At 64.5% G+C, this 55,632-nt stretch carries 58 protein-coding genes and 4 tRNA genes (2 of these 62 running past the window's edge); 55 read left to right on the forward strand and 7 right to left on the reverse strand.

The window, feature by feature from the left end; translation table 11 throughout:
- The 47 genes from ACZK4H_RS03815 to ACZK4H_RS04045 all read left to right on the forward strand — a co-directional run.
- Positions 1–281: the 3' portion of a cyanophycinase gene (locus ACZK4H_RS03815; RefSeq protein ID WP_099551251.1), read on the forward strand. Its footprint begins 739 nt before the window's first position; 281 of the gene's 1,020 nt are visible here — the last part of the coding sequence; the start codon falls outside the window, past its left edge; the stop codon is at positions 279–281.
- Between the two features lie 105 nt (positions 282–386).
- Complete coding sequence (locus tag ACZK4H_RS03820) at positions 387–1,403, forward strand: isoaspartyl peptidase/L-asparaginase family protein (protein ID WP_099551234.1); 1,017 nt, start codon at positions 387–389, stop codon at positions 1,401–1,403.
- Positions 1,404–1,540: 137 nt separating this feature from the next.
- Positions 1,541–1,626: transfer RNA gene (locus ACZK4H_RS03825), tRNA-Tyr, on the forward strand.
- 24 nt (positions 1,627–1,650) lie between these two features.
- A tRNA-Gly gene (locus tag ACZK4H_RS03830) sits at positions 1,651–1,724 on the forward strand.
- A gap of 49 nt (positions 1,725–1,773) precedes the next feature.
- Positions 1,774–1,849: transfer RNA gene (locus ACZK4H_RS03835), tRNA-Thr, on the forward strand.
- Positions 1,850–1,890: 41 nt separating this feature from the next.
- Entirely contained in the window at positions 1,891–3,081 is a 1,191-nt protein-coding gene (tuf, locus tag ACZK4H_RS03840; RefSeq protein WP_004154360.1) for an elongation factor Tu, read from the forward strand.
- A 103-nt stretch (positions 3,082–3,184) separates the two neighbouring features.
- Positions 3,185–3,260, forward strand: a tRNA-Trp gene (locus ACZK4H_RS03845).
- Positions 3,261–3,309: 49 nt separating this feature from the next.
- Entirely contained in the window at positions 3,310–3,723 is a 414-nt protein-coding gene (gene secE / locus ACZK4H_RS03850) for a preprotein translocase subunit SecE (protein ID WP_005408202.1), read from the forward strand.
- A 10-nt stretch (positions 3,724–3,733) separates the two neighbouring features.
- Positions 3,734–4,294: a transcription termination/antitermination protein NusG gene (gene nusG / locus ACZK4H_RS03855; protein WP_004154362.1), complete on the forward strand. Its 561-nt coding sequence runs from the start codon at positions 3,734–3,736 to the stop codon at positions 4,292–4,294.
- 300 nt (positions 4,295–4,594) lie between these two features.
- Entirely contained in the window at positions 4,595–5,023 is a 429-nt protein-coding gene (gene rplK / locus ACZK4H_RS03860) for a 50S ribosomal protein L11 (protein WP_004145248.1), read from the forward strand.
- A 4-nt stretch (positions 5,024–5,027) separates the two neighbouring features.
- Positions 5,028–5,726 carry a 50S ribosomal protein L1 gene (gene rplA / locus ACZK4H_RS03865; protein ID WP_004154350.1) on the forward strand — a complete coding sequence of 233 codons (699 nt, stop codon included), beginning with the start codon at positions 5,028–5,030 and terminating at the stop codon, positions 5,724–5,726.
- A 387-nt stretch (positions 5,727–6,113) separates the two neighbouring features.
- On the forward strand, positions 6,114–6,650 hold the full coding sequence (gene rplJ, locus ACZK4H_RS03870) for a 50S ribosomal protein L10 (protein WP_005408203.1): 537 nt from the start codon (positions 6,114–6,116) through the stop codon (positions 6,648–6,650).
- 63 nt (positions 6,651–6,713) lie between these two features.
- Positions 6,714–7,082 carry a 50S ribosomal protein L7/L12 gene (gene rplL, locus ACZK4H_RS03875; RefSeq protein WP_099551233.1) on the forward strand — a complete coding sequence of 123 codons (369 nt, stop codon included), beginning with the start codon at positions 6,714–6,716 and terminating at the stop codon, positions 7,080–7,082.
- Between the two features lie 356 nt (positions 7,083–7,438).
- Positions 7,439–11,593 carry a DNA-directed RNA polymerase subunit beta gene (gene rpoB / locus ACZK4H_RS03880; RefSeq protein ID WP_099551232.1) on the forward strand — a complete coding sequence of 1,385 codons (4,155 nt, stop codon included), beginning with the start codon at positions 7,439–7,441 and terminating at the stop codon, positions 11,591–11,593.
- Positions 11,594–11,680: 87 nt separating this feature from the next.
- Entirely contained in the window at positions 11,681–15,904 is a 4,224-nt protein-coding gene (gene rpoC, locus ACZK4H_RS03885; protein WP_099551231.1) for a DNA-directed RNA polymerase subunit beta', read from the forward strand.
- Between the two features lie 282 nt (positions 15,905–16,186).
- Complete coding sequence (gene rpsL / locus ACZK4H_RS03890) at positions 16,187–16,561, forward strand: 30S ribosomal protein S12 (RefSeq protein WP_004145320.1); 375 nt, start codon at positions 16,187–16,189, stop codon at positions 16,559–16,561.
- Between the two features lie 12 nt (positions 16,562–16,573).
- Entirely contained in the window at positions 16,574–17,047 is a 474-nt protein-coding gene (gene rpsG / locus ACZK4H_RS03895) for a 30S ribosomal protein S7 (RefSeq protein ID WP_004145321.1), read from the forward strand.
- 141 nt (positions 17,048–17,188) lie between these two features.
- On the forward strand, positions 17,189–19,330 hold the full coding sequence (fusA, locus tag ACZK4H_RS03900; RefSeq protein WP_005408207.1) for an elongation factor G: 2,142 nt from the start codon (positions 17,189–17,191) through the stop codon (positions 19,328–19,330).
- Positions 19,331–19,382: 52 nt separating this feature from the next.
- On the forward strand, positions 19,383–20,573 hold the full coding sequence (gene tuf, locus ACZK4H_RS03905) for an elongation factor Tu (RefSeq protein WP_004154360.1): 1,191 nt from the start codon (positions 19,383–19,385) through the stop codon (positions 20,571–20,573).
- A 332-nt stretch (positions 20,574–20,905) separates the two neighbouring features.
- Positions 20,906–21,217, forward strand: a complete 312-nt coding sequence (gene rpsJ, locus ACZK4H_RS03910; RefSeq protein WP_005408208.1) for a 30S ribosomal protein S10 — start codon at positions 20,906–20,908, stop codon at positions 21,215–21,217.
- Positions 21,218–21,228: 11 nt separating this feature from the next.
- Positions 21,229–21,879 (forward strand): 50S ribosomal protein L3, encoded by a 651-nt coding sequence (gene rplC / locus ACZK4H_RS03915; RefSeq protein WP_004145336.1) that lies wholly within the window; start codon positions 21,229–21,231, stop codon positions 21,877–21,879.
- 12 nt (positions 21,880–21,891) lie between these two features.
- Complete coding sequence (gene rplD, locus ACZK4H_RS03920) at positions 21,892–22,497, forward strand: 50S ribosomal protein L4 (RefSeq protein ID WP_004145337.1); 606 nt, start codon at positions 21,892–21,894, stop codon at positions 22,495–22,497.
- Entirely contained in the window at positions 22,494–22,793 is a 300-nt protein-coding gene (rplW, locus tag ACZK4H_RS03925; RefSeq protein WP_004145338.1) for a 50S ribosomal protein L23, read from the forward strand. Before rplD ends, rplW begins: the two co-directional genes overlap by 4 nt.
- A gap of 10 nt (positions 22,794–22,803) precedes the next feature.
- Entirely contained in the window at positions 22,804–23,631 is an 828-nt protein-coding gene (gene rplB, locus ACZK4H_RS03930) for a 50S ribosomal protein L2 (RefSeq protein ID WP_004145339.1), read from the forward strand.
- 6 nt (positions 23,632–23,637) lie between these two features.
- On the forward strand, positions 23,638–23,907 hold the full coding sequence (gene rpsS, locus ACZK4H_RS03935; RefSeq protein ID WP_004154485.1) for a 30S ribosomal protein S19: 270 nt from the start codon (positions 23,638–23,640) through the stop codon (positions 23,905–23,907).
- A gap of 12 nt (positions 23,908–23,919) precedes the next feature.
- A complete protein-coding gene (gene rplV / locus ACZK4H_RS03940) occupies positions 23,920–24,255 on the forward strand; it encodes a 50S ribosomal protein L22 (RefSeq protein WP_004145348.1) in 336 nt (111 codons plus the stop codon).
- Between the two features lie 18 nt (positions 24,256–24,273).
- Positions 24,274–25,008 carry a 30S ribosomal protein S3 gene (gene rpsC, locus ACZK4H_RS03945; RefSeq protein WP_004145350.1) on the forward strand — a complete coding sequence of 245 codons (735 nt, stop codon included), beginning with the start codon at positions 24,274–24,276 and terminating at the stop codon, positions 25,006–25,008.
- A gap of 5 nt (positions 25,009–25,013) precedes the next feature.
- Positions 25,014–25,427 carry a 50S ribosomal protein L16 gene (rplP, locus tag ACZK4H_RS03950; RefSeq protein ID WP_004154486.1) on the forward strand — a complete coding sequence of 138 codons (414 nt, stop codon included), beginning with the start codon at positions 25,014–25,016 and terminating at the stop codon, positions 25,425–25,427.
- Positions 25,427–25,612 carry a 50S ribosomal protein L29 gene (gene rpmC, locus ACZK4H_RS03955; RefSeq protein ID WP_004154487.1) on the forward strand — a complete coding sequence of 62 codons (186 nt, stop codon included), beginning with the start codon at positions 25,427–25,429 and terminating at the stop codon, positions 25,610–25,612. Before rplP ends, rpmC begins: the two co-directional genes overlap by 1 nt.
- Before the next feature lie 11 nt (positions 25,613–25,623).
- Positions 25,624–25,893 carry a 30S ribosomal protein S17 gene (gene rpsQ, locus ACZK4H_RS03960; protein ID WP_004154489.1) on the forward strand — a complete coding sequence of 90 codons (270 nt, stop codon included), beginning with the start codon at positions 25,624–25,626 and terminating at the stop codon, positions 25,891–25,893.
- 12 nt (positions 25,894–25,905) lie between these two features.
- On the forward strand, positions 25,906–26,274 hold the full coding sequence (rplN, locus tag ACZK4H_RS03965; RefSeq protein WP_004145357.1) for a 50S ribosomal protein L14: 369 nt from the start codon (positions 25,906–25,908) through the stop codon (positions 26,272–26,274).
- Between the two features lie 16 nt (positions 26,275–26,290).
- Positions 26,291–26,608: a 50S ribosomal protein L24 gene (gene rplX, locus ACZK4H_RS03970; protein WP_004154490.1), complete on the forward strand. Its 318-nt coding sequence runs from the start codon at positions 26,291–26,293 to the stop codon at positions 26,606–26,608.
- Positions 26,609–26,619: 11 nt separating this feature from the next.
- Positions 26,620–27,162: a 50S ribosomal protein L5 gene (rplE, locus tag ACZK4H_RS03975; protein ID WP_004154491.1), complete on the forward strand. Its 543-nt coding sequence runs from the start codon at positions 26,620–26,622 to the stop codon at positions 27,160–27,162.
- A gap of 18 nt (positions 27,163–27,180) precedes the next feature.
- A complete protein-coding gene (gene rpsN, locus ACZK4H_RS03980) occupies positions 27,181–27,486 on the forward strand; it encodes a 30S ribosomal protein S14 (RefSeq protein WP_005408209.1) in 306 nt (101 codons plus the stop codon).
- A gap of 257 nt (positions 27,487–27,743) precedes the next feature.
- On the forward strand, positions 27,744–28,142 hold the full coding sequence (rpsH, locus tag ACZK4H_RS03985) for a 30S ribosomal protein S8 (protein ID WP_005408210.1): 399 nt from the start codon (positions 27,744–27,746) through the stop codon (positions 28,140–28,142).
- A gap of 18 nt (positions 28,143–28,160) precedes the next feature.
- On the forward strand, positions 28,161–28,685 hold the full coding sequence (gene rplF, locus ACZK4H_RS03990) for a 50S ribosomal protein L6 (protein ID WP_099551229.1): 525 nt from the start codon (positions 28,161–28,163) through the stop codon (positions 28,683–28,685).
- A gap of 80 nt (positions 28,686–28,765) precedes the next feature.
- Positions 28,766–29,125, forward strand: a complete 360-nt coding sequence (gene rplR / locus ACZK4H_RS03995; protein ID WP_024957318.1) for a 50S ribosomal protein L18 — start codon at positions 28,766–28,768, stop codon at positions 29,123–29,125.
- Between the two features lie 161 nt (positions 29,126–29,286).
- The gene (gene rpsE, locus ACZK4H_RS04000) at positions 29,287–29,829 is read left to right on the forward strand and encodes a 30S ribosomal protein S5 (protein WP_004145411.1); all 543 of its coding nucleotides are present in this window, start codon (positions 29,287–29,289) and stop codon (positions 29,827–29,829) included.
- The gene (gene rpmD / locus ACZK4H_RS04005; RefSeq protein WP_004154497.1) at positions 29,822–30,013 is read left to right on the forward strand and encodes a 50S ribosomal protein L30; all 192 of its coding nucleotides are present in this window, start codon (positions 29,822–29,824) and stop codon (positions 30,011–30,013) included. Before rpsE ends, rpmD begins: the two co-directional genes overlap by 8 nt.
- A 6-nt stretch (positions 30,014–30,019) precedes the next feature.
- On the forward strand, positions 30,020–30,463 hold the full coding sequence (gene rplO, locus ACZK4H_RS04010; RefSeq protein WP_004154498.1) for a 50S ribosomal protein L15: 444 nt from the start codon (positions 30,020–30,022) through the stop codon (positions 30,461–30,463).
- A gap of 7 nt (positions 30,464–30,470) precedes the next feature.
- Positions 30,471–31,838, forward strand: a complete 1,368-nt coding sequence (gene secY, locus ACZK4H_RS04015; protein WP_049447091.1) for a preprotein translocase subunit SecY — start codon at positions 30,471–30,473, stop codon at positions 31,836–31,838.
- A 347-nt stretch (positions 31,839–32,185) separates the two neighbouring features.
- Positions 32,186–32,542, forward strand: a complete 357-nt coding sequence (gene rpsM / locus ACZK4H_RS04020) for a 30S ribosomal protein S13 (RefSeq protein ID WP_004154500.1) — start codon at positions 32,186–32,188, stop codon at positions 32,540–32,542.
- Between the two features lie 11 nt (positions 32,543–32,553).
- Positions 32,554–32,943, forward strand: coding sequence for a 30S ribosomal protein S11 (gene rpsK / locus ACZK4H_RS04025; protein WP_004145443.1), 390 nt, complete (start codon positions 32,554–32,556; stop codon positions 32,941–32,943).
- A 15-nt stretch (positions 32,944–32,958) separates the two neighbouring features.
- Positions 32,959–33,588, forward strand: a complete 630-nt coding sequence (gene rpsD / locus ACZK4H_RS04030) for a 30S ribosomal protein S4 (RefSeq protein WP_004145446.1) — start codon at positions 32,959–32,961, stop codon at positions 33,586–33,588.
- 55 nt (positions 33,589–33,643) lie between these two features.
- Positions 33,644–34,642 (forward strand): DNA-directed RNA polymerase subunit alpha, encoded by a 999-nt coding sequence (locus ACZK4H_RS04035; protein ID WP_005408216.1) that lies wholly within the window; start codon positions 33,644–33,646, stop codon positions 34,640–34,642.
- 191 nt (positions 34,643–34,833) lie between these two features.
- The gene (rplQ, locus tag ACZK4H_RS04040; RefSeq protein ID WP_005408217.1) at positions 34,834–35,217 is read left to right on the forward strand and encodes a 50S ribosomal protein L17; all 384 of its coding nucleotides are present in this window, start codon (positions 34,834–34,836) and stop codon (positions 35,215–35,217) included.
- Positions 35,218–35,449: 232 nt separating this feature from the next.
- Positions 35,450–35,956 carry a disulfide bond formation protein B gene (locus ACZK4H_RS04045; protein WP_010483974.1) on the forward strand — a complete coding sequence of 169 codons (507 nt, stop codon included), beginning with the start codon at positions 35,450–35,452 and terminating at the stop codon, positions 35,954–35,956.
- Between the two features lie 64 nt (positions 35,957–36,020).
- On the opposite strand, the gene ACZK4H_RS04050 is transcribed toward ACZK4H_RS04045, so the two are convergent.
- On the reverse strand, positions 36,021–38,147 hold the full coding sequence (locus ACZK4H_RS04050) for a TonB-dependent receptor (protein WP_099551228.1): 2,127 nt from the start codon (positions 38,145–38,147) through the stop codon (positions 36,021–36,023).
- Between the two features lie 221 nt (positions 38,148–38,368).
- On the opposite strand from ACZK4H_RS04050, the gene ACZK4H_RS04055 reads away from it, so the two are divergent.
- Together ACZK4H_RS04055 and ACZK4H_RS04060 are read left to right on the forward strand one after the other, a co-directional pair.
- Positions 38,369–39,760, forward strand: coding sequence for a class II 3-deoxy-7-phosphoheptulonate synthase (locus ACZK4H_RS04055; RefSeq protein ID WP_099551227.1), 1,392 nt, complete (start codon positions 38,369–38,371; stop codon positions 39,758–39,760).
- 646 nt (positions 39,761–40,406) lie between these two features.
- Complete coding sequence (locus ACZK4H_RS04060) at positions 40,407–41,549, forward strand: mechanosensitive ion channel family protein (RefSeq protein ID WP_099551250.1); 1,143 nt, start codon at positions 40,407–40,409, stop codon at positions 41,547–41,549.
- 56 nt (positions 41,550–41,605) lie between these two features.
- Here the strand turns inward: ACZK4H_RS04060 and ACZK4H_RS04065 are convergent, their stop codons facing one another.
- The 3 genes from ACZK4H_RS04065 to typA are packed head-to-tail and all read right to left on the reverse strand — an operon-like array spanning position 41,606 to position 45,596.
- A complete protein-coding gene (locus ACZK4H_RS04065) occupies positions 41,606–43,228 on the reverse strand; it encodes an amidase (protein WP_099551226.1) in 1,623 nt (540 codons plus the stop codon).
- Between the two features lie 41 nt (positions 43,229–43,269).
- Positions 43,270–43,737, reverse strand: a complete 468-nt coding sequence (locus tag ACZK4H_RS04070) for a DUF2127 domain-containing protein (protein ID WP_005415426.1) — start codon at positions 43,735–43,737, stop codon at positions 43,270–43,272.
- 11 nt (positions 43,738–43,748) lie between these two features.
- Positions 43,749–45,596: a translational GTPase TypA gene (gene typA / locus ACZK4H_RS04075; protein WP_032129766.1), complete on the reverse strand. Its 1,848-nt coding sequence runs from the start codon at positions 45,594–45,596 to the stop codon at positions 43,749–43,751.
- Between the two features lie 273 nt (positions 45,597–45,869).
- Between typA and ACZK4H_RS04080 the strand changes: the two genes are divergently transcribed.
- From ACZK4H_RS04080 to ACZK4H_RS04105, 6 genes are all read left to right on the forward strand, one after another.
- A complete protein-coding gene (locus tag ACZK4H_RS04080) occupies positions 45,870–46,361 on the forward strand; it encodes a peptidylprolyl isomerase (protein WP_005408225.1) in 492 nt (163 codons plus the stop codon).
- Positions 46,362–46,479: 118 nt separating this feature from the next.
- Positions 46,480–47,466: a malate dehydrogenase gene (locus ACZK4H_RS04085; protein ID WP_004153634.1), complete on the forward strand. Its 987-nt coding sequence runs from the start codon at positions 46,480–46,482 to the stop codon at positions 47,464–47,466.
- A 129-nt stretch (positions 47,467–47,595) separates the two neighbouring features.
- Complete coding sequence (locus ACZK4H_RS04090; RefSeq protein ID WP_099551224.1) at positions 47,596–48,210, forward strand: RluA family pseudouridine synthase; 615 nt, start codon at positions 47,596–47,598, stop codon at positions 48,208–48,210.
- 670 nt (positions 48,211–48,880) lie between these two features.
- A complete protein-coding gene (gene prpE, locus ACZK4H_RS04095; protein ID WP_099603849.1) occupies positions 48,881–50,761 on the forward strand; it encodes a propionate--CoA ligase in 1,881 nt (626 codons plus the stop codon).
- A gap of 215 nt (positions 50,762–50,976) precedes the next feature.
- Positions 50,977–51,480 carry a hypothetical protein gene (locus ACZK4H_RS04100; RefSeq protein ID WP_099551222.1) on the forward strand — a complete coding sequence of 168 codons (504 nt, stop codon included), beginning with the start codon at positions 50,977–50,979 and terminating at the stop codon, positions 51,478–51,480.
- A 46-nt stretch (positions 51,481–51,526) separates the two neighbouring features.
- Complete coding sequence (locus tag ACZK4H_RS04105) at positions 51,527–52,582, forward strand: suppressor of fused domain protein (RefSeq protein WP_099551221.1); 1,056 nt, start codon at positions 51,527–51,529, stop codon at positions 52,580–52,582.
- A gap of 67 nt (positions 52,583–52,649) precedes the next feature.
- On the opposite strand, the gene ACZK4H_RS04110 is transcribed toward ACZK4H_RS04105, so the two are convergent.
- The 3 genes from ACZK4H_RS04110 to ACZK4H_RS04120 all read right to left on the reverse strand — a co-directional run.
- A complete protein-coding gene (locus ACZK4H_RS04110; protein ID WP_099551220.1) occupies positions 52,650–53,261 on the reverse strand; it encodes a glutathione S-transferase N-terminal domain-containing protein in 612 nt (203 codons plus the stop codon).
- Positions 53,262–53,345: 84 nt separating this feature from the next.
- Positions 53,346–53,804: a cell wall hydrolase gene (locus ACZK4H_RS04115; RefSeq protein ID WP_004154513.1), complete on the reverse strand. Its 459-nt coding sequence runs from the start codon at positions 53,802–53,804 to the stop codon at positions 53,346–53,348.
- Positions 53,805–54,102: 298 nt separating this feature from the next.
- Positions 54,103–55,632: the 3' portion of an NADPH-dependent 2,4-dienoyl-CoA reductase gene (locus ACZK4H_RS04120; protein WP_099551219.1), read on the reverse strand. The gene runs 501 nt beyond the window's last position; the window shows 1,530 of its 2,031 coding nt (coding positions 502–2,031); its start codon lies beyond the right edge, outside the window; it ends in the stop codon at positions 54,103–54,105.

Genomic DNA, 55,632 nt, shown 5'->3' on the forward strand with positions numbered 1-55,632 from the left:
ACATCGTCGGTATCGGCGTCGATGAGGACACTGCCCTGTGCGTCGAGCCCGATGGCCAGGCGCAGGTCTACAGCGCCGATGGCGAAGGCAAGGTCTGGGTGGTCAGCCCCGGGCGTGATGCGGACCGCCTGGTCGAAGGTGAGCCGTTGCGCTTCCATGCAGTGCCGGTGACGGTGGTCGCCAGTGGCAGCCGCATGCGCCTGGACGATTTCCAGGCCGAGGCCGACTACCAGGCGGTGGCCGACGTCAGCGACGGCGAGATGGAGTTCACGCTTCGGTAGTGCCGGCCGCTGGCCGGCAACTCGCCTTTCCCGATACGCCCCCTGCCGGCCAGCGGTCGGCACTATCCTGCAATCCATTCCCTCGTTCTGCTGGAGACGTACCCGATGAAACTGCGCCTGGCGCTGTCCGCGCTGCTGTCACTGCCTTTGCTCGCCCAGGCCGCACCGGCCCCTGCGCCGCTGCTGGTCATCCACGGCGGTGCCGGCGTCGAGCGCAAGGACCTGTCGCCGGCCGAAGAGAAGGCGGCGCGCGAGGCGCTGCGGGCCGCCCTGTTGAAGGGCCATGCCGAGCTGGCCGCCGGCCGTCCCGCGCTGGCCGCGGTCACTGCCGCGATCACCGTGCTCGAGGATGACCCCACCTTCAATGCCGGCAAGGGCGCCGTGTTCACCCACGATGGCCGCAATGAACTGGACGCGGCGGTGATGGATGGTGCGACACAGTCGGCCGGCGCGGTGGCCGGCGTGCAGCGGGTGCGCAATCCGATCCTGCTGGCGCAGACCGTGATGCAGAAATCCAGGCACGTGATGATGGTCGGGCAGGGCGCCGAGGCGTTCGCGGTGGAGCAGGGCATCACCCTGGTCGATCCGTCGTACTTCCGCACCGACAAGCGCTGGCAGCAGCTGCAGCGTGCACTGAAGGAAGAGGCCAGCGGCCAGGCGCATGCCGATCTGGAGACCGCAAAGCATTTCGGGACCGTCGGTGCAGTCGCATTGGATGCACAGGGGCAGCTGGCCGCCGGCACCTCCACTGGCGGCATGACCAACAAGCGCTACGGCCGGGTGGGTGACTCGCCGATCATCGGTGCCGGTACCTGGGCCGACGCGCGCTGCGCGGTGTCCGGCACCGGGTGGGGCGAGTACTACATCCGCACCGCGGCGGCGCACGAGATCTGCGCGCGCATGCGCTATCAGGGGCAGACGCCAGAGCAGGCCGGCAAGGGCGTGATCAACGAGACGATCCCGCAGATGGGCGGCGATGGCGGTGCGATCGTGCTCGCCGCAGATGGAAAAATGGCCACGCCGTTCAACACCCTGGGCATGTATCGGGGCTGGATCGGCGCCGACGGTGTGCCTCATGTCGCTATTTTCGCCAACGAGACCCTGCCGGTCCCCGGGCAATAACCTTGCGTATCAATGGGTTTGCGACAACGTGTGAAAAAGATGGAAAAAAGCGTTGACAGGCCCCCGTCCCATCAGCAGAATAAGCGGCTCACCACCACACACCGCAACGCTTCGGCGGCAACGGGATGGGGTGGTAAGGAGGGATACCCAAGCGGCCAACGGGGGCAGACTGTAAATCTGCTGGCTTACGCCTTCGGTGGTTCGAATCCACCTCCCTCCACCAGTTTCACGTTGTGACATTCCCGGCGCGGGAGTAGTTCAATGGTAGAACCTCAGCCTTCCAAGCTGATGGTGCGGGTTCGATTCCCGTCTCCCGCTCCATTGAATGAACTTTGAATATTATCGAGTTCATGTCATAATGCAAAACTCGGCTCACGTAGCTCAGTCGGTAGAGCACTTCCTTGGTAAGGAAGAGGTCGAAGGTTCGATTCCTTTCGTGAGCACCATCTTAAGCATCACCTCTCAGACGAATTCGAGATAAGCAGCCATGGCCAAGGGTAAGTTCGAGCGCACCAAGCCGCACGTCAACGTCGGCACCATCGGTCACGTCGACCACGGCAAGACCACGCTGACCGCCGCACTGACCAAGATCGGTGCCGAGCGCTTCGGTGGCGAGTTCAAGGACTACTCCTCGATCGACGCCGCGCCGGAAGAAAAGGCGCGTGGCATCACGATCTCGACCGCGCACGTCGAATACGAATCCCCGGTCCGTCACTACGCCCACGTCGATTGCCCGGGCCACGCTGACTACGTCAAGAACATGATCACCGGTGCCGCCCAGATGGACGGCGCGATCCTGGTGTGCTCGGCCGCTGACGGCCCGATGCCGCAGACCCGCGAGCACATCCTGCTGTCGCGTCAGGTCGGCGTGCCGTACATCGTCGTGTTCCTGAACAAGGCCGACATGGTTGACGACGCCGAGCTGCTCGAGCTGGTCGAGATGGAAGTGCGCGAGCTGCTGAGCAAGTACGACTTCCCGGGCGACGACACCCCGATCATCGCCGGTTCGGCCCGTCTGGCGCTGGAAGGCGACCAGAGCGACATCGGCGTGCCGGCCATCCTGAAGCTGGTCGATGCCCTGGACAGCTGGATTCCGGAGCCGGAGCGCGCGATCGACAAGCCGTTCCTGATGCCGGTGGAAGACGTGTTCTCGATCTCGGGCCGCGGCACCGTGGTGACCGGTCGTATCGAGCGCGGCGTGATCAAGGTTGGCGACGAAATCGAAATCGTCGGCATCCGTCCGGTGCAGAAGACCACCGTGACCGGCGTTGAAATGTTCCGCAAGCTGCTGGATCAGGGTCAGGCAGGCGACAACGCTGGCCTGCTGCTGCGCGGCACCAAGCGTGACGACGTCGAGCGTGGCCAGGTCCTGGCCAAGCCGGGTTCGATCAAGCCGCACACCAAGTTCGAAGGCGAAGTCTACGTCCTGTCGAAGGACGAGGGCGGCCGTCACACCCCGTTCTTCAACGGCTACCGTCCGCAGTTCTACTTCCGCACCACCGACATCACCGGCGCAGCTGCTCTGCCGGAAGGCGTCGAAATGGTGATGCCGGGTGACAACGTCAAGATGGTCGTCACCCTGATCAACCCGGTGGCAATGGACGAAGGCCTGCGCTTCGCCATCCGCGAAGGCGGCCGTACCGTCGGCGCCGGCGTGGTCTCGAAGATCATCGAGTAAGCCTGCAGTACCGGTGGTTGCATAGCGCCGCCGGTTACGCGAATGGCGGGCCGGGAACCTCGGTCCGCCTTCGCCGTCTAAGGGAAGGCAAGTTTCAAAACGTACGCCAGTAGCTCAATTGGCAGAGCAGCGGTCTCCAAAACCGCAGGTTGGGGGTTCGAGTCCCTCCTGGCGTGCCATCTGCCCACCTTATCCAGCGGCCTGGGCCGCTAAAGCAGACACAGCCTGATGAATAGCAAGATCGAACACTCCAAGGACAACTCCGCCAACGGTGGGGATATCGTCAAGTATGTCGCCGCATCGCTGCTGGTGCTGGCCGGTCTGTTCGTCTGGTTCTGGTTCTCCGCCGACTCCGGTCGCGCAACCCAGCTGGGTGCGTGGGCGGGTCAGCTGCGTGCGTTGGCGGTCGTGGTCGGTCTGGTTGGCGGTATCGGCGTGTTCATGCTGACCGGCAAGGGGCGCGACACCCGCGAATTCCTCTCCGAGTCGCGCTTCGAACTGCGCAAGGTGGTCTGGCCCACGCGCCAGGAAGCCATCCGCATGACCTGGGTCGTGATGGTGGTGGTGACCATTCTCAGTCTGTTGCTGGGTGGGTTCGATTACGTCATTCAGTGGCTGGTTCAGTTGTTCCTGAGCCGCTAAGGAGAATTGCATGAAGCGTTGGTACGTCGTTCACGCCTATTCGGGCTTCGAGAAGTCGGTGGCGCAGGCTCTGCGCGATCGCATCGTCCGTGACGGCATGGAAGAGCGCTTCGGCGATGTCCTGGTCCCGACCGAAGAAGTGGTCGAGATGCGCGCTGGCCAGAAGCGCCGTTCCGAGCGCAAGTTCTTCCCGGGCTATGTGCTGGTCCAGATCGAGACCCACGAAGAAGCCGGTATTCCGCGCATCGATAACGAAAGCTGGCACCTGGTCAAGGAAACCCCGCGCGTGATGGGCTTCATCGGCGGTACTGCCGACCGCCCGCTGCCGATCGCCGATTCCGAGGCCGAGGCCATCCTGAATCGCGTTCAGGAAGGTGTCGAGAAGCCGCGTCCGAAGGTGCTGTTCGAGCCGGGCCAGATGGTCCGTGTCACCGACGGCCCGTTCAACGATTTCAATGGCGTCGTCGAAGAAGTCAACTACGAGAAGAGCCGTCTGCGCGTCTCGGTGCTGATCTTCGGTCGTGCCACCCCGGTCGAGCTCGAGTTCGGCCAGGTCGAAAAGGCCGTCTGACCTGTCCTGTAGAGTCGAGCCATGCTCGACTCCGGGGGCTGGATGGTGTGGTAGTCGAGCAAGGCTCGACGCTGCAAAGGGAGCCGGGCCTTGCCCGGTTTCTTCCGTTTACGTGCCGCTTCAGGCATGTGAAGAAAAAACCTGATATAGTGCGCGGCTCCCCGCTGGGAAGCCAGCAGGACGAGGCCGCCGCAAGGGGTGGCCTTCAGCATGATTTCAAAACGCGATGCCGGGACGCGTGATTCCCGGTCCGATGGGGAGCCTGTTGTCGAAAGGCGCTAGCACCCGGAGAGCATACTCATGGCAAAGAAAGTTGTCGGTTACATCAAGCTGCAGGTGAAGGCCGGTCAGGCCAACCCCTCGCCGCCGGTCGGTCCTGCGCTGGGTCAGCGCGGCCTGAACATCATGGAATTCTGCAAGGCGTTCAACGCTGCCACGCAGAAGCTCGAGCCGGGTCTGCCGGTTCCGGTGATCATCACGGCCTACTCGGACCGTACGTTCACCTTCATCACCAAGAGCACCCCGGCCACCACCCTGCTGAAGAAGGCCGCTGGCATCTCGTCGGGCTCCAAGCGCCCGAACACCGAGAAGGTCGGCAAGGTCACCCGTAAGCAGCTGGAAGAGATCGCCAAGGCGAAGGAACCGGATCTGACTGCCGCCGATCTGGACGCCGCCGTGCGTACCATCGCTGGCTCTGCCCGTTCCATGGGCCTCGTGGTGGAGGGTTAATAAGATGGCACAGACCAAGCGTGAGAAGGCCATCAAGGCCGCCGTCGTTCCGGGCAAGGCATACGCCTTCGAGGACGCGATCAACATCCTGAAGAGCGCCACCAAGGCCAAGTTCGTCGAGTCGATCGACGTCGCTGTGCGCCTGGGCGTCGATGCGAAGAAGTCCGACCAGCAGGTCCGTGGCTCCACCGTGCTGCCGGCCGGTACCGGCAAGTCGGTCCGCGTCGCCGTGTTCGCTCCGGCCGGTGCCAAGGCTGACGAAGCCCTGGCCGCTGGCGCCGAAGCCGTCGGTATGGATGATCTGGCCGAGAAGATGCAGGCCGGCGATCTGAACTACGACGTCGTCATCGCGACCCCGGACGCCATGCGCGTCGTCGGTAAGCTGGGTACCGTGCTGGGCCCGCGCGGCCTGATGCCGAACCCGAAGGTCGGCACCGTTTCCCCGAACCCGGGTGAAGCCGTGAAGAACGCCAAGTCGGGTCAGGTCCGTTACCGCACCGACAAGGCCGGCATCATCCACTGCACCATCGGCAAGGCCGACTTCGCCGAAGACGCGCTGAAGTCGAACCTGACCGCGCTGCTGCTGGACCTGATCAAGGCCAAGCCGGCCACCTCGAAGGGCACCTACCTGCAGAAGGTTTCGGTCAGCTCGACGATGGGCCCGGGCGTCACCGTCGACCAGTCGTCGCTGACCCTGAAGTAATTGTTTCAAGCGGTCACGGTACCTTCGGTGCCGTGACCGTGACATTTGAAGGCATCGCTGGCAGTGCATCGCCCGCGGTAGCCGTCAAAGACCGCAGGCGCGGTCGTGGCAATACCGGCGACGGGCACGGAAGCTCGATCTGGCAAGGAGTCGCCGCCGGAGCAGTCATGAGCGCTTAATCGATTCCCAGGAATCACCCTGCGTAGATGGTGCCCTTCTGGAGTTTTTCTGGTTCACGCACGTCTGGGTTTCCCAGGTTGGCCCACTCCAGGTCTAGAACGGCCCACCCCCCGGAACATCATCCCGATGTTCCCGGCGTCCAGGACGGATGCCGCACAGGACCGCACACGGCAGGAGCCGTAAGCGGAGTTCAATAGGAGGAGTGCAATGGCTCTCAATCTGTCCCAGAAGCAAGAAGTAGTCGCCGAGCTGGCAGACGTCGCCGCCAAGGCCCACTCCTTGATCGCAGCCGAATACGCTGGCACCACGGTCGCCCAGATGACCGCGATGCGCAAGCAGGCTCGTGAAACCGGTGTTTTCTTGAAGGTTGTCAAGAACACCCTGGCTTCGCGCGCCGTTGAAGGCACCGAGTTCGCAGTCGCCCAGGACCAGATGGTTGGTCCGCTGCTGTACGCGTTCTCGCTCGAGGAGCCCGGCGCTGCCGGTCGCCTGATCAAGGAAGCCGCCAAGGGCAACGACAAGCTGAAGGCTAAGGTCGTCGCCATCGGTGGCGAAGTGTTCCCGGCAAGCCACGTCGACGTGCTGGCCTCGCTGCCGACCCGCGACCAGGCCCTGGCCATGCTGGCCCGCGTCCTGACCGAGCCGGTCACGATGTTTGCCCGCGCCATCAAGGCCGTTGGCGAGAAGCAGGGTGGTGGCGACGTCGCCGCCGACGCTGCCGAGCCGGCCGCCGAGACCGCCTGAGTTTCGACTTACCGTGGTTCCTGACGGAACCTCAACCCAGAAAATCATCCAAAGGTATTAATCATGTCCCTTACCAACGAACAGATCGTCGACGCCATCGCCGAGAAGTCCCTGATGGAAGTGATGGAGCTGGTCAAGGCCATCGAAGAGAAGTTCGGCGTCTCCGCCGCTGCTCCGGTTGCCGTGGCTGCTGCCGCTGGCCCGGCCGCTGCTGTTGAAGAGCAGACCGAGTTCACCGTCACCCTGAAGTCGGCCGGCGACAAGAAGGTCGAAGTCATCAAGGCCGTCCGTGCCATCACCGGCCTGGGCCTGAAGGAAGCGAAGGACCTGGCCGAAGCCGGTGGCGTCCTGAAGGATGCCGCTTCGAAGGAAGACGCCGAGAAGATGAAGAAGGACCTGGAAGCTGCTGGCGCGACTGTCGAAGTCAAGTAAGCAGTTACCTTGCATCGTCACCGATTCACGGCGATGCAGCCAAGGCTGGGGGCGTAAGCCCCCGGCCTTTGGTCGTTGTTGCGGTGTTGTGGATCCACGCTATGCGTGGATGTAATCGGTAGATCCACGCCATGCGTGGATGCAGGAAGCAGCAAAAAGCCCAACACGGGCTGCGGTCAGACCCCGGCAGGCCAGCGCAGAGCGCGGCAGCGGGGGAGTGGATGCAGACGAGTTGGCAGTTGGAAGTAGCGGGAGAAGGCGTGCTGGTGCCGGCAATACCAGCGACTTCCAACTGACAATTTCAAGTTCCCTTCGGATCGTGGGCGCACGATCCGCACAACAAGGTGGAAGACCTCATGACGTCCTATTCGTTCACCGAAAAAAAGCGTATCCGCAAGGATTTCGGCAAGCAGCGCTCGATTCTCGAAGTGCCGTTCCTGCTCGCCATCCAGGTGGATTCCTATCGTGAATTCCTGCAGGAAAACGTCGATCCGGCCAAGCGCACGGACCACGGCCTGCACGCTGCGCTGAAGTCGGTCTTCCCGATCGCCAGCTACAGCGGCAATGCTGCCCTGGAATACGTCGGCTACAAGCTGGGCGAGCCGGTCTTCGACGAGCGTGAGTGCCGCCAGCGTGGCATGAGCTACGGCGCCCCGCTGCGCGTGACCGTGCGCCTGGTGATCTACGACCGTGAGTCGTCGACCAAGGCCATCAAGTACGTGAAGGAGCAGGAGGTCTATCTGGGCGAAATCCCGCTGATGACCGAGAACGGCACCTTCATCGTCAACGGCACCGAGCGCGTCATCGTCTCGCAGCTGCACCGCTCGCCGGGCGTGTTCTTCGACCACGACCGTGGCAAGACCCACAGCTCGGGCAAGCTGCTGTACAGCGCCCGCATCATTCCCTACCGCGGCTCCTGGCTGGACTTCGAGTTCGACCCGAAGGACGCGCTGTTCACCCGTATCGACCGCCGCCGCAAGCTGCCGGTGTCGATCCTGCTGCGCGCGCTCGGCTACAGCAACGAAGAGATGCTGGCCGAGTTCTTCGAGATCAACACCTTCCACATCAACCCGGATGAAGGCGTCCAGCTGGAGCTGGTGCCGGAGCGCCTGCGTGGCGAAACCCTGGGCTTCGACCTCGCCGACGGCGACAAGGTCATCGTGGAAGCCGGTAAGCGCATCACCGCGCGCCACATCAAGCAGCTGGAAGCCTCGGGCATCGCCGCCCTGGCCGTGCCGGACGACTACATCGTCGGCCGCATCCTGTCGCACGACGTGGTCGATGCCTCGACCGGCGAACTGCTGGCGCAGGCCAACGACGAAATCAGCGACGAGCAGCTGCAGGCCTTCCGCAAGGCCGGTGTGGATGCCGTGGGCACCCTGTGGGTGAACGATCTGGACCGTGGCCCGTACCTGTCCAACACCCTGCGCATCGATCCGACCAAGACCCAGCTGGAAGCCCTGGTCGAGATCTACCGCATGATGCGACCGGGCGAGCCGCCGACCAAGGATGCCGCGCAGAACCTGTTCCACAACCTGTTCTTCACCTTCGAGCGCTACGACCTGTCCGCGGTCGGCCGCATGAAGTTCAACCGTCGCGTGGGCCGCAAGGAAACCACCGGCGAAGCCGTGCTGTACGACCGCAAGTACTACGGTGAGCGCAACGACGAAGAGTCCAAGCGCCTGGTCGCCGCCCATGGCGACAGCTCCGACATCCTGGACGTGATCAAGGTCCTGACCGAGATCCGCAACGGCCGCGGCGTGGTCGACGACATCGACCACCTGGGCAACCGTCGCGTGCGTTCGGTCGGCGAAATGGCCGAGAACGTGTTCCGCGTCGGCCTGGTCCGCGTCGAGCGCGCGGTCAAGGAGCGCCTGTCGATGGCCGAGTCGGAAGGCCTGACCCCGCAGGAGCTGATCAACGCCAAGCCGGTCGCCGCTGCCATCAAGGAGTTCTTCGGTTCCTCGCAGCTGTCGCAGTTCATGGACCAGAACAACCCGCTGTCGGAAGTGACCCATAAGCGTCGCGTCTCGGCCCTGGGCCCGGGCGGTCTGACCCGTGAGCGCGCCGGCTTCGAAGTGCGCGACGTGCACCCGACCCATTACGGCCGCGTCTGCACCATCGAAACCCCGGAAGGCCCGAACATCGGCCTGATCAACTCGCTGGCCGTGTACGCCCGCACCAACCAGTACGGTTTCCTCGAGACCCCGTACCGCAAGGTCGTGGACGGCAAGGTCTATGACGAAGTCGAGTTCCTGTCGGCCATCGAAGAAAACGAGTACGTCATTGCGCAGGCCAACGCCCTGACCAATGCCGACAGCGTGCTGACCGAGCAGTTCGTTCCGTGCCGCTTCCAGGGCGAATCGCTGCTGAAGCCGCCGGCGGAAGTCCACTTCATGGACGTCTCGCCGATGCAGACCGTGTCGATCGCGGCCGCGCTGGTTCCGTTCCTGGAGCACGATGACGCGAACCGTGCACTGATGGGCGCCAACATGCAGCGTCAGGCCGTGCCGACCCTGCGTGCGCAGAAGCCGCTGGTCGGTACCGGCATCGAGCGCGCCGTGGCGCGTGACTCCGGTGTGACCGTGAACGCCCGTCGTGGTGGTGAGATCGTGCAGATCGACGCCGCCCGCATCGTGGTCAAGGTCAACGAGGAAGAGATCGTTGGTGCCACCGACGCAGGCGTGGACATCTACAACCTGGTCAAGTACACCCGTTCGAACCAGAACACCTGCATCAACCAGCGTCCGCTGGTCCAGGTGGGTGACGTCATCGCCCGCGGCGACGTGCTGGCCGACGGTCCGTCCACCGACATCGGCGAACTGGCCCTGGGCCAGAACATGCTGATCGCGTTCATGCCGTGGAACGGCTACAACTTCGAAGACTCCATCCTGCTCTCCGAGCGCGTGGTGGAAGAGGATCGTTACACCACGATCCACATCGAAGAGCTGACCTGCGTCGCGCGTGACACCAAGCTGGGGCCGGAGGAAATCTCCGCCGACATCCCGAACGTCTCCGAGCAGGCGCTGAACCGCCTGGACGAGAGCGGCGTGGTGTACATCGGTGCCGAAGTCCGCGCCGGCGACATCATGGTCGGCAAGGTCACCCCGAAGGGCGAAAGCCAGCTGACCCCGGAAGAGAAGCTGCTGCGCGCGATCTTCGGCGAGAAGGCTTCGGACGTGAAGGACAGCTCGCTGCGCGTTCCGCCGGGTATGGACGGCACCGTCATCGACGTGCAGGTCTTCACCCGCGACGGCATCGAGAAGGACAAGCGCGCCCGCCAGATCGAAGAGTCCGAAATCAAGCGCGTCAAGAAGGACTTCGACGACCAGTTCCGCATCCTGGAAGCCGCCATCTACATGCGTCTGCGTTCGCAGATCGTGGGCAAGGTGGTCAACGGTGGCGCTGGCCTGAAGAAGGGTGATGTGATCACCGACGCCTTCCTGGACGGCCTGAAGAAGGCTGACTGGTTCGCCCTGCGCATGAAGGACGAGGACGCTTCGGAAGCCATCGAGCGCGCGCAGAAGCAGATCCAGGCGCACGAGAAGGAATTCGAGCGTCGCTTCGCCGACAAGCGCGGCAAGATCACCGCCGGTGACGACCTCGCCCCGGGCGTGCTGAAGATGGTCAAGGTGTTCCTGGCCGTGAAGCGCCGCATCCAGCCGGGCGACAAGATGGCAGGCCGCCACGGCAACAAGGGTGTGGTCTCCAACGTGGTGCCGGTCGAGGACATGCCGTACATGGCCTCGGGCGAGACCGTGGACATCGTGCTGAACCCGCTGGGCGTGCCGTCGCGTATGAACATCGGCCAGATCCTGGAAGTGCACCTGGGCTGGGCGGCCAAGGGCCTGGGTCGCAAGATCCAGGCGATGATGGAAGCCCAGGCCGCCGTTGCCGACCTGCGCAAGTTCCTGGACGACATCTACAACCACGACGACACCAACGTGGCCAACCGTGTCGACCTGTCGCAGTTCAGCGACGAGGAACTGCTGCGTCTGGCCCGTAACCTCACCGACGGCGTGCCGATGGCCACCCCGGTGTTCGACGGCGCCACCGAAGCGGAAATCAAGCGCATGCTGGAACTGGCCGACCTGCCGAGCAGTGGCCAGACCCAGCTGTACGACGGCCGCACCGGTGAAGCGTTCGATCGCCACACCACCGTGGGTTACATGCACTACCTGAAGCTGAACCACCTGGTCGACGACAAGATGCACGCCCGTTCGACCGGTCCGTACTCGCTCGTCACCCAGCAGCCGCTGGGCGGCAAGGCGCAGTTCGGCGGCCAGCGCTTCGGTGAAATGGAAGTCTGGGCGCTGGAAGCCTACGGCGCGGCCTACACCCTGCAGGAAATGCTGACGGTGAAGTCCGATGACGTGCAGGGCCGCAACCAGATGTACAAGAACATCGTCGACGGTGAGCACGAGATGGTCGCGGGCATGCCGGAATCCTTCAACGTGCTCGTGAAGGAAATCCGCTCGCTGGCCATCAACATGGAACTGGAAGACAACTGATCCATGCCGGCGCGGCGGTCCGCCGCCGCGCCGCTGGCAGTGAACTGAAAGCCCATCGACACAGCATTCCTCCTTCTGGAGAACACCATGAAAGACCTGCTCAACCTCTTCAACCAGCAGCGCCAGACGCTGGACTTCGACGCGATCAAGATCGCGCTGGCCTCGCCGGACCTGATCCGTTCGTGGTCCTTCGGCGAAGTGAAGAAGCCGGAAACCATCAATTACCGTACCTTCAAGCCGGAACGCGACGGCCTGTTCTGCGCCGCCATCTTCGGCCCGGTGAAGGACTACGAGTGCCTGTGCGGCAAGTACAAGCGCATGAAGCACCGCGGCGTGGTCTGCGAAAAGTGCGGCACCGAAGTGACCCTGGCCAAGGTGCGTCGTGAGCGCATGGGCCACATCGACCTGGCCTCGCCAGTCGCGCACATCTGGTTCCTGAAGTCGCTGCCGTCGCGCATCGGCCTGATGCTGGACATGACCCTGCGCGACATCGAGCGCGTGTTGTACTTCGAAGCCTACGTGGTGACCGAGCCGGGCCTGACCGCCCTGGAACGCCGCCAGCTGCTGACCGAAGAACAGTACCTGCAGGCCCGCCAGGAGCACGGTGACGACTTCGACGCCGCCATGGGCGCCGAAGCCGTGTACGAACTGCTGCGCACCATCGACCTGCAGTCGGAAATGACCCGCCTGCGCGAGGAAATCGCCGCTACCGGTTCGGAAACCAAGCTCAAGCGCCTCACCAAGCGCATCAAGCTGATCGAGGCCTTCCTGGAATCGGGCAACCGTCCGGAGTGGATGGTCATGACCGTGCTGCCGGTGCTGCCGCCGGACCTGCGTCCGCTGGTTCCGCTGGATGGCGGCCGCTTCGCGACCTCCGACCTGAACGACCTGTACCGCCGCGTCATCAACCGCAACAACCGCCTGCGCCGCCTGCTCGAACTGAGCGCGCCGGACATCATCGTGCGCAATGAAAAGCGCATGCTGCAGGAATCGGTCGATGCGCTGCTGGACAACGGCCGTCGCGGCCGTGCCATCACCGGCACCAACAAGCGCCCGCTGAAGTCGCTGGCCGACATGATCAAGGGCAAGCAGGGTCGCTTCCGCCAGAACCTGCTGGGCAAGCGCGTCGACTACTCGGGCCGTTCGGTCATCGTGGTCGGTCCGTACCTGCGCCTGCACCAGTGCGGCCTGCCGAAGAAGATGGCGCTTGAGCTGTTCAAGCCGTTCGTCTTCGCCAAGCTGCAGCGTCGTGGCCTGGCCACCACCATCAAGGCCGCCAAGAAGCTGGTCGAGCGCGAAGAAGCCGAAGTCTGGGACATCCTGGAAGAGGTCATCCGCGAGCATCCGGTGATGCTGAACCGTGCGCCGACCCTGCACCGCCTGGGTATCCAGGCGTTCGAGCCGGTGCTGATCGAAGGCAAGGCCATCCAGCTGCACCCGCTGGTCTGCACCGCGTTCAACGCCGACTTCGACGGTGACCAGATGGCCGTCCACGTGCCGCTCTCGCTGGAAGCCCAGCTGGAAGCGCGTGCGCTGATGATGTCGACCAACAACATCCTGTCGCCGGCCAACGGCGAGCCGATCATCGTGCCGTCGCAGGACGTCGTGCTGGGTCTGTACTACATGACCCGCTCGCTGGAAAACAAGAAGGGCGAGGGCATGGCCTTTGCCAACATCGCGGAAGTCAAGCGCGCCTACGACAACCGCGTGGTGGAACTGCACGCGCGCGTCAAGGTCCGCATCACCGAGGTGGTGACCGACGAGGACGGCATCAAGCAGAACAAGACCTCGATCGTGGACACCACGATCGGTCGCGCCCTGCTGGCTGAAATCCTGCCGGAAGGCCTGCCGTTCGCGCTGGCCAACACCGAGCTGACCAAGAAGAACATCAGCCGCCTGATCAACTCCAGCTACCGCCAGCTGGGTCTGAAGGACACGGTCGTGTTCGCCGACAAGCTGATGTACACCGGCTTCGCCTACGCGACCCGCGCCGGCGTCTCGATCGGCATCGACGACATGCTGATCCCGGACGAGAAGAAGGGCATCCTCACCGAGGCCGAAGCCGAAGTGCTGGAAATCCAGGAGCAGTACCAGTCGGGTCTGGTCACCGCCGGCGAGCGCTACAACAAGGTGGTCGACATCTGGTCGCGCACCAACGAGCGCATCGCCAAGGCGATGATGGACACCATCGGTACCGAGAAGGTGGTCAATGCCAAGGGTGAGACCATCGACCAGAAGTCGATGAACTCGCTGTACATCATGGCCGACTCCGGTGCGCGTGGTTCGCAGGCGCAGATCCGTCAGCTGGCCGGCATGCGTGGCCTGATGGCGCGTCCGGACGGCTCGATCATCGAGACGCCCATCAAGGCGAACTTCCGCGAAGGCCTGAACGTGCAGGAGTACTTCAACTCCACCCACGGTGCCCGTAAGGGTCTGGCCGATACCGCGCTGAAGACCGCGAACTCGGGTTACCTGACCCGTCGTCTGGTCGACGTCGCGCAGGACGTGGTGATCACCGAGGTGGATTGCGGTACCACCGAAGGCCTGATCATGACCCCGATCGTGGAAGGCGGCGACGTGGTCGAGCCGCTGAAGGACCGCGTGCTGGGTCGCGTGGTTGCCGAGGACGTGTTCCTGCCGGGCAACGACGAAGATCCGATCGTCACCCGCAACACCCTGCTGGACGAAGCCTGGGTCGCCAAGCTGGAAGATGCCGGCGTGCAGACCATCAAGGTCCGCTCGACCATCTCCTGCGAATCGGCCTTCGGCGTCTGCTCGCGCTGCTACGGCCGCGATCTGGCCCGTGGCCACCTGGTCAACATCGGTGAAGCGGTCGGCGTCATCGCCGCCCAGTCCATCGGTGAGCCGGGTACCCAGCTGACCATGCGTACGTTCCACATCGGTGGTGCGGCGTCGCGAGCTGCTGCGGTCGACAACATCACCGTCAAGACCACCGGCTCGGTGAAGTTCAGCAACCTCAAGTCGGTCGAGCATGCCAACGGCTCGCTGGTGGCAGTGTCGCGCTCGGGCGAAATCTCGGTGCTCGATGCCCACGGTCGTGAGCGTGAGCGTTACAAGCTGCCGTACGGTGCGACCATCACGTCCAAGGACGGTGATGCGATCAAGGCTGGCCAGACCGTGGCCAACTGGGATCCGCATAACCACCCGATCGTGTCGGAAGTGGCCGGCTTCATCCGCTTCATCGACTTCGTCGACGGCATCACCGTCATCGAGAAGACCGACGAGCTGACCGGCCTCGCTTCGCGCGAAATCACCGATCCGAAGCGTCGTGGTACCCAGGCCAAGGACCTGCGCCCGATCGTGCGCATCGTCGACGCCAAGGGCAACGACCTGTCGATCCCGGGCACCGATCTGCCGGCGCAGTACCTGCTGCCGCCGCGCTCGATCGTCAACCTGCAGGACGGCGCTGCTGTCGGCGTGGGTGACGTGGTCGCCAAGATCCCGCAGGAAGCGTCGAAGACCCGCGACATCACCGGTGGTCTGCCGCGCGTGGCCGACCTGTTCGAAGCGCGCAAGCCGAAGGATCCGGCGGTGCTGGCCGAGCGTTCGGGCATCATCAGCTTCGGCAAGGACACCAAGGGCAAGCAGCGCCTGATCATCAAGGACACCGATGGTTCGGAGCACGAAGAGCTGATTCCGAAGTACCGCCAGGTCATCGTGTTCGAAGGCGAGCATGTCACCAAGGGTGAAACCATCGTGGACGGCGAGCCGAGCCCGCAGGACATCCTGCGTCTGCTGGGTGTCGAACCGCTGGCCGCCTACCTGGTGAAGGAAATCCAGGACGTGTACCGCCTGCAGGGCGTGAAGATCAACGACAAGCACATCGAGGTGATCACCCGCCAGATGCTGCGCAAGGTCGAGATCACCGACCAGGGCAGCAGCAAGTTCCTGAACGGTGAACAGGTGGAGCGTCAGCGCGTTATCGAGGAGAATGCGCGCCTGTCGACCCGCAACGAGCTGCCGGCGCACTTCGATCCGGTCCTGCTGGGTATCACCAAGGCCTCGCTGGCGACCGAATCGTTCATCTCGGCCGCGTCGTTCCAGGAAACCACCCGCGTGCTGACCGAAGCGGCCGTCCGCGGCACCTCGGACAACCTGCGTGGCCTGAAGGAAAACGTCATCGTGGGTCGCCTGATTCCGGCCGGTACCGGCCTGGCGTACCACAGCAACCGCCGTCGCGGCGCTTCCGGTCTCACCGAGTCGGAAATGCAGACCCTGGCCGGCACCCCGGCCGCGGTCGAGGCTCCGGCCGTTGAAGCTGAAGCTGAACAGGTGTCTGGCGAAGAATGAGTTATCCGGTCCGGCCGCAAGGCCGGACCATCCCGTCGGTTCATCGACGGGTAGGGAAAGGGCAGGGGGATCGTCCGCGATCCTCCCCGCCAACCTGAACGGGGTACATGGAGGCCCCCCAGTAACGTTCCAGGATCAGGAACGGGCTTGACAGGAGGCGTTTGACTGCTTTCCTGGCAGGTTGCTACAATCGTCTGTCTCAGCAGGCCAGAATTTTGGCCTGCTTTAACATTTCCGCATCTCTGGTCGGATTTTCCGGCCACCAATCAGAAGAACCTACTGATGGCGACGATCAACCAGCTGGTCCGCAAGCCGCGGCAAGCGACCACCTACAAGAGTGCCTCGCCGGCGCTCGACAAGTGCCCGCAGCGCCGTGGCGTCTGCACCCGTGTCTACACCACCACTCCGAAGAAGCCGAACTCGGCTCTGCGCAAGGTTGCCAAGGTCCGCCTGACCAACCAGGAAGAAGTGATTTCCTACATCGGTGGTGAAGGCCACAACCTGCAGGAGCACTCCGTGGTCCTGATCCGCGGCGGTCGCGTCAAGGACCTGCCGGGTGTGCGTTACCACACCGTTCGTGGCTCGCTCGACGCCGCCGGCGTTGCCAAGCGTCGCCAGGCCCGTTCCAAGTACGGCGCCAAGCGTCCGAAGGCATAAGGAGAGAGCACTATGTCGCGTAAGGGTAATACTCCGCAGCGTTCCGTCCTGCCCGATCCGAAGCACGGAAGCGAAACCATCGCCCGCTTCATCAACATGGTCATGCAGAGCGGCAAGAAGTCCGTCGCCGAAAAGATCGTGTACGGCGCCATGGACGTGATCACCGAGAAGAACAGCAGCGCCAACGCCATTGAGCTGGTGCAGAAGGCTCTGGACAACGTCGCTCCGGCGGTCGAAGTCAAGTCGCGCCGCGTCGGTGGTGCCACCTACCAGGTGCCGGTCGAAGTGCGTTCGTCGCGCAAGATGGCTCTGGCCATGCGCTGGCTGATCGACTCCGCGCGCAAGCGTGGTGAGAACACCATGCCGAAGAAGCTGGCTGCTGAACTGATCGACGCCTCGGAAAACCGTGGCGGCGCCATCAAGAAGCGCGAAGAAACCCACCGCATGGCCGAAGCCAACAAGGCATTCGCCCACTACCGCTGGTGAGTTTGACGGCCTTGTAAAACAGGCAGGGCAGCACCACTTCGGTGCGTGCTGCCTCGCGGTCCCAGAAGGACTGCGCCAATCCGAAGGCCGCCGAAAGGCGGCGTTCGGCCATCCGAAATCCAAGAAATCTGAGAGGCTCCCGTGGCCCGTTCCACTCCCATCGAGCGTTACCGTAACTTCGGCATCATGGCTCACATCGATGCCGGCAAGACCACCACGTCCGAGCGCATCCTGTTCTACACCGGCAAGAGCCACAAGATCGGTGAAGTGCATGACGGCGCCGCCACCATGGACTGGATGGAGCAGGAGCAGGAGCGTGGCATCACGATCCAGTCCGCTGCCACCACCGCGTTCTGGAAGGGCATGGACAAGTCCCTGCCGGAGCACCGCTTCAACATCATCGACACCCCCGGGCACGTCGACTTCACCATCGAAGTGGAGCGCTCGCTGCGCGTGCTCGACGGTGCCGTCTTCGTCCTGTGTGCCGTCGGTGGCGTGCAGCCGCAGTCGGAAACCGTGTGGCGCCAGGCCAACAAGTACCACGTGCCGCGCATCGCGTTCGTCAACAAGATGGACCGCACCGGTGCCAACTTCCAGAAGGTCGTCGGCCAGCTGAAGGCCAAGCTGGGCGCGGTTGCCGTGCCGATGCAGCTGCCGATCGGCGCTGAAGACAACTTCAAGGGCGTCGTCGACCTGCTGAAGATGAAGGCCATCCACTGGGATGAGGCTTCGCAGGGCATGAAGTTCGAGTACGGTGAAATCCCGGCCGAGCTGCAGGGTCCGGCTGAAGAGGCTCGCCAGTTCATGGTCGAGACCGCTGCCGAAGCCAGCGAAGAGCTGATGGAAAAGTACCTGGGCGGCGAAGAGCTGGCCGAGGCTGAAATCATCAATGCGCTGCGTACCCGCACCCTGGCCACCGAGATCGTGCCGATGTACTGCGGCTCGGCCTTCAAGAACAAGGGCGTGCAGGCCATGCTGGACGGCGTGATCCAGCTGCTGCCGTCGCCGGTCGACGTGCCGGACGTGAAGGGCGTGGACGTTGACGACGACACTGTCGAAATGACCCGCAAGTCGGACGACAAGGCTCCGTTCTCGTCGCTGGCCTTCAAGATCATCACCGACCCGTTCGTCGGCGCGTTGACCTTCTTCCGTGTCTACTCGGGCACCCTGAACGGTGGCGACACCGTGCTGAACTCGGTGAAGGGCAAGAAGGAGCGCATCGGCCGCATCCTGCAGATGCACTCGAACAACCGCGAGGAAATCAAGGAAGTTCTGGCCGGTGACATCGCCGCTGCCGTGGGCCTGAAGGACACCACCACCGGTGACACCCTGTGCGCCGTGGACGCCCCGATCATCCTGGAGCGCATGACGTTCCCGGAGCCGGTGATCTCGATGGCCGTCGAGCCGAAGACCAAGTCGGACCAGGAAAAGATGGGCCTGGCCCTGGGCCGCCTGGCGCAGGAAGATCCGTCGTTCCGCGTCAAGACCGACGAAGAATCCGGCCAGACCATCATCTCGGGCATGGGCGAGCTGCACCTGGACATCATCGTCGACCGCCTGAAGCGCGAGTTCAACGTTGAAGCCAACGTCGGCGCGCCGCAGGTGGCCTACCGCGAAACCATCACCCTGGCCGACGTCAAGTCGGACTACAAGCACGCCAAGCAGTCCGGTGGTAAGGGTCAGTACGGTCACGTCGTGATCGAACTGTCGCCGATCACCGCTGCCGACCGTGCCGATCCGAAGCTGGCTCCGGCCATCAAGGACGACTTCCTGTTCATCAACGACATCACCGGCGGCGTGATCCCGAAGGAATTCATTCCGTCGGTTGAAAAGGGCCTGCGCGAAACCATCACCAGCGGTCCGCTGGCTGGCTTCCCGGTCGTGGACGTCAAGGTGAAGCTGGTGTTCGGTTCGTACCACGACGTCGACTCCTCGGAAATGGCGTTCAAGCTGGCTTCGTCGATGGCCTTCAAGCAGGGCTTCGCCAAGGCCAAGCCGGTGCTGCTGGAGCCGATCATGAAGGTCGAGATCGTGACCCCGGAGGATTACCAGGGTGACGTGATGGGCGACGTCAGCCGTCGTCGCGGCGTGCTGCAGGGTTCCGACACCACCGGTGACGGTTCGGCCAGCATCATCAACGCGATGATCCCGCTGGGTGAAATGTTCGGCTACGCCACTGCGCTGCGTTCGCAGACCCAGGGCCGCGCCACCTTCACCATGGAATTCGATCACTACGAGCCGGCGCCGACCAACATCGCCGAAGCCGTCATGAAGAAGGGCTGAGCCTCGCTCAGCCTCTCTTGAAACCACTTACGAACAATCAAGGTATAGAACAATGGCAAAGGGTAAGTTCGAGCGCACCAAGCCGCACGTCAACGTCGGCACCATCGGTCACGTCGACCACGGCAAGACCACGCTGACCGCTGCACTGACCAAGATCGGTGCCGAGCGCTTCGGTGGCGAGTTCAAGGATTACTCCTCGATCGACGCCGCGCCGGAAGAAAAGGCTCGTGGCATCACGATCTCGACCGCGCACGTCGAATACGAATCCCCGGTCCGTCACTACGCCCACGTGGATTGCCCGGGCCATGCTGACTACGTCAAGAACATGATCACCGGTGCCGCCCAGATGGACGGCGCGATCCTGGTGTGCTCGGCCGCTGACGGCCCGATGCCGCAGACCCGCGAGCACATCCTGCTGTCGCGCCAGGTCGGCGTGCCGTACATCGTCGTGTTCCTGAACAAGGCCGACATGGTTGACGACGCCGAGCTGCTCGAGTTGGTCGAGATGGAAGTGCGCGAGCTGCTGAGCAAGTACGACTTCCCGGGCGACGACACCCCGATCATCGCCGGTTCGGCCCGTCTGGCGCTGGAAGGCGACCAGAGCGACATCGGCGTGCCGGCCATCCTGAAGCTGGTCGACGCCCTGGACAGCTGGATTCCGGAGCCGGAGCGCGCGATCGACAAGCCGTTCCTGATGCCGGTGGAAGACGTGTTCTCGATCTCGGGCCGCGGCACCGTGGTGACCGGTCGTATCGAGCGCGGCGTGATCAAGGTTGGCGACGAAATCGAAATCGTCGGCATCCGTCCGGTGCAGAAGACCACCGTGACCGGCGTTGAAATGTTCCGCAAGCTGCTGGACCAGGGTCAGGCAGGCGACAACGCTGGCCTGCTGCTGCGCGGCACCAAGCGTGACGACGTCGAGCGTGGCCAGGTCCTGGCCAAGCCGGGTTCGATCAAGCCGCACACCAAGTTCGAAGGTGAAGTCTACGTCCTGTCGAAGGACGAGGGCGGCCGTCACACCCCGTTCTTCAACGGCTACCGTCCGCAGTTCTACTTCCGCACCACCGACATCACCGGCGCAGCTGCTCTGCCGGAAGGCGTCGAAATGGTGATGCCGGGTGACAACGTCAAGATGGTCGTCACCCTGATCAACCCGGTGGCAATGGACGAAGGCCTGCGCTTCGCCATCCGCGAAGGCGGCCGTACCGTCGGCGCCGGCGTGGTCTCGAAGATCATCGAGTAATCTGGTAGTATCTGCGCCCCGATGTTGCCTGGGTAGGGCATCGGGGCGTATCAAATGGGAAAGCAGGCACAGGATGTGCCTTGTGTTCCCCGGACCAGGAAGGGTCAATGCCATTCAGGCGGCGTCAACAGGCGACTGTTGACAGCTGCCTTGCGTGCCATTATGCTTCTACGTCTGGGCAGGCCGGGTAACTGGTCTGCCTACGTTTTTGAGGTCTATGGAGTGACCTTGGCGGCCTGCAGGACTGTGGGCCGTCCGTATTCAGGAATTTCATGGGACAAAGCAACCCAGAGGCTTTGTCTGTCGCTCTTTTAACGAAGGAACCTACCGCCATGGCGGACCAAAAGATCCGGATCCGGCTGAAAGCGTTCGATCATCGTCTGATCGACCGTTCGGCCAGCGAGATCGTTGAAACGGCAAAGCGGACCGGCGCGCAAGTGCGTGGCCCGATCCCGCTGCCGACCAAGATCGAGCGTTACACCGTTCTCGTTTCCCCGCACGTCGACAAGGACGCGCGTGACCAGTACGAGACCCGCACGCACAAGCGCGTGCTCGATATCGTTGACCCGAATGACAAGACCGTGGACGCGCTGATGAAGCTCGAACTGGCTGCCGGCGTCGACGTTCAGATCAAGCTGACCTGAGGACTACGACCATGACGAAGAAGTATTCGTTGGGCTTCGTGGGCCGCAAGGCTGGCATGAGCCGCGTGTTCACTGAAGATGGCCGCTCCATCCCGGTGACCCTGATCGAAGCAACCCCGAACCGCATCGCGCAGATCAAGACCGTCGAAACCGACGGCTACAGCGCCGTGCAGGTGACCGTCGGCGCGCGTCGCGCTGCCCTGGTCAACAAGCCGGAAGCCGGCCACTTCGCCAAGGCGAAGGTGGAAGCGGGTCGTGGCCTGTGGGAATTCCGCGTTGAAGACGCGCAGCTCGGCGATTTCGCCGTTGGCGGCGAAGTCAAGGCGGACATCTTCGAAGTCGGCCAGATCGTCGACGTCCAGGGTGTCACCAAGGGTAAGGGCTTCCAGGGCACCATCAAGCGCCACAACTTCCGTATGGGCGATGCAACCCACGGTAACTCGCTGTCGCATCGCGCGCCGGGTTCGCTGGGTCAGCGCCAGACCCCGGGTCGTGTTTTCCCGGGCAAGAAGATGTCGGGCCACATGGGCGCGGTGCAGCAGAGCACCCAGAACCTGGAAGTGGTCAAGGTCGACGTCGAGCGCGGTCTGATCGCGGTTCGCGGCGCCGTTCCGGGCGCGGCGGGTGGCGACGTGATCGTCCGTCCGGCGAGCAAGGCATAAGGAGAGATGACGATGGAACTCGTTATCACGGGTAGCAACAACAAGGTCTCGGTCTCCGACGCCGTGTTCGGTCGCGATTTCAGCGAAGATCTGGTCCACCAGGTCGTCGTTGCCTACCGCAACGCCGGTCGCGCCGGCACCAAGGCACAGAAGACTCGCTCCGAAGTGGCTGGTACCACCAAGAAGTCGAAGAAGCAGAAGGGCGGCGGCGCGCGTCATGGCGCACTGACGGCTCCGATCTTCGTCGGCGGCGGTGTCACCTTCGCGGCCAAGCCGCGCAGCTTCGAGCAGAAGGTCAATCGTAAGCAGTACCGTGCCGCCATGTGCGCGATCCTGTCCGAGCTGAACCGTCAGGGCCGTCTGACCATCGTGGAGTCCTTCGACGTCGAAGTGACCAACACGAAGGGTCTGATCGCCAAGCTGGCCGGCCTGGAAGTGGGCAAGCGCCCGCTGATCGTCACCGAAGAAGCGTCCGAGCACCTGTACCTGTCCGCCCGCAATCTGCCGTACGTGCAGGTGCGTGACGTCCAGGGTCTGGATCCGGTCTCGCTGGTGGGTGCCGACACGGTCGTCATCACCGCTGACGCGGTCAAGAAGGTCGAGGAGTGGCTGGCATGAACAGCAACGAAAAAATCTTCAGCGTGCTGCGTGCCCCGCGTGTCTCCGAAAAGACCGCGCGCCTGCAGGAACTCTCCAACCAGTATGTCTTCGAAGTTTCGAACGAAGCCACCAAGGCCGATGTAAAGGCCGCGGTTGAGCAGCTGTTCGACGTCAAGGTCGAAGCCGTCAACGTGGTCAACGTCAAGGGCAAGAACAAGTCCTTCCGTAACCGTGCTGGCCGCCGCGGCGATTGGCGCAAGGCGTACGTTCGCCTGGCCGATGGCCAGTCGATCGATGTAACGGCCAAGGCCTGAGGTACATCCCATGCCATTGATGAAATTCAAGCCCACTTCCCCCGGCCGCCGTTCGGCCGTGCGCGTGGTCACTCCCGACCTGCACAAGGGTGCTCCGCACGCTGCGCTGGTCGAGTCGCAGAGCCGCTCGGGTGGTCGTAACCACCATGGCCGCATCACCGTGCGTCACGTCGGTGGTGGTGCCAAGCAGCACTACCGCATCATCGACTTCAAGCGCAACAAGCTGGGCATCCCGGCGCGCGTGGAACGCATCGAATACGATCCGAACCGCACCGCCCACATCGCTCTGCTGTGCTACGTCGACGGTGAGCGTCGCTACATCATCGCCCCGAAGGGCCTGAAGGCTGGTGATCAGGTGATCGCTGGTTCGGATGCCCCGATCAAGGCCGGCAACACCCTGCCGCTGCGCAACATCCCGGTCGGCACCACCATCCACTGCATCGAACTGAAGCCGGGCAAGGGCGCTCAGATCGCTCGCGCCGCTGGTGCGGCCGTGCAGCTGGTGGCTCGCGAAGGCATCTACGCCACCCTGCGCCTGCGCTCGGGTGAAATGCGCAAGGTTCCGGTCGAGTGCTGCGCCACCATCGGCGAAGTCGGCAACGACGAGCACAGCCTGGAAAAGCTGGGCAAGGCCGGTGCCAAGCGTTGGCGCGGCGTCCGCCCGACCGTTCGTGGTGCAGCCATGAACCCGGTTGACCACCCGCACGGTGGTGGTGAGGCGAAGGCCGGCCAGGGTAATCCGCATCCGGTCACCCCGTGGGGTGTCCCGACCAAGGGTTACAAGACGCGCCATAACAAGCGCACTCAGCAGTTCATCGTCCGCGATCGTAGGGGCTAATCGACCATGGCACGTTCACTCAAGAAGGGCCCGTTCGTCGATCACCACCTCGTCAAGAAGGTGGAGGCCGCTGCGGGCAGCAAGAAGCCGATCAAGACCTGGTCGCGCCGTTCGATGATCCTGCCTGACATGGTAGGCGTCACCATTGCCGTGCATAACGGCAAGAACCACATCCCGGTTCTCGTCAACGAGAACATGGTCGGCCACAAGCTCGGCGAATTTGCCATCACCCGGACCTTCAAGGGTCACGGTGGTGACAAGAAGTCGGGCAAGTAAGGAGAGATGACAATGGAAGCGAAAGCCATCCTGCGCACTGCGCGCATCTCCCCGCAGAAGGCTCGTCTGGTCGCTGACCAGGTGCGCGGTCTGCCGGCCGAGCGTGCGGTCAACCTGCTGAAGTTCTCGGACAAGAAGGCTGCCCACCTGATCAAGAAGGTGGTGGAGTCGGCTATTGCAAATGCCGAAAACAACCAGGGCGCCGACGTCGACGAGCTGAAGGTTCAGACCATCATGGTTGATGAAGGTCCGACCCTGAAGCGTTTCATGGCGCGGGCGAAAGGCCGCGGTACCCGCATCCTCAAGCGCACCAGCCACATCACTGTGGTTGTGGGCGCCGCCAAGTAAGCGGATAAGGAAAAGACCATGGGTCATAAAGTTCATCCGATTGGTATCCGCCTCGGCATTTCCAAGGACTGGAACTCCAAGTGGTACGCCAACAAGGCCGAGTTCGCTGGTTACCTGGCAGCCGACCTGAAAGTGCGCGAAATGCTGCGCAAGAAGCTGGCTCAGGCCGGCATCAGCAAGATCCTGATCGAGCGTCCGGCCAAGACCGCTCGCGTGACGATCCACACCGCCCGTCCGGGCGTGGTGATCGGCAAGCGCGGTGAGGACATCGAGAAGCTGCGCAAGGAAGTGAGCGAGATGATGGGCGTCCCGGCGCACATCAACGTCACCGAAGTGCGCAAGCCGGAACTGGACGCGCAGCTCGTTGCCGAGTCGATCGCCCAGCAGCTGGAGCGTCGCATCATGTTCCGCCGCGCAATGAAGCGCTCGGTCGGCAACGCGATGCGCCTGGGTGCCCTGGGCATCAAGGTCAACGTGGGTGGCCGCCTCAACGGTGCAGAAATCGCCCGTTCGGAGTGGTACCGCGAAGGCCGCGTGCCGCTGCACACCCTGCGTGCCGACATCGACTATGGCTTCGCTGAAGCCAAGACGACCTACGGCATCATCGGCATCAAGGTCTGGATCTACAAGGGCGAGGTCTTCGATTTCTCCCAGGTTGGCCAGGAAAAGCAGGACGACACCCCGTCGCGCAACGATCGTCACGATCGCGGCGACCGTGGTGACCGTCAGCGCCCGGCCCGTGAAGCGAGGTAACGACAATGTTGCAACCCAAGCGAACCAAGTACCGCAAGGTACACAAGGGCCGTAACGATGGCCTGAGCTGGAGCGCCAACGCTGTCAGCTTCGGCGAATACGGCCTGAAGGCAACCGCACACGGTCAGCTGACCGCGCGTCAGATCGAAGCGGCCCGCCGCTCGATCAGCCGCTACGTCAAGCGCGGCGGCAAGATGTGGATCCGCGTGTTCCCCGACAAGCCCATCACCAAGAAGCCCATCGAAGTCCGAATGGGTTCTGGTAAGGGTAACGTGGAATACTGGGTGGCCCAGATCCAGCCCGGCCGCATGATCTATGAAATCGAGGGTGTTTCCGAGGAAGTGGCTCGCGAGGCGTTCCGCCTGGCCGCCGCCAAGCTCTCGGTCACCACCACTTTCGTGACCCGTACGGTGCGCTGATGGATATCAAAACTCTCCGTGAAAAGTCGGCTGACGAACTCAAGGCCCACCTGATCGACCTGCGTAAGGAACAGTTCTCTGTCCGTATGCAGCAGGTCACCGGCCAGCTGCCGAAGACCCACGACATTCGCCGGGTCCGTCGCGAGATTGCTCGCGTCAAGACCCTGCTCGGCAGCACGAAGTAAGGATGGCCGCTATGAGCGACAATACTGAAAAGAAGACGCTGCGCACGGTCGAAGGCCGTGTCGTCAGCAACAAGATGGACAAGACGGTTACCGTCCTGGTTGAGCGTCAGGTCAAGCACGCGCTGTACGGCAAGTACATCAAGCGCTCGACCAAGCTGCACGCCCACGATGCCGACAACGCCTGCAAGGAAGGCGACGTCGTCCGCGTGACCGAGATTGCTCCGATGTCCAAGACCAAGAACTGGCGCGTGGTGGAAGTCATCACGCGTGCGGCTGAATAAGGAGTCTGAATCATGATCCAGATGCAGAGCTACCTTGACGTCGCGGACAATTCGGGTGCCAAGCAGGTGATGTGCTTCAAGGTGCTGGGTGGTTCCAAGCGCCGTTACGCCGGCATCGGCGACATCATCAAGGTCACCGTGAAGGATGCGATTCCGCGCGGCAAGGTCAAGAAGGGTGAAGTGTATGACGCCGTCGTGGTGCGTACCCGCAAGGGTGTGCGTCGCGCCGACGGCTCGCTGATCCGCTTCGACGGCAACGCTGCCGTTCTGCTGAACAGCAAGCAGGAGCCGATCGGTACCCGTATCTTCGGGCCGGTGACCCGTGAACTTCGTTCGGAGAAGTTCATGAAGATCGTCTCGCTCGCTCCCGAAGTGCTGTGAGCGACAGGAGATAATCATGGCTAACCGTATCAAGAAGGGCGACCAGGTTGTCGTCAACGCTGGCAAGGACAAGGGCAAGCAGGGCGAAGTCGTCCGCGTCGACGGCGACCGTGTGGTCGTCGCCAACGTGAACATCGTCAAGCGCCACACCAAGCCGAACCCGCAGGCAGGTGTTGCCGGCGGCGTGGTCGAGCGCGAAGCTTCGATCCATATCTCCAACGTGAATGTTCTGAACCCGGCTTCGGGCAAGGGCGAACGCGTTGGCTTCAAGGTGCTGGAGGATGGACGCAAACTGCGTGTGTTCCGCTCCAGCGGTGAGGCGCTCGACGCCTGAGGAATGAGAAGATGAGTTCCCGTCTCGAAAAGTTCTACAAGGACGAAGTGGTGCCGGCGCTGATGAAGCAGTTCGGCTACACCAATCCGATGGAAGTGCCGAAGCTGGTTAAGGTCACCCTGAACATGGGTGTCGGCGAAGCGGCCACCAACAAGAAGATCCTGGAAAACGCCGTCGGCGACATGACCAAGATTTCCGGCCAGAAGCCGGTTGTCACCAAGTCGCGTGTGTCGGTTGCGTCGTTCAAGATCCGCGATGGTTGGCCGATCGGCTGCAAGACCACGCTGCGTCGCCACAAGATGTACGAGTTCCTGGATCGCCTGATCAACATCTCGCTGCCGCGCGTGCGCGACTTCCGTGGTGTTTCCGGTCGTTCCTTCGACGGCCGCGGCAACTTCAACATGGGTGTGAAGGAGCAGATCATCTTCCCGGAAATCGACTTCGACGCCGTCGACGCGATCCGCGGTATGGATATCGCCATCACCACCACTGCGAAGACCGACGCGGAAGCGAAGGCGCTGCTGGCAGCGTTCAAGTTCCCGTTCCGTAACTGATCTGTCGAGGAAACCGAAATGGCAAAGACCTCCATGGTCAACCGCGACATCAAGCGGGAAAAGCTGGCAAAGAAGTACGCTGAAAAGCGTGCAGCTCTGAAGAAGATCGTGTCCTCCGTGGACGCGACCTACGAAGAGAAGATCGACGCCGCAACCAAGCTGGCCAAGCTGCCGCGCGATTCGTCGCCGAGCCGCCAGCGCAACCGTTGCGAGCTGTCGGGTCGTCCGCGTGGCGTCTACAGCAAGTTCGGCCTGGGCCGTAACAAGCTGCGTGAAGCCACCATGCGTGGCGACGTCCCGGGTCTGCGCAAGGCCAGCTGGTAATCCCAGCCGGCCCTGCGATCGGGAGCCCCACCGGGGTTCCTGAACCGGGCAGGGGAGGCATTCAGCCTTCCCGACGCAAAAAAACCGAAGAGCCCGGCGCAAGCCGGGCTCTTTTGGCGTATACTCCCGCGTCTTGCCCTGTGCAAACGGGGTTGTAGGAGTGGGCTTCCGGCCCGCTGCATCAAGGGACCTGGCCCGTTTCCAGGAGACAACAGATTTTCGCGAAAGCGGATATCGGTGCACTCAAAGGTACTCATATGAGCATGACTGATCCCATCGCCGACCTGCTGGTCCGCATCAAGAATGCGGCTGCGGTTGGCAAGCAGACGGTGAAAGCCCCGTCGTCCAAGATCAAGGTTGCGATCGCCCAGGTCCTGAAGGACGAGGGTTACATCACCGACCTGCGCGTGACCCAGCTGGAAAACAACAAGTCCGAGCTGGAAATCGTGCTGAAGTATTTCGAAGGTAAGCCGGTCATCGCGACCCTGAAGCGCTTCTCGCGTTCGGGCCTGCGCCAGTACCGCGGCAAGAGCGAGCTGCCGAAGGTCATGAACGGCCTGGGTATCTCCATCATTTCCACCTCCAAGGGCATCATGACTGATGCGCAGGCGCGCCAGCTGGGCGTCGGCGGCGAAGTCCTGTGCTTCGTGGCCTAAGGCGAAAGGAGTAGAACTATGTCCCGCGTAGCCAAGAAGCCGATCGACCTGGGTAAGGTTGAACTGAACGTCCAGTCGGACAGCGTCACCGCCAAGGGCCCGAAGGGCACCCTGTCGCTGGCCAAGCCGGCCGGTATTGCCATCAACGTCGACAACGGCGTTGCCACCCTGAGCACCGAGAACGCCGACCTGGTCGCACTGACCGGCACCGTGCGTGCGATCCTGTCCAACATGGTCAAGGGCGTGTCCGAAGGCTTCGAGCGCAAGCTGGAGCTGGTCGGCGTGGGTTACCGCGCTGCCATGCAGGGCAAGGACCTGAGCCTGTCGCTGGGCTTCTCGCACCCGGTCGTGTTCGTGGCGCCGGAAGGCATCACCATCACCACCCCGACCCAGACCGAGATCCTGGTCCAGGGCGCTGACAAGCAGGTCGTCGGTGAAGTTGCCGCCAAGATCCGCGCGTTCCGCAAGCCGGAGCCGTACAAGGGCAAGGGCGTGAAGTACTCCGACGAAGTCATCATCCGTAAGGAAGCCAAGAAGGCGTAAGCGCGAGTCCCTCGCAAGAGCCCGCACATCCCTGTGCGGACTCCTCAGGGAAAAGCCCATCCTTCAGCTTTCAAGGAATAATCAAAATGAACAAGAACATCGCCCGCCTGCGTCGCGCCAAGTCGACCCGCGCCCACATCCGTGAGCTCGGCGTCGCCCGCCTGTCGGTGCTGCGCACCGGCCAGCACCTGTACGCCCAGGTCTTCACCGCCGACGGTTCCAAGGTGCTGGCTGCCGCCAACACCACCCAGACCGACGTCATGGAAGGCCTGAAGAACGGCAAGAACGCCGACGCCGCCGCCAAGGTCGGCCGCATCGTCGCTGAGCGCGCCAAGGCCGCCGGCGTCGAGAAGGTTGCCTTCGATCGTTCGGGCTACCGCTACCACGGCCGCATCAAGGCCCTGGCAGAAGCCGCCCGCGAAGCCGGCCTGCAGTTCTAAGGGATAAGGGCAGGGGACCTGTGGTCTCCTGCCCGCCTGCTCGCCAGCCTGAGTGAGGCTGGACGGCGCCACTCTTCTGCAGTGGCCCACCGGAACAACGCGACATTCCACAACCATAAGCGGCCCCGAGCCGTACATACCCAAACTACCAAGGAATCAAAATGGCAGAAGAGCGTCAGCAGCGGGGTCGCGATCGCGACCGTAACCGCGAAGAGAAAGTCGACGACGGCATGATCGAAAAGCTGGTCGCGGTCAACCGCGTCAGCAAGACCGTCAAGGGTGGCCGCCAGTTCACCTTCACCGCCCTGACCGTTGTCGGCGACGGCGAAGGCAAGGTCGGTTTCGGCTATGGCAAGGCCCGCGAAGTGCCGGTCGCCATCCAGAAGTCGATGGAACAGGCCCGCAAGAACCTGGTCAGCGTTGACCTGAACAACGGCACCCTGTGGCACACCATCAAGGATGGTCACGGCGCAGCCCGCGTGTTCATGCAGCCGGCTTCCGAAGGTACCGGCGTCATCGCCGGCGGTGCCATGCGCGCCGTGCTGGAAGCGGTTGGCGTGAAGAACGTGCTGGCCAAGGCCACCGGTTCGCGCAACCCGATCAACCTGGTGCGTGCCACCGTGAAGGGCCTGTCTGCTGCGCAGTCGCCGGCTCGCATCGCGGCCAAGCGCGGCAAGAAGGTGGAGGAACTCAACCATGGCTAATGAGTCCAACAAGACTGTGAAGGTGCGCCTGGTGCGTGGCCTGCGTGGTACCCAGTCGCGTCACCGCCTGTCGGTGCGTGCCCTGGGCCTGAACAAGCTCAACGATGTGCGTGAACTGAAGGACAGCCCGCAGGTTCGCGGTCTGATCAACACCGTTCACTACCTCGTCAAGGTTGAGGAGTAATCGATCATGACTCTGCGTCTCAATGAACTGAGCCCGGCACCGGGCGCCCGCACCGAGCGCACCCGCGTCGGTCGCGGTATCGGCTCGGGCCTGGGCAAGACTGCCGGCCGCGGCCACAAGGGTTCGTTCGCCCGCAAGGGTGGCGGCAAGATCAAGGCTGGCTTCGAAGGCGGCCAGACCCCCATGCAGCGTCGTCTGCCGAAGATCGGCTTCCGTTCGCCGATCGCCAAGGACACCGCTGAAGTGCTGCTGTACGCGCTGGACAAGCTGCCGGCCGGTGAGATCGACTTCGCCGCCCTGCGTGCTGCCAAGCTGGTCCCGAGCACTGCCAAGAAGGCCAAGGTCGTCGTCAAGGGCGAAGTGACCAAGGCGTTCACCCTGAAGGGTATTGCTGCCACGGCTGGTGCCAAGGCCGCGATCGAAGCTGCCGGCGGCAGCGTAACGGAGTAAGAAAATCATGGCGCAAGCTGGCATCGGTAACCTCGCGGGCGGAATGGGCAAGTTCACTGAACTTCGCCAACGTTTGCTGTTCGTCGTCGGGGCTTTGATCGTCTATCGCATCGGCTGCTACGTGCCGGTGCCGGGCGTCAATCCCGATGCCATGCTTGCCATGATGCAACAGCAGGGCGGCGGCATCGTGGACATGTTCAACATGTTCTCGGGCGGCGCCCTGCACCGTTTCAGCATCTTCGCGCTGAACGTGATGCCGTACATCTCGGCATCGATCGTGATGCAGCTGGCCGTGCACATCTTCCCCGCCCTGAAGGCGATGCAGAAGGAAGGTGAGTCCGGCCGCCGCAAGATCACCCAGTATTCGCGCATCGGCGCCGTGCTGCTGGCAGTGGTGCAGGGCGGCTCGATCGCACTGGCCCTGCAGGGCCAGGTCTCGCCGTCGGGCGCTCCGGTGGTGTATGCGCCGGGCATGGGCTTCGTGCTCACCGCCGTGGTCGCGCTGACCGCCGGCACCATGTTCCTGATGTGGGTCGGTGAGCAGGTCACCGAGCGCGGCATCGGCAACGGCGTGTCGCTGATCATCTTTGCCGGTATCGTCGCCGGCCTGCCGGGTGCGGTCATCCACACCTTCGACGCCTACCGCGACGGCAACATCCAGTTCATCCAGCTGCTGCTGATCGCCATTGTCGTGCTCGCCTTCACCTTCTTCGTGGTGTTCGTCGAGCGCGGCCAGCGCCGGATCACGGTGAACTACGCGCGCCGCCAGGGCGGTCGCAACGCGTACATGAACCAGACCTCGTTCCTGCCGCTGAAGCTCAACATGGCCGGCGTCATCCCGGCGATCTTCGCCTCGAGCCTGCTGGCCTTCCCGGCCACCCTGGCCATGTGGTCCGGCCAGGCTGCCAACCAGAGCAGCATGGGCCAGATCCTGCAGAAGGTCGCCAATGCCCTGGGCCCGGGCGAGCCGCTGCACATGATCGTCTTCGCCGCGCTGATCACCGGTTTCGCGTTCTTCTATACCGCGCTGGTGTTCAACTCGCAGGAAACCGCCGACAACCTGAAGAAGTCGGGCGCGCTGATTCCGGGCATCCGTCCGGGCAAGGCAACCGCCGACTACATCGACGGCGTGCTGACCCGCCTGACCGCAGCCGGCTCGGCCTACCTGGTGATCGTCTGCCTGCTGCCGGAACTGATGCGCACGCAGCTGAACGCCTCGTTCTACTTCGGCGGTACTTCGCTGCTGATCGTGGTGGTGGTGGTGATGGACTTCATCGCCCAGGTGCAGGCGCACCTGATGTCCCACCAGTACGAGAGCCTGCTGAAGAAGGCCAACCTGAAGGGTGGCAACCGCGGCGGTTTTGCCCGCGGCTGATTGGCCTGTTATACTTTCGTCTTCCTGACGTGATGGTCCCTCCGCTTCGCGGACTCCGGCCACACAAACGAAGGGCGGCCCCCGCAGCGGTTCCGGGTGGGGGTGTGATGAGGTGGTCCCGCGCTGGAGTAGCGCGGGCGGCCCCGGGGGAAACCCCAGGTCCAACCCCATCCGGCGCCGGAGCCTGGGCACACTCCCCAGGCCGGGTTCATGAAACCAATGGTTTCACGGGCTTCCATGTAAACCGGAACCTTGTTAGTATCGCTAGTTCACTTTTTTGATCCATCCTGCCGGATTGGCGTGCCCGAGGCGCGCTGTCGGCCATCACTCAGCTGGAGAACCGCGTCATGGCGCGTATTGCAGGCGTCAACCTGCCAGCCCAGAAGCACGTCTGGGTCGGGTTGCAAAGCATTTACGGCATCGGCCGTACCCGTTCGAAGAAGGTCTGCGAAGTCGCAGGCGTTGCTTCGACCACCAAGATCCGCGATCTGTCGGAGCCGGAAATCGAGCGCCTGCGCGCCGAAGTCGGCAAGTACATCGTGGAAGGCGATCTGCGCCGTGAGATCGGCATCGCGATCAAGCGCCTGATGGACCTGGGCTGCTACCGCGGCCTGCGTCACCGTCGTGGCCTCCCGCTGCGTGGCCAGCGCACCCGTACCAACGCCCGCACCCGCAAGGGTCCGCGCAAGGCGATCAAGAAGTAAGGGACTGAGAAATGGCTAAGCCCGCTGCTAAGACCAAGAAGAAGATCAAGCGCGTCGTCACCGACGGCGTTGCCCACGTCCACGCTTCGTTCAACAACACCATCGTCACCATCACCGACCGCCAGGGCAACGCTCTGTCGTGGGCGACCTCCGGTGGCGCTGGCTTCCGTGGTTCGCGCAAGTCGACCCCGTTCGCTGCCCAGGTGGCTGCTGAAAAGGCCGGTCGTGCTGCGCTGGACTACGGCGTGAAGTCGCTGGAAGTCCGCATCAAGGGCCCGGGTCCGGGCCGTGAGTCGGCCGTGCGTTCGTTGAACAACGTCGGCTACAAGATCACCAACATCATCGACGTGACGCCTATCCCGCACAACGGGTGCCGTCCGCCGAAGAAGCGTCGCGTCTAAAGGGAGCGATAAGAAATGGCTCGTTATATCGGTCCTACCTGTAAGCTCGCCCGTCGCGAAGGCGCCGACCTGTCCCTGAAGAGCCCGGCGCGTGCGCTGGACTCCAAGTGCAAGCTGGAGCAGAAGCCCGGCCAGCACGGCGCCACTGCCCGCAAGGGCAAGCTGTCCGACTACGCCACCCAGCTGCGTGAAAAGCAGAAGGTCAAGCGTATCTACGGCCTGCTGGAGCGTCAGTTCCGCAACTACTACAAGAAGGCCTCGACCAAGAAGGGCAACACCGGCGAGAACCTGCTGCAGCTGCTGGAAACCCGCCTGGACAACGTCGTCTACCGCATGGGCTTCGCCGTGACCCGTCCGGCTGCCCGTCAGCTGGTGTCGCACCGCGGCGTCACCGTGAATGGCAAGTCGGTCAACCTGGCTTCGTACCAGGTCAAGGCTGGCGACGCCATCGCCCTGTCTGAAAAGGCTGCCAAGCAGCTGCGCGTCCAGGAAGCCCTGACCGTCGCCGCCCAGCATGACCTGAGCCCGTCGTGGGTTGAAGTGGATTCCGGCAAGTTCACCGGCATCTTCAAGGCTGTTCCGGATCGTTCGGATCTGCCTGCGGACATCAACGAAGCGCTGATCGTCGAGCTGTATTCGAAGTAATTCACATTGGAGAGCCCCCGGCGACGGCCGGGGGTTCACTAGGAGAACCCGCAACATGACGGTTACCGCCAACCAGGTTCTGCGTCCTCGCGGTCCGCAGATCGAACGCCTTACCGACACCCGTGCAAAGGTCGTTATCGAACCTTTGGAGCGGGGTTACGGGCATACGCTGGGTAATGCCCTGCGTCGCGTGCTGCTGTCGTCCATCCCGGGCTTCGCCATCACGGAAGTCGAAATCGACGGCGTGTTGCATGAGTACACCACGGTCGAAGGTCTGCAGGAGGACGTGCTCGAAGTCCTGCTGAACCTCAAGGACGTGGCCATCCGTATGCACTCCGGCGACAGCGCCACCCTGTCCCTGTCCAAGCAGGGTCCGGGCGTTGTCACCGCTGCCGACATCAAGGTCGACCACAATGTGGAGATCCTGAACGGCGACCATGTTATCTGCCACCTGACCAAGGACACGGCAATCAACATGCGTCTGAAGATCGAACGTGGTTTCGGCTACCAGCCGGCTGCCGCGCGTCGTCGTCCGGACGAAGAAACCCGTGCCATCGGCCGCCTGGTCCTGGATGCCTCGTTCTCGCCGGTCCGCCGCGTCGCCTATGCCGTGGAAGCGGCCCGCGTCGAACAGCGTACCGACCTGGACAAGCTGGTCATCGATATCGAGACCAACGGCACCATCGATGCCGAGGAAGCCGTGCGCACCGCCGCCGACATCCTCAGCGACCAGCTGTCGGTGTTCGGTGACTTCACCCACCGCGACCGCGGTGCGGCGAAGCCGGCCAACAACGGCGTGGATCCGGTGCTGCTGCGCCCGATCGACGATCTGGAGCTGACCGTGCGTTCGGCCAACTGCCTGAAGGCTGAAAGCATCTACTACATCGGCGATCTGATCCAGAAGACCGAAGTGGAGCTGCTGAAGACCCCGAACCTGGGCAAGAAGTCGCTCACCGAGATCAAGGAAGTGCTGGCTCAGCGCGGCCTGTCGCTCGGCATGAAGCTGGAGAACTGGCCGCCGGCCGGCGTCGCCAGCCACGGCATGCTGGGCTGATATCGGTAATGCCTGGAGGCTCCACCGGCAACGGTGGAGCCTTCAACGCAACACAACACGCCACGACGAACCCCAGGTTCGCGCGGCAGGTCGTCCAGGATGGGCGGCCAGGACCATCCGCAGTCCACGCAGCAACGCCAGGATGGCGACAACGATCCACACAGCCCCATCATTAACCAAGGAATATCACCATGCGTCACCAGAAGTCTGGCCGTAAGTTCAGCCGCACCAGCGCCCACCGCGAAGCGATGTTCAAGAACATGGCTGCCTCGCTGTTCAAGCACGAGCTGATCAAGACCACCCTGCCGAAGGCCAAGGAACTGCGCCGCGTTGCCGAGCCGCTGATCACCCTGGCCAAGGTCGACTCGGTCGCCAACCGCCGTCTGGCCTTCGCCCGCCTGCGCGACAACGAAGCCGTGGGCAACCTGTTCACCATCCTGGGCCCGCGCTACGCGAACCGTCCGGGCGGCTACCTGCGCCTGCTGAAGTGCGGCTTCCGCGCGGGCGACAACGCGCCGATGGCCTACGTCGAGCTGGTTGACCGTCCGGTCGTGGCCGAGGAAGTGGCCGAGTAATCGGACCGCTCCAACGCGACACAGCGAAAGCCCGGCCTCTGCCGGGCTTTTGCGTTCTGGTAGCGCCGGGCCATGCCCGGCGTTTCCGTTTCTGCTGCGCCCGCCGGGCATGGCCCGGCGCTACCCGCAGCAGGCTCTGACCCACACCGTTCCGACAGGCGTCACCTGTGGCGGTTCGAATGGCGCGCGCTCTCGGTTACGCTTGGCGTCTTGATCCATTCGAGCGTTGACGATGAATCCACTGCGCTGGCCCTTCCGTGCCCAGTTCTTCCTGGGCTTCCTGATCTGCGCAGGCCTGCTCGGCTACGCCATCTTCCTGCAGCTGAAGATGGGCCTGGAACCGTGTCCGTTGTGCATCTTCCAGCGCCTGGCGTTCGCTGCGCTGGGCCTGCTGTTCCTGATCGGTGCGCTGCACGGACCGTCCAACCGCCCCGGCCGGGCGACCTATGGCGTTCTGGCCTTCATCGCCGCGGCAGTAGGCGTCGGCATCGCCGCGCGCCACGTCTACGTGCAGATGCTGCCGCCAGAAATGGGTTCCACCTGTGGCCCGCCGCTGGCCTTCCTGAGCGAGACCATGGGGCCGCTGGAAGTGTTCCGCACGGTGCTGACCGGTACCGGCAACTGCGGCAACATCGACTGGACCTTCCTGGGCCTGACCATGCCGATGTGGTCGGGTGTGTGGTTCGTGCTGCTGGCGCTGTGGGCGCTGGTGGTGTCGCTGCGCAAGGTCAAGCGCTGAAGCAGGGGAGTGCCGGCCGCTGGCCGGCACACCGTGGCAATGCCGGCCAGCGGCCGGCACTACCTCAGAAGTCCTGCTGCAGGCTCAGGTAAGCACCACGGCGCGGCCCCCACTGCGGCGCGAACACGCCAACACCGCCACCGTCGCGCAGCTGGTAGCTGCGGTCCAGCGCGTTGATCACCGCCAGCTGCACGTGCAGCGGATGCCCACTGTCGGCGTTGAAGTCGTGCCCGGCGCTGAGGTTCACCTGCAGGTACGACGGCAGCTCGCCGCCATTGGGCACGCCTTCGATGTCCGAACGCAGGCCGCTGCCGAACACGTAGTTGGCGCCGATCCGGTTGTGCCCGGCGAAGGCGTAGCTGAGCCCACCGGACGACGTCAGCTTCTGGTCGTGGTCGAGGTGGATCCAGTGGTTGGCCACATAGGCCAGCGCTTCCGGGTCGAGGTTGTACTGGCTGGTGATGACGTCGGTACCGATGGCCTTGTTCAGCGCGGCGTTGAAGTAGGCACTGAACGGACCGTTGCTGTAGTCGGCGCTGAACTCCAGGCCACGGATGTGACCACGGCGGTAGTTGAAGGTCGAATAGATGTAGGCGGCGCCGAACTGGCCTTCGTCCTGCAGCCGCGCGACGCGACGATCGTACGCATCCAGGCCCAGGGTCAGGTGTTCGCCCAGTTGCTGCGAGACGCCGATGTCGTAGTAGTCGCTGCGCTCGGCCAGCGGTGTGTTGTTGCCGCCGCTGGGCTGCTGGTTGGTGGTGCCGTCGTACAGGGCGATGTCGCCGCTGGCGATCAGCTCGCTGGCCGGTGGCGTGAAGTAGCGCGAGTAGCCGGCATGCACGGTGGTGCTGTCGCTGGCATTCCAGACCACGCCCACGCGCGGGCTGAGCTGGCCCTCGGTGCGGCCGAAGGCCCTGTAGCGGTCGCCACGCAGGCCGTAGTTGACGGTCCAGTCGTCGCCGATCTTCCATTCGTCCTGTACGTACAGTGCCAGCGTGCTGGCATGGAAGGCGCTGCGGTCGGGGATCAACAGCGGTGTGGTGCTGGACTGCTGGCCGCCGTCATCAACCGGGAACACCCAGCTGTTGCTGTTCGCCCGCGCGTTCTCGTAATTGCCGTACAGGCCATAGCGCAGCGTGTGGTCGTTGCCCAACGGCGTTGAGAAGTCGGCCTGCAGGGTGTTGGCGCGGTTGCTGCGCTGGACCTGCGAGGCGACGCCACTGAACACCAGGTCGCCGATGACATCCGGGTTGAACGCCACATCGCTGTAGCGCTGCCCGGCCGACAGCTGGTAGGCGGTGCTGCCGAGCGTGCCCTGCAGCACCAGCATGCCGAAGCGCGTGGTCTCGCGCTGGGTCTCATCCAGTTGGCTTGAGTCGAAGGTCGTGGTGTCGAGGTAGCCGAACTGCGGTGCCTGGCCCGGATTGACCGGAATCTGGAAGCGGTTGTTGGCGAAGCCGGCGAACACGCTCAGGCGGGTGTTCTCATTGACCAGGTAGGTGAGGTCGGCGAATGCCTTGCCCTGGTGGGTGTCGTCGTGCAACGGCTTGCGCGTGCTGGTGGGGTTCTCCAGGCCGACGTCGTTCTGGTCGTAGTTGCCGGTCAGGAACCAGCTCCAGCGCCCCTGGTTGCCCCACCAGGAGGCGTCCGGATTGACCTTGCCGAACGAGCCGGTGGTCAGCCCCGCGCTGCCGCCGTTGCCCAGTTCGGCACCGTTGCGGGTGGTGATGTCGACCACCGCGGCGGTGCGCTCGCCGAACTGCGCCGGCAGTGCGCCGTCCATCAGGCGGATGCTCTTGATGGTGCGCGCGTCCAGGGTCTGGCCGAAGCCGGAGATCGATTCCGGCAGCAGTACGCCGTTGATGCGGTACTGCAGATTGGCGTGGTCGCCGCGGACGTGCACGCCGCCGTAGGAATCCTGGACCACGCCCGGGGCCTGCAGCAGTACCTGGCTGAGCGGCGCGGAGGCGCCCAGTGGCTGCTTCTGGATGTCCTCGGCGGTGATCTGGTACTGGCTGCTGCCGATGTCCGGCGACAGCGTGTTGCGCGCCTGGTCGAGCTGGGCGTGGACGGTGACTGCGTCCAGGTCCTTGACGGACGAAGAGGTGTCGTCGGCTGCCGAGGCGAAGGCGGGCAGGCTGGCCAGGGCCAGGGCGAAGGTGATGCCGGTAGCGAGGGGCGAGGGCTTCATGGTGGGAGAGGTGGCGGCTGGATGTGGAAGGGGCCGGTCCATGACATGGAAGTGTTACTCCGTAACAAAGCATGCGCCTGTCCCGGGCGGCTGACCATGCAGGATCTGGCCGCTGGCGTCGGCCTTTCCCTGCCGTTCAGGCGAGCAGGCCGGCCGGATCGGCCCTTTGCGTCAGCGGCTGGCTCTGCGACCATGACCGCCCCCCATCCCGGAAGTCTGCAATGAGCCTGTCCGCCGTTCCGCCCGTCCCCGATCCCGCCGCGACCGTCGCCGGCGCTGCCTGGTCGCCGGAGAGCTGGCGTGGCAAGACCGCGCTGCAGATGCCGACCTACCCCGACCCGGTGGCACTGGACGCGGCCCTGCACGAGCTGAAGCGGTTGCCGCCGCTGGTCACCTCATGGGAGATCCTGGCGCTGAAGCAGCAGCTGGCCGAGGCCCAGGAAGGCAAGCGCTTCCTGCTGCAGGGCGGCGACTGCGCCGAGAATTTCAGCGACTGTGAATCGGGCACCATCTCCAACCGGCTGAAGGTGCTGCTGCAGATGAGCCTGGTGCTGGTGCACGGCCTGCGCCAGCCGGTGATCCGTGTTGGCCGCTTCGCCGGCCAGTACGCCAAGCCGCGCTCGGCCGACACCGAGACCCGCGACGGCGTGACCCTGCCCAGCTATCGCGGCGATGTGATCAACGCGCCGGCCTTCACCGAAGCGGCACGCCTGCCGGACCCGAAGCGGATGCTGCAGGCACACGCACATTCGGCGATGACGATGAACTTCGTGCGCGCGCTGATCGACGGTGGTTTCGCCGACCTGCACCACCCCGAGTACTGGAACCTGGAGTGGGTGCGGCATTCGCCGCTGGCGGCCGAGTACCAGAAGATGGTGGCCTCGATCGGCGATGCAGTGCACTTCATGGAGACCCTCGCCGGGGCTCGCGTGCACAACCTCAACCGGATCGATTTCTACACCTCGCATGAAGCACTGCTGCTGCCCTACGAGCAGGCGTTGACCCGGCAGGTGCCGCGCCAGCAGGGCTGGTTGAACCTGAGCACGCACTACCCGTGGATCGGCATGCGCACCGCTGCGCTGGATGGCGCACACGTGGAATACCTGCGTGGCGTGCGCAATCCGATTGCGATCAAGGTGGGCCCGTCGGTGACGCCGGACCAGCTGCTGCGCCTGATTGACGTGCTCAACCCGCATGACGAGCCGGGCCGCCTGAGCTTCATCCACCGCATGGGCGCAGCGCAGATTGCCGAGAAGCTGCCGCCGCTGCTGGACGCGGTCAAGCGCGATGGTCGTCGCGTGCTGTGGGTATGCGATGCGATGCATGGCAATACCGAGAGCACCGCCAACGGTTTCAAGACACGTCGCTTCGACAACGTGCGCGGTGAGGTGGAGATGTCGTTCGATCTGCATGCGGCCGCAGGCACGCGCCTGGGTGGCGTGCACCTGGAGCTGACCGGCGAGGACGTGACCGAGTGCACCGGTGGCGCACGCGAGCTGACCGAGCGTGACCTGGAACGTGCGTATCGTTCGACGGTGGATCCGCGGTTGAATTACGAGCAGTCGCTGGAGATTGCGATGGCGATCGTGCGCAAGCAGGAGCAAGTGCGGTAAGTGTGTTGCGGCAGGGCTTGCAGCCCTGCACCTGCGGACGCAACGGCAACGGCCGAAGCAACGGCAACGGCCGAAGCAACGGCAACAGCATGGATTCCGTGGGATGGCGGGGCGGTGTCGGAGTGCGGGGGCGCTGCAAGTACGTCCCTGTAAGCTTGGCAGCCGCATCCATGCGGCTGACACCCCGCACTCCGACACCGCCCCACCTTTGACAGATTCCCGCGGCTGTTGGTGGGTGTCGACCTTGGTCGACACGGTAGATCCACGCCATGCGTGGATGCTTTGGGATTCCAATTCGAAATATTCGATTCCGATGGAGATTCATCCACGCATGGCGTGGATCTACTGCAGATCGCGGGAATCTGTCGAAGGCGGGGTGGGTCCGGTTGCGGGAGTGTCCGCGGCATGGATGCCGCGGCCAAGCCCCCAAGGACGGGTTTACGGCGTCTCCCGCAACCGGACCCACCCCGCCATCCCACAGGAAACCCGCTTCTGCTTCGGCTGTTGCTGTTGCTGTTGCTCCAGCACGCAGCAGGTGCAGGGCTGCAAGCCCTGCCGACCAACACCCTTCTTACGAACGACTGACGTGACGCTCATGCGGCATGCGCGAGGCTGTCCGCTTGCTGTTCGAGTGGAGGTGGCAACGGTGCACTGGCAAAGCGCACAGGCCTACGCATGGCCGTTGGGATTGGCAGCAGTAGTGGGCGGCATCGGCGCGTGGCTGATCCTGTGGATCTATCATCGATTGAAAGGGCGTGATCGCCGGCGCGCCCGCATCGGTCGCGTGCTCGGGCTGCCGATGGCCACCGCGTGGCCACTGCTGCTGTTGATCCCCGCGTTGCAGGCCACGCCGCTGCAGGATCCTGTACTGGGCAATCTGCAGCATGTGCTGCACATCGCGCTGACCGCATGCTTCATCTGGCTGCTGGTACGCGTGGTGGCGGCGGGCGAGCGCGCGATCCTGCGCAGCCATCCCATCGATGTCTCCGACAACCTGGAAGCGCGCCGCATCCAGACCCAGACGCGGGTGCTCAGCCGTGTGCTGATGGGCGGCATCATCGTGCTGGGCGCATCGCTGGTGCTGCTGACCTTCCCGATGGTGCAGAAGATCGGTACCGCCCTGTTGGCCTCAGCGGGCCTGATCGGCCTGGTGGCCGGTATCGCGGCCAAGCCGGTGTTCGGCAACCTGATCGCCGGCCTGCAGATCGCGGTGACGCAGCCAATCCGGCTGGATGACGTGGTGATCGTTGAAGGTGAGTGGGGGCGTATCGAGGAGATCGGCAGCAGCTACGTGGTGGTGCGTATCTGGGATGAGCGGCGGATGGTGGTGCCGCTGACCTGGTTCATCGAGAACCCGTTCCAGAACTGGACGCGGCGCAGCGCCGACCTGCTCGGCACCGCGTTCCTGTGGTTGGACTACCGTGCGCCGATCGCGGCGATCCGCGCCGAGCTGGAGCGCATCTGTCGTGGCGAAGCGCTGTGGGATGGCCGGGTCTGCGTGACCCAGGTGACCGAGACCAGCGAGCGTGCGATCCAGGTGCGACTGCTGGTCAGCGCGCGCAGTTCCGGCGATGCCTTCGACCTGCGCTGCCTGGTGCGCGAGCGCATGCTCGATTTCCTCGCACGTGAGCATCCGCAGTCGTTGCCGCAGGTACGTGCGCGGCTGCAACACGAAGATGAGCTGGATATGCCGCGTGGTCCACGTGCGCGTACCGCGGATGTGCGTTCGCCAGGTGCTGAAGATGGTGAGGCTGCGATCGTGCCGGTGGAGCTGGAGCCCGAACGGTAGCGCCGGCCGCTGGCCGGCGACCCCGGATCTGCCGGCCAGCGGCCGGCACTACCGGATCAGGGCTCGCCGGCGTCGATCAGCGCATCGGTATCGAAGTGCGGCGGGCGCCGCGCGCGCGTGCGCTGTTCGTAGGCGTAGGCCATTTCGATCAGCTTCGGTTCGCTCCAGGCGGTGCCCATGAACAGCAGGCCGACCGGCAGGCCGTCGATCTGGCCCATCGGCACGGTCAGGCTGGGGTAACCGGCCACGGCAGCGGCGCTGTAGCTCTCGCCGGGGAAGTCGTCGCCTTCGCTGCGGATCGCCCATGCGACGCCGGTGGTCGGTGCCACCAGCGCATCGAGTTGATGGGCGGCGAGGGCGGCGTCGATGCCTTCCGGGCCGGCCAGGCGGCGCGCATCGCTGCGCGCGCGGATGTAGGCAGGGTCGGCCAGGCCGGCGGTGGCATCGGCCTCCACCAGCAGCTCCTGGCCGAACAGGCCCAGTTCCTGCTTGCTGTGCGCCTGGTTGAAGGCGATCAGGTCGGCCAGGGTGCGCAGTGGTGCGCGGTGGGTGCTGAAGTAGCGCTCCAGCCCGGCCTTGAATTCGTACAGCAGCAGCGTGCGCTCGGCCTCGGCCCAGGCGCCCTGGTTGGGCAGTTCGACGGGTACCACGACGGCGCCGGCGCGACGCAGTTCGGTCGCCGCCTGATCGATCAGCGGTGGCATGCCACGGTACTTCAGCAGCGGTGTCTGCAGCAGGCCGATGCGCTTGCCGCGCAGGCCCTGCGGGTCCAGTCGCGCGGTGTAGTCGTAGACCGCACGGCCGGGCATGGTCGCGGTGGCCGGGTCGGCATCATCGCGGCCGGCAATCGCGGTCAGCACGGCGGCAGCGTCGGCGACGCTGCGTGCCATCGGCCCGGCAGTGTCCTGGCTGAAGGAGATCGGGATGATGCCGTCGCGGCTGACCAGGCCAACGGTCGGCTTCAGGCCGACCACGCCGTTGATCGCTGCCGGGCAGACGATGCTGCCGTCGGTCTCGGTACCGATCGCCACGCTGGCGAGGTTGGCGGCCACCGCCACCGCACTGCCGCTGCTGGAGCCGCAGGGCGAGTGGCTGAGGCGATAGGGGTTGCGGGTCTGGCCGCCGCGGGCACTCCAGCCGGAAATCGAATCGTTGCCGCGGAAGTTGGCCCACTCGCTGAGGTTGGTCTTGCCCAGCACCACGGCGCCGGCCTCGCGCAGGCGCCGCACCAGGTAGGCATCGTCCGGGCGGAAGCCCTGCAGCGCCAGCGAGCCGGCACTGGTGGCCATCGGCGCGGCGTTGATGTTGTCCTTGAGCAGCAGCGGGATGCCATGCAGCGGGCCGCGCAGGCGGCCTTCGCGGCGCTCGCGGTCGCGGGCGGCGGCTTCCTTCAGGGCATCGGGGTTGAGTTCGATCACCGCGCGCAGGCGTGGCCCGGTGCGGTCCAGCGCGGCGATACGCTGCAGGTAGGCCTGGGTCAGGGTGGTGCTGTCCAGCTCACCGGCGGTCATCCGCGCCTGCAGGTCGGCGACATCGGTTTCGGCGTACGGGAACGGCACGTTGCGGCTCGCAGGTTCGGCCGCATGCGCGCTGGGCGTGGCCGGGCTGCAGCCAGCCGAAAGCAGCGCAGGCAGCGCGGCGAGCAGGCAGGTCAGCAGAGGCGGCAAGGACGGGCGCATGGGGCGGCTTGGTCGGCTCCAATCCCCAGTGTAGCCGCTGCTCAGCGGTGGCGCTTGCGCAGGTCGCGGGCGAGGACGTAGACCACGATCAGGTTGATCGCCAGGATCGTCCAGGACGGCCAGCCGGGATGACGGATGATCGCGAAGATATCGAAGGGCAGGTACAGCGAGGCGGTCAGGCAACCCAGCCAGGAGGCCCAGGCCTTGGCCCGCCACAGGCCCCAGGCTTCGACCAGGTGCAGCAGGCCGTAGCCGATCATCCCCGCCGCGGCCAGGTGCACCGCGTCGGGGCTGATCATGTGCAGCAGCGAGGGCAGGGTGCCATGGTCCGGATCCAGGCTGAAACGCCGGATCAGGACCATGATGCCGTGCCGCAGCGGCTGCGGTCCGAGCACTTCCAGCCCGGTGGCGGCCAACAGCGCCAGCATCGCCTTGCTCGCTTCGAGCAGGGCGATGACATGGAGACCCGGATGCCGGTGTGGATCCGGGTTGTAGCCGCTCTGGTTCACGGGGTGCTGGCTCAGCCGCCGCGCGAAGCCTTCTTGCGGTCGCTTTCGGTCAGGAACTTCTTGCGCAGACGGATCTCCTTCGGGGTGATCTCGACCAGCTCGTCGTCTTCAATGAAGTCCAGGGCCTGTTCCAGCGAGTACTTGATCGCCGGGGTCAGCTGGATCGCATCGTCCTTGCCCGAAGCGCGCATGTTGGTCAGCGGCTTGGTCTTGATCGCGTTGACGGTCAGGTCGTTGTCCTTGGAGTGGATACCGACCAGCTGACCTTCATACACGTTGTCGCCTTCAGCAGCGAACAGCTTGCCGCGCTCCTGCAGCGGGCCCAGCGAGTAGGCCGGCGTGGTGCCCGGCGCATTGGCGATCATCACGCCGTTGATGCGCTTGGCGATCGCGCCCTGTTCCTTCGGACCGTAGTGGTCGAACACGTGGAACAGCAGGCCCGAACCCTGGGTCAGGGTCTTGAACTCGTTCTGGAAGCCGATCAGGCCACGGGCCGGGATCGAGTATTCCAGGCGCACGCGGCCCTTGCCGTCCGATTCCATGTTCTTCAGCTGGCCCTTGCGGGTGCCCAGCTTTTCCATCACGCCGCCCTGGTGGATTTCTTCGATGTCCACCACCAGCTGCTCGATCGGCTCCATCATCTGGCCGTCGATTTCCTTGATGATCACTTCCGGGCGCGACACGGCCAGCTCGTAGCCTTCGCGACGCATGTTCTCGATCAGCACCGACAGGTGCAGTTCGCCACGGCCGGAGACCAGGAACTTGTCGGCGTCTTCCAGCTGCTCGACCTTCAGGGCCACGTTGTGGACCTTTTCACGGTCCAGGCGGTCCTTGATCTGGCGGCTGGTCAGGAACTTGCCACCGGACAGGTCCTTGTTGCCGGCGAACGGCGAGTTGTTGACCTGGAAGGTCATCGAGATGGTCGGCTCGTCGACGGTCAGCGCCGGCAGGGCTTCCGGGGTGTCCGGGGCGCAGATGGTGTCGGAGATGGTCAGCTCCTGGATGCCGGAGATGGCCACGATGTCGCCGGCCTCGGCGGTATCCTGCTCGATGCGCTCCAGGCCCATGAAGCCCAGCACCTGCAGCACCTTGCCGTTGCGCTTCTTGCCTTCACGGTCGATGACCGCGACCTGCATGTTCTTCTTCAGGGTGCCGCGCTGGATGCGGCCGATGCCGATCACGCCCACGAAGTTGTTGTAGTCCAGCTGGCTGATGCGCATCTGGAACGGGCCTTCCGGGTCAACTTCCGGACGCGGCGCGTGCTGCATGATCGCTTCGTACAGCGGGGTCATGTCGCCGTCGCGCACGGTGTCTTCCAGGCCGGCGTAGCCGTTCAGGCCCGAGGCGTAGACGATCGGGAAGTCCAGCTGCTCGTTGGTGGCGCCGAGCTTGTCGAACAGGTCGAAGACCTGGTCGATCACCCATTCCGGACGGGCGCCCGGACGATCGACCTTGTTGACCACGACGATCGGCTTGAAGCCCATCGCGAAGGCCTTCTGGGTCACGAAGCGGGTCTGCGGCATCGGGCCGTCCATCGCATCGACCAGGATCAGCACGGTGTCGACCATCGACAGCACGCGCTCGACCTCACCACCGAAGTCGGCGTGGCCGGGGGTGTCGACGATGTTGATCCGGTTCTTGATGCCGGTCTTCTTGTCTTCCCAGGTAATGGCGGTGTTCTTGGCCAGGATGGTGATGCCGCGTTCCTTTTCCTGGTCGTTGCTGTCCATCACGCGCTCGGCGAGGACGGTGCGCTCGGACAGGGTGCCGGACTGCTTCAGCAGCTGGTCGACCAGGGTGGTCTTGCCATGGTCGACGTGGGCGACGATGGCGATGTTGCGAAGATTTTCGATGGACATACGAAAGGGGGCCAGTCGGCGCCGGATTTGGAAAAAGAAGTCCAACATTATACGTCGAACTTGACGATTCGCGAAAAGGTGGATTTCACACCCGTCGCGGGACCCATTCAGGTGGCTGTCCGCTGCCTCTGCCGGGGCGGCCAGGGCCGGGAGACGGGGCTTCCCATCCGCGGGCTGAAGCCGGGTTCTTCACCGATGGTCGAAGCCGCCGCCGCCACGAGGCAGGTGTAAACTAGGTGGCTAGACGCGTTCCCCTCTGCATCAAGGATCTTCATGTCCCTCATCGCCACTTTCGACACCACCCAGGGCCCGATCAAGGTCGAGCTGTTCGCCGACAAGGCGCCGCTGACCGTGGCCAACTTCGTGAACCTGGTCAAGCACGGCTTCTATGACGGCCTGATCTTCCACCGCGTGATCGCCGACTTCATGATCCAGGGCGGCTGCCCGCAGGGTCGTGGCACCGGTGGCCCGGGCTACAAGTTTGAAGACGAGAAGAATGGCGTGAAGCACGAGGTCGGCTCGCTGTCGATGGCCAACGCCGGCCCGAACACCAACGGCAGCCAGTTCTTCATCACCCACATCAAGACCGACTGGCTGGACGGCCGCCACACCGTCTTCGGCAAGGTCCTGGAAGGCCAGGCCATCGTCGATTCGGTCAAGCAGGGTGACGTGATCCATTCGATCACCCTGGAAGGCGACGTCGACGCCGTGCTGGCCGCCCAGGCCGACCGCGTCGCCGAGTGGAACAAGCACCTCGCCGCCTGATCCCCCTTCGAAACGGCCACCCACGGGTGGCCGTTTCCCTGTTCCCCGCCGCCCGCCAGGCCTGCGTGGCTCCGCCCGCGGCGTCCCATCAAACGCTTGCAAGCAAGAGGAAACCCCCATGAAAGCACCCGTTCGTGTTGCCGTGACCGGCGCCGCCGGCCAGATCGGTTATGCCCTGCTGTTCCGCATCGCCTCCGGCGAAATGCTGGGCAAGGACCAGCCGGTCATCCTGCAGCTGCTGGAACTGCCGGTCGACAAGGCCCAGGCCGCCCTGAAGGGCGTGATGATGGAGCTGGAAGACTGCGCCTTCCCGCTGCTGGCCGGCATGGTCGGCACCGATGACGCCGAAGTCGCGTTCAAGGACGCCGACATCGCCCTGCTGGTTGGCGCACGTCCGCGTGGCCCGGGCATGGAGCGCAAGGACCTGCTGCTGGAAAACGCCAAGATCTTCACCGCCCAGGGCGCGGCGCTGAACAAGGTCGCCAGCCGTGACGTGAAGGTGCTGGTGGTCGGCAACCCGGCCAACACCAATGCCTACATCGCCATGAAGTCGGCGCCGGACCTGAAGCCGGAAAACTTCACCGCCATGCTGCGCCTGGACCACAACCGCGCGCTGAGCCAGCTGTCGACCAAGCTCGGCAAGCCGGTCGGTGGCATGGAGAAGCTGGTCGTGTGGGGCAACCACAGCCCGACCATGTACCCGGACTACCGTTTCGCCACCGCCGATGGTGCGTCGATCGCTGATGCGATCAACGACCAGGAGTGGAACGCCAACACCTTCATCCCGACCGTCGGCAAGCGCGGCGCGGCGATCATCGAAGCCCGTGGCTCGTCCTCGGCTGCTTCGGCCGCCAACGCAGCGATCGACCACGTGCGTGACTGGGTGCTGGGCAGCAACGGCAAGTGGGTCACCATGGGCGTGCCGTCCGACGGTTCCTACGGCATTCCGGAAGGCGTGATCTTCGGCTTCGCGGTGACCACCGAGAACGGCAAGTACACCCTGGTCAAGGATCTGCCGATCGACGACTTCAGCCAGAAGTACATCGACAAGACCCTGGCCGAGCTGGAAGAAGAGCGCGCCGGCGTCGCCCACCTGCTGGGCTGATGCAGGCGGTACCGGCCACGGCCGGTACCTCCACCGCGATGGTGGGTACCGACCGTTGGTCGGTATGCTCACCGCAGAAAACGGGGAGGCTTCGGCTTCCCCGTTTTCATTTGGAATTCCTGGAACCGCATGATCCACCTGCATTACATCGACGACGCGCTGCTGGTGGCCGAGAAGCCGGCCGGCCTGCTGTCCGTGCCTGGCCGCAGCGCCGAGAACCAGGATTGCGTGGTCGCGCGCCTGCAGGCGCTGTACCCGGATGCCTTGACCGTGCACCGCCTGGACCAGGTGACCTCCGGGCTGCTACTGCATGCGCGTGGCAAGGACATGCAGGCGGCGTTGTCGATGCAGTTCGAGCAGCGCCAGGTTGGCAAGTGCTATGAAGCCGTGGTGCAGGGCGTGATGGAAGGCGATGCCGGCGAAGTGGACCTGCCGTTGATCGTGGACTGGCCGAACCGGCCGAAGCAGATGGTCGACCATGAGCGTGGCAAGCCGGCGTTGACCCGCTGGCGCGTACTGGCCCGTGATGTTGAGGCGCAGCACACCCGGGTGGCGTTGGAACCGATCACTGGCCGCAGCCATCAGCTGCGCCTGCACATGGCCAGTCTTGGCCATCCCATCGTCGGTGACGTGCTGTATGGCGCCGCACCGGCGCAGCGTGTGCATCTGCATGCGCGCAACCTGCGGTTCACCCACCCGCTGACGGGCGAGGCGCTCGCGTTCGAGTCCGCGACTCCGTTCTAGGGGTTCGGCAGGGCTTGCAGCCCTGCACCCGCAGAATCAACGTCAACGTCAAAAGCGGGCTATACGTGAGTTGGCGGGACGGTGTCGGAGTGCGGGGACGCCGCAAGTACGTCCCTGTAGGCTTGGCAGCCGCATCCATGCGGCTGACGCCCCGCACTCCGACACCGCCCCACCTTCGACAGGTTCACTCGGCTGTTGGTAACGCTGGCCGTTGTTCCGCGCAGCTGTTGGTAGGTGTCGACCTTGGTCGACACGATTTTTCTTTCAGATATCGAATGAATCATCCACGCATGGCGTGGATCTACCGTGTCGACCAAGGTCGACACCTACCAGAGCAGTCGACCAAGGTCGACACCGACCAGAACAATATGCCGTTCCGACAGATCGCGGAATCTGTCGAAGGCGGGGTGGGTCCGGTTGCGGGAGTGTCCGCGGCATGGATGCCGCGGCCAAGCCCCCATGGACGGGTTTACGGCGTCTCCCGCCACCGGACCCACCCCGCCATCCCCCAGTAAGCCAGCTTCTGCTGTTGCTTCGGCTTCGGCTTCGGCCTCTGCAGGTGCAGGGCGCAGCCCTGCATGAAAAACCCACCCCCTACCAAGGTAGGGCGGCCCGCGCGCCAGCGCCGGACTATCCTCGAACCCATGACTTTGTCTGGGAGGGCTGCGTCATGAACTACGAGGAAACCTACCGTCGCTCGATCGACGAGCCGGAGGCCTTCTGGGGCGAGGAAGCCAAGCGCATCCATTGGCATAAACCGCCGCAGCAGGTGCTCGACTACAGCAACCCGCCGTTCCGGCGCTGGTTCGTCGGCGGCGAAACCAATCTCTGCTACAACGCCGTCGACCGCCACCTGGCCGAGCGCGCCGACCAGCTCGCGCTGGTCGCCATCTCCACCGAGACCAACAGCACACGCGAGATCACCTATCGCCAGCTGTACCGCGAAGTGAACGACTTCGCCGCGGTGCTCAAGCACCTCGGTGTCGGCCACGGCGACCGCGTGGTGATCTACATGCCGAACATGGCCGAGGCCGTGTTCGCCATGCTGGCCTGCGCGCGCATCGGTGCGGTGCACTCGGTGGTGTTCGGTGGCTTCGCCGCGCACAACCTGGCGCTGCGCATCGACGACGCCAGGCCCAAGCTGCTGATCGCTGCCGATGCCGGCATGCGCGGTGGCAAGCTGATTGCCTACAAGCCCATGGTCGACGCCGCCTGCGCCGAAGCGGCCTCGCCGCCGCCGCACGTGCTGATCGTGTCGCGCGGACTGGACGCGGCCGAACCGCGCGTGCCGGGCCGTGACGTGGAGTACGCCACGCTGCGCGCGCAGATCGGTGAGGTCGATGTACCGGTGCAGTGGCTGGAAGCGAGCGAGCCGAGTTACCTGCTGTATACCTCCGGCACCACCGGCAAGCCGAAGGGTGTGCAGCGTGATGTCGGTGGCTATGCGGTGGCGATGGCGCAGTCGATGGAGACCGTGTTCGACTGCAAGCCGGGGCAGGTGATGTTTTCCACCTCCGATGTCGGCTGGGCCGTCGGCCATTCCTACAACGTCTACGGCCCGCTGATTGGTGGCTGCACCTCGCTGCTGTACGAAGGGCTGCCGACCAATCCGGACCCGGGCATCTGGTGGGCGCTGTGCGAGCAGTACAACGTGCGTACGATGTTCTCTTCGCCGACCGCCATCCGCGTGCTGAAGAAGCACGACGCGGACTTCATCCATCGCCATGACCTGGGCGCGCTGAAGTACCTGTTCCTGGCCGGCGAGCCACTGGACGAACCCACCGCGCACTGGATCAGCGAAGCGCTGGGCAAGCCGATCATCGACAACTATTGGCAGACCGAAACCGGCTGGCCGGCGCTGACCCTGCTGCCAGGCCTGGAAATGAAGCCGGTGCGCTTCGGTTCGCCCGGCTTCCCCAATCTCGGTTACCGGATGAAGGTGATCGACGAGAACACCGGCGAGGAGGTCGCGCCGGGGCAGAAGGGCGTACTGGTGGTGTCGCCACCGTTGCCGCCGGGTTGCATGAGCACCGTGTGGAATGATGACAGCCGCTTCCTGCAGAGCTACTTCAGCCACTTCAAGGAACTGTTGTACAGCTCGCTGGACTGGGCGATCCGCGACGACGATGGCTATACCTTCATCCTGGGGCGCACCGATGATGTGATCAACGTGGCCGGGCATCGCCTCGGTACGCGTGAGATCGAGGAAGCCATTTCCAGCCATCCGCGCGTGGCCGAGGCGGCGGTGATCGGGGTCAAGGACGAGCTGAAGGGGCAGGTGCCGCTGGTGTTCGTTACCCTCAAGCAGGGGCTCAACGGTGAGGACCCGGAACCGGTGGTGGCGGAGATGATGGCCACGGTGACCACCTCGCTCGGCGCGGTCGCGCGCCCGGCGCACGTGCATGTGGTCAACGCACTGCCCAAGACCCGTTCGGGCAAGTTGCTGCGGCGCTCGCTGCAGGCGCTGGCCGAACAGCGCGACCCGGGCGACCTGTCGACGCTGGATGATCCCAGTGCGCTGGAGGAGATCCGCCGGGCGCTGGGGCGCTGACCCGAGAGTGCCGGCCGCTGGCCGGCAATCCCGTCAATCCGGAGGTTGCCGGCCAGCGGCCGGCACTACCCGCGGTACATGCGCTAAGCTCGGCCTGTCATTGACCTGCAACACGCGGCGCGCGCCGGGGAACGCGCGTGCCGCTTGGGGATGGCACACAGGGGAGCGTGCCCACCAGGGCACGCTGGCATGGCGCATCAAGGGAGGGGGATGCAATGGCATTGCTGCACGCCAAGACGGCCGCTGGCCGTCAGGAAATCGAAGACCGTGGCCGGCGCCTGCCGGCGGCACTGCGTTCGATCCTGCTGATGGTCGACGGCCATCGCGATGACACTGAACTGCGCGGCCTGTTCGAGGGCCTGCGCGCGCCGGCCGATGCGCTGGAGCAGCTGGAAGCGCAGGGCCTGATCGAAGTGGTCGGTGGCAATGCCGAGGTGGCACCGGTACGTGGCATCAGCACCGGCCGCGAACAGGATCCGGCGTTGTACCAGCAGTTGTACGACGCGATGAGCGAGGCGGTGCGACGCCACCTCGGCCTGAAGGGCTATTTCATGCAGTTGAAGATTGAACGCTGCACCGATGCACTGGCGTTGGAGCGCCTGTGCCCGGAGCTGCTGGCCGCGGTGGGAAAGGCGCGCAGCCCGGCGCTGGCGCAGCGCTGGTGGCAGGAAACCCAGGCGGCCGTGGTGAGCGCTGGCAATGAGGTCGTGCAGGCCTGAATCACCACGTAAAGTGATCGGTTCACTTCCCCACAAGGAGTCCCGCGTGCAGGACGACCACGACGACACCGATACCCCCGGCTGGGATGCGATCAATGCGGCGCTGGCGCCCCTGTATGCCGGGCAGGAGCCGCGTCATTTCGGCACCGCACTGCCTTACACGCTCGGTGGCCGGGATCCGCTGGATGGCATCAGCGTGTACTGGGTGGATGCGCCGGTACCGCATTGGCACTACATCACCTACGGCTTCTCCGAGCTGTACACCAAGGAGAGCAGCGATGCCGCCGCCAGCGGTTATGGTTTCGAGCTGACCTTCCGCCTCGCTGCCGAAGCCGGTGAGCACGCCGGCAGCACGCCGCCGGTGTGGCCGATGAACCTGCTGCAGAACCTGGCGCGCTACGTGTTTGGCAGCGGCAACGTGTTCGAGGATGGTCACCATCTGAATGCCAACGGTCCGATCGCGCTGGAGACCGGCACGCGCCTGTGCCACCTGGCCTTCATTGCCGATCCGCAGTTGCCGGCGCGCGACACCGCCAATGGCCACCTGCAGTTCCTGCAGCTGGTCGGGCTGACCGACGAAGAGATGGAGGCGGTCAAGCGCTGGTCGACGCGCGGCGTGCTGCAGGCGCTGCAGCCGGCGATGCCGCTGTGGATCAGTGATCTGCACCGCCGCAACCTGTTGGACGATCCGGCACTGGCAGCCCAGGTGCAGGCCGGCAGCGAGCGCGAGGGCTCCAGCACCGGCATGCTGTTCATCGAGACGTTGGACTGGAGGCAGGAGGCTGGCGTCACCACACTGGTGCTCGGCGCGGGCCAGGTCGCGAGCGTCTGCGAACTGCTGCCGCTGCGCCTGCGCCACGGAAAGTCGCTGGAACTGGCCAGCCGCGAGCGGCAGTGGGAGTTCATTCCAGCCGGGCGTGGTGAGGTGGGCGACGTGTCGGCCGACAGCGCGCGCTGGGCGTTGGACGAGACGGGTCTGGAGACCCTGGCTGGCGTGCGTGCCGAACGTGGCATCTACCCGGTGGCGGGAACGCTGCGTATCGAGGTGGTGCCGACCTACCTGCGCGACGCCAACGGTGAAGTGATCCGCCAGATCGGTTGACTGCACCGATGAAACCGATGGGGTCGGAGCCGCCTGTTGTGCAGACGGATCCGACCCCGGGTCATCCTCAGGCCAGGCCCTCGGCCTTCAGCACGGCCTGCACGCCGGCATCGGCGTCCATGCGTGCCTTGTAGGCGGCCAGGTTGTCCAGGCCGGACAGGTCGACCTTGGTGCCGGCAGCCCAGCGCAGGGTGATGTAGAAGTACGGGTCGGCGAAGCTGCGGAAGCCGGCCAGCCACGGCTTGTCGGCAAGCTGCTTGTCGGCGGTCTCGAACAGGCTGCGCAGGCGCTTGTGCGCGGCGGCACGGATCGCATCGAACTGGCTTTCGTCGGCGATGAACTTGCCCGGTGCGAACAGCGGCGAGAAGGCCGGATGCACGTCGGAATTGACGAAGGCCAGCCAGCGGGTGGCTTCGGCGCGCTGTCGCGGGCTGCCGTCACCGCCGAGGCCGGCCTGCGGGTAGGTGTCGGCGATATAGCCCATGATCGCGGCGTTCTGCAGCAGCACGAAGTCGCCGTCGACCAGCGCGGGTACGGCGCCGGCCGGATTGATCTTGAGGAATTCCGGGCCCTTCAGGGTGTCCTTGTTCAGCAGTTCGACCTCGAACGACTGGCCGGTCCACTGCAGGGCGATGTGGTCAGCGGTGGAACAGGCACCGGGCTTGCTGTACAGCTTCATGGGAACTCCAGGTGATGCGGGCGGGAAACGCCCACTATCCCAGAGCCTGCCGGCGGGCGGCAACGCTGCCGCCAGCACGGATTGTTACGACTGCCGCGGCTTGAGGTTCTGCACCTTATAGAAGGTGTGATCGCCGATGGTGGCCACCTGGTAGGCGTTGCGCCAGTTCGGGCTGGCGATGGACAACGCGGCGAAGTGGCTGGCACCGGGCACGATCTCGCGGCGCTCGCCGGCCGGCAGCGCCCAGTTGCGCTCGGCGTCGAAGGCTACGTTCATCGCCTCGCTCCAGGCAGCGTCATTGCCCAGCTGGGTGCCGGGGGAGACGATCGTCGGTGCGAACTGCTTGCGCGCGGTGACCACCTGGCACATCGAGTCGCCCCACAGGCCGCTGTCGAGACGGCGCAGGGCGACCTCGGCAACGGCCTGCTGGCCGCGCAGGGTCTGGTCGCGGGCTTCCAGGTAAACGGTGGTGCTCAAACACAATGAATCAGCGGCCGGCTGCGGCAACAACTGCGACAGCCAGAGAATCCAGGCCAGTTTCATATAACTCCTTGCTCCGTATGGGCCGCACTCTCCACCTCCGGTCGCGGGGGGCGACAGGACGCGGGGTACGACTTGGCGTCATGGGGAGGCGGCCATCGGGGCCGCCCCGTGGGCGGCCCCAAAAGAAACGATCAGTACCGATCGAGGGGGCCGCACCGGCTCACCGGAAACTGGCTGGTGAGCGGAAGATGGCGCAAGGTAGGGGGGGATAGCCGAACGCATCGTGAACCACCCGGCTTGACATTCAGGTTCGGGCGGGGTGACGGAAATCACATTCCGCCCCCCATTCAGGCGCTCATCAGAGCGCGGCGGCGACCCGGCTGCCCTGGTCGATCGCCCGCTTCGCATCCAGTTCGGCGGCTACATCGGCACCGCCGATCAGCTGCGCGTTGATGCCGGCGGCCTGCAGTTCGGCCTGCAATGCGCGGTTCGGTTCCTGCCCGGCGCAGATCACCACCTGATCGACCGGCAGCAGCTGTTCGCTGCCTTCAACACGGATGCGCAGGCCCTCGTCGTCCACGCCCAGGTACTCGACGCCGCCGAGCATGCGCACGCCCTTGGCCTTCAGCGTTGCGCGATGGATCCAGCCGGTGGTCTTGCCCAGCCGCGCACCGGGCTTGCCCGGGCTGCGCTGCAGCAGCCACAGCCGGCGCGGCGAGGCCTCGGCCTGCGCCCGGGCCAGGGAGCCACGTGATTCGAAGCTGGCATCGACGCCCCATTCGGCCATCCAGCGCTGCGGGTCCAGCGAGGGAGACTCACCGGCGTGGCTGAGGAACTCGCCGACATCGAAGCCGATGCCGCCGGCGCCGATGATCGCCGCATTGGCGCCCACCGTGACCCGGCCCAGGAGAACGTCCAGGTAGCTGACCACCTTGGCGTGGTCGGCGCCGGGGAAGTCGACCTTGCGCGGGGTGATGCCGGTTGCCAGCACCACCTCGTCGAAGCCAGCCAGGCTGGCTGCATCGGCTCGCGTGCCAAGGCGCACCTGCACGCCGGTTTCAGCCAGCTTGTGGCGGAAGTAACGCAGGGTCTCGTGGAACTCTTCCTTGCCGGGGATGCGCTTGGCCACGTTGAACTGGCCGCCGATTTCGTCGTTGGCATCGAACAGGGTGACCTGGTGGCCGCGCTCGGCGGCCACCGTGGCGCAGGCCAGGCCGGCAGGGCCGGCGCCGACCACTGCGACCTTTTTCGGCGTGGCAGCTGGACGGTAGACCAGCTCGGTCTCGTGTGCGGCACGCGGATTGACCAGGCAGCTGGCCAGCTTGTTCTCGAATACGTGGTCCAGGCAGGCCTGGTTGCAGGCGATGCAGGTGTTGATCGCCTCGGGGCGGCCGGCGCGCGCCTTGTTCGGCCACTGCGGGTCGGCCAGCAGCGGGCGCGCCAGCGACACCATGTCGGCGCCGCCATCGGCCAGGATGCGCTCGGCGACCTCGGGCATGTTGATGCGGTTGGTTGCCACCAGCGGCACCTTCACATGCGGCTTGAGCTTGGCGGTGACACCGGCAAAGGCCGCGCGCGGCACCGAGGTGGCGATGGTCGGGATACGCGCCTCGTGCCAGCCGATGCCGGAATTGATGATCGTCGCGCCGGCGGCCTCGATGGCCTGGGCCTGCTGCACGATCTCTTCCCAGTTGCTGCCGTCTTCCACCAGGTCCACCAGCGACAGGCGGTAGATGATGATGAAGTCGGGCCCGCAGGCTTCGCGGATGCGGCGCACGATCTCGACCGCAAAACGCATGCGCTGGTTGGCGTCGCCACCCCAGCGGTCGGAGCGCTTGTTGGTGCGCGGGGCGATGAACTCGTTGATGAGGTAGCCCTCCGAGCCCAT

The organism is Stenotrophomonas sp. 78350_Sma, from assembly GCF_056482105.1.

Excerpts from the sequence above, each read along its gene's own strand:
- rplF (WP_099551229.1), top strand. The coding sequence starts at position 28,161 with ATGTCCCGCGTAGCCAAGAAGCCGATCGACCTGGGTAAGGTTGAACTG.
- ACZK4H_RS04035 (WP_005408216.1), top strand. The coding sequence starts at position 33,644 with ATGACGGTTACCGCCAACCAGGTTCTGCGTCCTCGCGGTCCGCAGATC.
- rplP (WP_004154486.1), top strand. The coding sequence starts at position 25,014 with ATGTTGCAACCCAAGCGAACCAAGTACCGCAAGGTACACAAGGGCCGT.
- rpsH (WP_005408210.1), top strand. The coding sequence starts at position 27,744 with ATGAGCATGACTGATCCCATCGCCGACCTGCTGGTCCGCATCAAGAAT.
- rplV (WP_004145348.1), top strand. The coding sequence starts at position 23,920 with ATGGAAGCGAAAGCCATCCTGCGCACTGCGCGCATCTCCCCGCAGAAG.
- rplO (WP_004154498.1), top strand. The coding sequence starts at position 30,020 with ATGACTCTGCGTCTCAATGAACTGAGCCCGGCACCGGGCGCCCGCACC.
- rpsC (WP_004145350.1), top strand. The coding sequence starts at position 24,274 with ATGGGTCATAAAGTTCATCCGATTGGTATCCGCCTCGGCATTTCCAAG.
- rpsM (WP_004154500.1), top strand. The coding sequence starts at position 32,186 with ATGGCGCGTATTGCAGGCGTCAACCTGCCAGCCCAGAAGCACGTCTGG.
- rpoC (WP_099551231.1), top strand. The coding sequence starts at position 11,681 with ATGAAAGACCTGCTCAACCTCTTCAACCAGCAGCGCCAGACGCTGGAC.
- ACZK4H_RS04050 (WP_099551228.1), bottom strand. The coding sequence starts at position 38,147 with ATGAAGCCCTCGCCCCTCGCTACCGGCATCACCTTCGCCCTGGCCCTG.
- ACZK4H_RS04065 (WP_099551226.1), bottom strand. The coding sequence starts at position 43,228 with ATGCGCCCGTCCTTGCCGCCTCTGCTGACCTGCCTGCTCGCCGCGCTG.
- nusG (WP_004154362.1), top strand. The coding sequence starts at position 3,734 with ATGAAGCGTTGGTACGTCGTTCACGCCTATTCGGGCTTCGAGAAGTCG.
- prpE (WP_099603849.1), top strand. The coding sequence starts at position 48,881 with ATGAACTACGAGGAAACCTACCGTCGCTCGATCGACGAGCCGGAGGCC.
- rpsL (WP_004145320.1), top strand. The coding sequence starts at position 16,187 with ATGGCGACGATCAACCAGCTGGTCCGCAAGCCGCGGCAAGCGACCACC.
- rplJ (WP_005408203.1), top strand. The coding sequence starts at position 6,114 with ATGGCTCTCAATCTGTCCCAGAAGCAAGAAGTAGTCGCCGAGCTGGCA.
- rplC (WP_004145336.1), top strand. The coding sequence starts at position 21,229 with ATGACGAAGAAGTATTCGTTGGGCTTCGTGGGCCGCAAGGCTGGCATG.
- rplD (WP_004145337.1), top strand. The coding sequence starts at position 21,892 with ATGGAACTCGTTATCACGGGTAGCAACAACAAGGTCTCGGTCTCCGAC.
- ACZK4H_RS04055 (WP_099551227.1), top strand. The coding sequence starts at position 38,369 with ATGAGCCTGTCCGCCGTTCCGCCCGTCCCCGATCCCGCCGCGACCGTC.
- rpsQ (WP_004154489.1), top strand. The coding sequence starts at position 25,624 with ATGAGCGACAATACTGAAAAGAAGACGCTGCGCACGGTCGAAGGCCGT.
- ACZK4H_RS04045 (WP_010483974.1), top strand. The coding sequence starts at position 35,450 with ATGAATCCACTGCGCTGGCCCTTCCGTGCCCAGTTCTTCCTGGGCTTC.
- rplQ (WP_005408217.1), top strand. The coding sequence starts at position 34,834 with ATGCGTCACCAGAAGTCTGGCCGTAAGTTCAGCCGCACCAGCGCCCAC.
- rpsD (WP_004145446.1), top strand. The coding sequence starts at position 32,959 with ATGGCTCGTTATATCGGTCCTACCTGTAAGCTCGCCCGTCGCGAAGGC.
- rpsE (WP_004145411.1), top strand. The coding sequence starts at position 29,287 with ATGGCAGAAGAGCGTCAGCAGCGGGGTCGCGATCGCGACCGTAACCGC.
- rplK (WP_004145248.1), top strand. The coding sequence starts at position 4,595 with ATGGCAAAGAAAGTTGTCGGTTACATCAAGCTGCAGGTGAAGGCCGGT.
- rplE (WP_004154491.1), top strand. The coding sequence starts at position 26,620 with ATGAGTTCCCGTCTCGAAAAGTTCTACAAGGACGAAGTGGTGCCGGCG.
- rpsK (WP_004145443.1), top strand. The coding sequence starts at position 32,554 with ATGGCTAAGCCCGCTGCTAAGACCAAGAAGAAGATCAAGCGCGTCGTC.
- rpsN (WP_005408209.1), top strand. The coding sequence starts at position 27,181 with ATGGCAAAGACCTCCATGGTCAACCGCGACATCAAGCGGGAAAAGCTG.
- tuf (WP_004154360.1), top strand. The coding sequence starts at position 1,891 with ATGGCCAAGGGTAAGTTCGAGCGCACCAAGCCGCACGTCAACGTCGGC.
- ACZK4H_RS04085 (WP_004153634.1), top strand. The coding sequence starts at position 46,480 with ATGAAAGCACCCGTTCGTGTTGCCGTGACCGGCGCCGCCGGCCAGATC.
- ACZK4H_RS04090 (WP_099551224.1), top strand. The coding sequence starts at position 47,596 with ATGATCCACCTGCATTACATCGACGACGCGCTGCTGGTGGCCGAGAAG.
- rplL (WP_099551233.1), top strand. The coding sequence starts at position 6,714 with ATGTCCCTTACCAACGAACAGATCGTCGACGCCATCGCCGAGAAGTCC.
- secY (WP_049447091.1), top strand. The coding sequence starts at position 30,471 with ATGGCGCAAGCTGGCATCGGTAACCTCGCGGGCGGAATGGGCAAGTTC.
- secE (WP_005408202.1), top strand. The coding sequence starts at position 3,310 with ATGAATAGCAAGATCGAACACTCCAAGGACAACTCCGCCAACGGTGGG.
- ACZK4H_RS04100 (WP_099551222.1), top strand. The coding sequence starts at position 50,977 with ATGGCATTGCTGCACGCCAAGACGGCCGCTGGCCGTCAGGAAATCGAA.
- ACZK4H_RS04115 (WP_004154513.1), bottom strand. The coding sequence starts at position 53,804 with ATGAAACTGGCCTGGATTCTCTGGCTGTCGCAGTTGTTGCCGCAGCCG.
- typA (WP_032129766.1), bottom strand. The coding sequence starts at position 45,596 with ATGTCCATCGAAAATCTTCGCAACATCGCCATCGTCGCCCACGTCGAC.
- rpsJ (WP_005408208.1), top strand. The coding sequence starts at position 20,906 with ATGGCGGACCAAAAGATCCGGATCCGGCTGAAAGCGTTCGATCATCGT.
- ACZK4H_RS04110 (WP_099551220.1), bottom strand. The coding sequence starts at position 53,261 with ATGAAGCTGTACAGCAAGCCCGGTGCCTGTTCCACCGCTGACCACATC.
- rplB (WP_004145339.1), top strand. The coding sequence starts at position 22,804 with ATGCCATTGATGAAATTCAAGCCCACTTCCCCCGGCCGCCGTTCGGCC.
- rplN (WP_004145357.1), top strand. The coding sequence starts at position 25,906 with ATGATCCAGATGCAGAGCTACCTTGACGTCGCGGACAATTCGGGTGCC.
- rpmC (WP_004154487.1), top strand. The coding sequence starts at position 25,427 with ATGGATATCAAAACTCTCCGTGAAAAGTCGGCTGACGAACTCAAGGCC.
- rpmD (WP_004154497.1), top strand. The coding sequence starts at position 29,822 with ATGGCTAATGAGTCCAACAAGACTGTGAAGGTGCGCCTGGTGCGTGGC.
- rplX (WP_004154490.1), top strand. The coding sequence starts at position 26,291 with ATGGCTAACCGTATCAAGAAGGGCGACCAGGTTGTCGTCAACGCTGGC.
- rplA (WP_004154350.1), top strand. The coding sequence starts at position 5,028 with ATGGCACAGACCAAGCGTGAGAAGGCCATCAAGGCCGCCGTCGTTCCG.
- rpsG (WP_004145321.1), top strand. The coding sequence starts at position 16,574 with ATGTCGCGTAAGGGTAATACTCCGCAGCGTTCCGTCCTGCCCGATCCG.
- tuf (WP_004154360.1), top strand. The coding sequence starts at position 19,383 with ATGGCAAAGGGTAAGTTCGAGCGCACCAAGCCGCACGTCAACGTCGGC.
- ACZK4H_RS04080 (WP_005408225.1), top strand. The coding sequence starts at position 45,870 with ATGTCCCTCATCGCCACTTTCGACACCACCCAGGGCCCGATCAAGGTC.
- rplW (WP_004145338.1), top strand. The coding sequence starts at position 22,494 with ATGAACAGCAACGAAAAAATCTTCAGCGTGCTGCGTGCCCCGCGTGTC.
- ACZK4H_RS03820 (WP_099551234.1), top strand. The coding sequence starts at position 387 with ATGAAACTGCGCCTGGCGCTGTCCGCGCTGCTGTCACTGCCTTTGCTC.
- rpsS (WP_004154485.1), top strand. The coding sequence starts at position 23,638 with ATGGCACGTTCACTCAAGAAGGGCCCGTTCGTCGATCACCACCTCGTC.
- rpoB (WP_099551232.1), top strand. The coding sequence starts at position 7,439 with ATGACGTCCTATTCGTTCACCGAAAAAAAGCGTATCCGCAAGGATTTC.